59 protein-coding genes, 2 tRNA genes and 1 pseudogene (1 of these 62 running past the window's edge) are annotated in these 55,280 nt (G+C 65.3%); 27 read left to right on the top strand and 35 right to left on the bottom strand.

The features are described 5' to 3' along the window. Positions 1-175 precede the first annotated feature (175 nt). Positions 176-1,474: an ATP-dependent DNA helicase gene (locus ABIB54_RS00005; RefSeq protein WP_185201995.1), complete on the bottom strand. Its 1,299-nt coding sequence runs from the start codon at positions 1,472-1,474 to the stop codon at positions 176-178. Positions 1,475-1,596: 122 nt separating this feature from the next. Between ABIB54_RS00005 and ABIB54_RS00010 the strand changes: the two genes are divergently transcribed. Then, positions 1,597-2,565, top strand: a complete 969-nt coding sequence (locus ABIB54_RS00010; protein ID WP_354573492.1) for a hypothetical protein — start codon at positions 1,597-1,599, stop codon at positions 2,563-2,565. A 39-nt stretch (positions 2,566-2,604) separates the two neighbouring features. Here the strand turns inward: ABIB54_RS00010 and ABIB54_RS00015 are convergent, their stop codons facing one another. The 10 genes from ABIB54_RS00015 to ABIB54_RS00060 all read right to left on the bottom strand — a co-directional run bounded on the left by ABIB54_RS00015 (position 2,605) and on the right by ABIB54_RS00060 (position 9,543). Next, the gene (locus ABIB54_RS00015; protein WP_354573493.1) at positions 2,605-4,566 is read right to left on the bottom strand and encodes a bifunctional copper resistance protein CopD/cytochrome c oxidase assembly protein; all 1,962 of its coding nucleotides are present in this window, start codon (positions 4,564-4,566) and stop codon (positions 2,605-2,607) included. Between the two features lie 117 nt (positions 4,567-4,683). Then, positions 4,684-4,971 carry an HU family DNA-binding protein gene (locus ABIB54_RS00020; protein ID WP_185201997.1) on the bottom strand — a complete coding sequence of 96 codons (288 nt, stop codon included), beginning with the start codon at positions 4,969-4,971 and terminating at the stop codon, positions 4,684-4,686. Between the two features lie 117 nt (positions 4,972-5,088). Further along, the gene (gene rpsN / locus ABIB54_RS00025) at positions 5,089-5,394 is read right to left on the bottom strand and encodes a 30S ribosomal protein S14 (RefSeq protein ID WP_185201998.1); all 306 of its coding nucleotides are present in this window, start codon (positions 5,392-5,394) and stop codon (positions 5,089-5,091) included. Between the two features lie 2 nt (positions 5,395-5,396). Then, a complete protein-coding gene (gene rpmG, locus ABIB54_RS00030; protein ID WP_185201999.1) occupies positions 5,397-5,564 on the bottom strand; it encodes a 50S ribosomal protein L33 in 168 nt (55 codons plus the stop codon). Next, complete coding sequence (rpmB, locus tag ABIB54_RS00035; RefSeq protein ID WP_185202000.1) at positions 5,564-5,800, bottom strand: 50S ribosomal protein L28; 237 nt, start codon at positions 5,798-5,800, stop codon at positions 5,564-5,566. The genes rpmG and rpmB overlap by 1 nt, the downstream gene beginning before the upstream one ends. 171 nt (positions 5,801-5,971) lie before the next feature. Continuing rightward, on the bottom strand, positions 5,972-6,424 hold the full coding sequence (locus ABIB54_RS00040) for a hypothetical protein (RefSeq protein ID WP_354573494.1): 453 nt from the start codon (positions 6,422-6,424) through the stop codon (positions 5,972-5,974). 87 nt (positions 6,425-6,511) lie between these two features. After that, on the bottom strand, positions 6,512-6,916 hold the full coding sequence (locus ABIB54_RS00045) for a Fur family transcriptional regulator (RefSeq protein ID WP_354573495.1): 405 nt from the start codon (positions 6,914-6,916) through the stop codon (positions 6,512-6,514). After that, a complete protein-coding gene (locus ABIB54_RS00050; protein ID WP_354573496.1) occupies positions 6,913-7,815 on the bottom strand; it encodes a metal ABC transporter permease in 903 nt (300 codons plus the stop codon). The genes ABIB54_RS00045 and ABIB54_RS00050 overlap by 4 nt, the downstream gene beginning before the upstream one ends. Then, positions 7,812-8,627, bottom strand: coding sequence for a metal ABC transporter ATP-binding protein (locus ABIB54_RS00055; protein WP_354573497.1), 816 nt, complete (start codon positions 8,625-8,627; stop codon positions 7,812-7,814). The genes ABIB54_RS00050 and ABIB54_RS00055 overlap by 4 nt, the downstream gene beginning before the upstream one ends. Before the next feature lie 10 nt (positions 8,628-8,637). Then, the gene (locus ABIB54_RS00060; protein WP_354573498.1) at positions 8,638-9,543 is read right to left on the bottom strand and encodes a metal ABC transporter solute-binding protein, Zn/Mn family; all 906 of its coding nucleotides are present in this window, start codon (positions 9,541-9,543) and stop codon (positions 8,638-8,640) included. A gap of 121 nt (positions 9,544-9,664) precedes the next feature. On the opposite strand from ABIB54_RS00060, the gene ABIB54_RS00065 reads away from it, so the two are divergent. After that, positions 9,665-10,033 (top strand): SdpI family protein, encoded by a 369-nt coding sequence (locus ABIB54_RS00065; protein ID WP_354573499.1) that lies wholly within the window; start codon positions 9,665-9,667, stop codon positions 10,031-10,033. Positions 10,034-10,091: 58 nt separating this feature from the next. Here ABIB54_RS00065 and ABIB54_RS00070 read toward each other — a convergent pair whose 3' ends face one another. From ABIB54_RS00070 to ABIB54_RS00085, 4 genes are all read right to left on the bottom strand, one after another. After that, on the bottom strand, positions 10,092-11,453 hold the full coding sequence (locus tag ABIB54_RS00070) for a dihydrolipoamide acetyltransferase family protein (protein WP_354573500.1): 1,362 nt from the start codon (positions 11,451-11,453) through the stop codon (positions 10,092-10,094). A 13-nt stretch (positions 11,454-11,466) separates the two neighbouring features. Then, complete coding sequence (locus tag ABIB54_RS00075; RefSeq protein WP_354573501.1) at positions 11,467-12,444, bottom strand: alpha-ketoacid dehydrogenase subunit beta; 978 nt, start codon at positions 12,442-12,444, stop codon at positions 11,467-11,469. Then, complete coding sequence (locus ABIB54_RS00080; protein ID WP_354573502.1) at positions 12,441-13,541, bottom strand: thiamine pyrophosphate-dependent dehydrogenase E1 component subunit alpha; 1,101 nt, start codon at positions 13,539-13,541, stop codon at positions 12,441-12,443. Before ABIB54_RS00080 ends, ABIB54_RS00075 begins: the two co-directional genes overlap by 4 nt. A gap of 103 nt (positions 13,542-13,644) precedes the next feature. Further along, positions 13,645-14,751, bottom strand: a complete 1,107-nt coding sequence (locus ABIB54_RS00085) for a histidinol-phosphate transaminase (protein ID WP_354573503.1) — start codon at positions 14,749-14,751, stop codon at positions 13,645-13,647. Between the two features lie 98 nt (positions 14,752-14,849). On the opposite strand from ABIB54_RS00085, the gene ABIB54_RS00090 reads away from it, so the two are divergent. Then, positions 14,850-15,248, top strand: coding sequence for a phage holin family protein (locus tag ABIB54_RS00090; RefSeq protein WP_185202011.1), 399 nt, complete (start codon positions 14,850-14,852; stop codon positions 15,246-15,248). Here the strand turns inward: ABIB54_RS00090 and ABIB54_RS00095 are convergent. Next, complete coding sequence (locus ABIB54_RS00095) at positions 15,214-16,677, bottom strand: hypothetical protein (RefSeq protein ID WP_354573504.1); 1,464 nt, start codon at positions 16,675-16,677, stop codon at positions 15,214-15,216. The genes ABIB54_RS00090 and ABIB54_RS00095 overlap by 35 nt on opposite strands. Further along, entirely contained in the window at positions 16,655-16,933 is a 279-nt protein-coding gene (locus ABIB54_RS00100; protein WP_354573505.1) for a hypothetical protein, read from the bottom strand. Before ABIB54_RS00100 ends, ABIB54_RS00095 begins: the two co-directional genes overlap by 23 nt. Before the next feature lie 162 nt (positions 16,934-17,095). On the opposite strand from ABIB54_RS00100, the gene ABIB54_RS00105 reads away from it, so the two are divergent. After that, positions 17,096-17,620, top strand: coding sequence for a low molecular weight protein-tyrosine-phosphatase (locus tag ABIB54_RS00105; protein WP_354574218.1), 525 nt, complete (start codon positions 17,096-17,098; stop codon positions 17,618-17,620). Continuing rightward, a complete protein-coding gene (gene purB / locus ABIB54_RS00110) occupies positions 17,617-19,005 on the top strand; it encodes an adenylosuccinate lyase (protein WP_354573506.1) in 1,389 nt (462 codons plus the stop codon). The genes ABIB54_RS00105 and purB overlap by 4 nt, the downstream gene beginning before the upstream one ends. 28 nt (positions 19,006-19,033) lie before the next feature. Here purB and ABIB54_RS00115 read toward each other — a convergent pair whose 3' ends face one another. From ABIB54_RS00115 to rpsF, 7 genes and pseudogenes are all read right to left on the bottom strand, one after another. Next, on the bottom strand, positions 19,034-19,300 hold the full coding sequence (locus tag ABIB54_RS00115) for a hypothetical protein (RefSeq protein WP_354573507.1): 267 nt from the start codon (positions 19,298-19,300) through the stop codon (positions 19,034-19,036). Continuing rightward, positions 19,297-20,028: a hypothetical protein gene (locus tag ABIB54_RS00120; RefSeq protein WP_354573508.1), complete on the bottom strand. Its 732-nt coding sequence runs from the start codon at positions 20,026-20,028 to the stop codon at positions 19,297-19,299. The genes ABIB54_RS00115 and ABIB54_RS00120 overlap by 4 nt, the downstream gene beginning before the upstream one ends. Positions 20,029-20,133: 105 nt before the next feature. After that, positions 20,134-21,537: a replicative DNA helicase gene (dnaB, locus tag ABIB54_RS00125; RefSeq protein WP_185202017.1), complete on the bottom strand. Its 1,404-nt coding sequence runs from the start codon at positions 21,535-21,537 to the stop codon at positions 20,134-20,136. A gap of 486 nt (positions 21,538-22,023) precedes the next feature. Continuing rightward, on the bottom strand, positions 22,024-22,476 hold the full coding sequence (gene rplI / locus ABIB54_RS00130) for a 50S ribosomal protein L9 (RefSeq protein ID WP_185202018.1): 453 nt from the start codon (positions 22,474-22,476) through the stop codon (positions 22,024-22,026). Positions 22,477-22,487: 11 nt separating this feature from the next. Continuing rightward, a complete protein-coding gene (rpsR, locus tag ABIB54_RS00135) occupies positions 22,488-22,751 on the bottom strand; it encodes a 30S ribosomal protein S18 (RefSeq protein WP_185202019.1) in 264 nt (87 codons plus the stop codon). 74 nt (positions 22,752-22,825) lie between these two features. Beyond that, positions 22,826-23,347: a single-stranded DNA-binding protein gene (locus ABIB54_RS00140; RefSeq protein ID WP_354573509.1), complete on the bottom strand. Its 522-nt coding sequence runs from the start codon at positions 23,345-23,347 to the stop codon at positions 22,826-22,828. 126 nt (positions 23,348-23,473) lie between these two features. Beyond that, a pseudogene (rpsF, locus tag ABIB54_RS00145) lies at positions 23,474-23,836 on the bottom strand (30S ribosomal protein S6); the annotation flags it as partial. A 146-nt stretch (positions 23,837-23,982) separates the two neighbouring features. Here rpsF and ABIB54_RS00150 point away from each other — a divergent pair. After that, entirely contained in the window at positions 23,983-25,053 is a 1,071-nt protein-coding gene (locus ABIB54_RS00150; RefSeq protein WP_354573510.1) for an inositol-3-phosphate synthase, read from the top strand. A 275-nt stretch (positions 25,054-25,328) separates the two neighbouring features. Here the strand turns inward: ABIB54_RS00150 and ABIB54_RS00155 are convergent, their stop codons facing one another. Next, the gene (locus ABIB54_RS00155) at positions 25,329-26,756 is read right to left on the bottom strand and encodes a CCA tRNA nucleotidyltransferase (protein ID WP_354573511.1); all 1,428 of its coding nucleotides are present in this window, start codon (positions 26,754-26,756) and stop codon (positions 25,329-25,331) included. Positions 26,757-26,879: 123 nt separating this feature from the next. On the opposite strand from ABIB54_RS00155, the gene ABIB54_RS00160 reads away from it, so the two are divergent. The 6 genes from ABIB54_RS00160 (at position 26,880) to ABIB54_RS00185 (ending at position 34,625) form a co-directional block, all read left to right on the top strand. Continuing rightward, positions 26,880-29,108, top strand: a complete 2,229-nt coding sequence (locus ABIB54_RS00160; RefSeq protein WP_354573512.1) for a DUF6049 family protein — start codon at positions 26,880-26,882, stop codon at positions 29,106-29,108. Next, positions 29,105-30,763 carry a murein biosynthesis integral membrane protein MurJ gene (murJ, locus tag ABIB54_RS00165; protein ID WP_354573513.1) on the top strand — a complete coding sequence of 553 codons (1,659 nt, stop codon included), beginning with the start codon at positions 29,105-29,107 and terminating at the stop codon, positions 30,761-30,763. Before ABIB54_RS00160 ends, murJ begins: the two co-directional genes overlap by 4 nt. Positions 30,764-30,872: 109 nt before the next feature. After that, on the top strand, positions 30,873-31,850 hold the full coding sequence (gene trxB, locus ABIB54_RS00170; protein ID WP_354574219.1) for a thioredoxin-disulfide reductase: 978 nt from the start codon (positions 30,873-30,875) through the stop codon (positions 31,848-31,850). 30 nt (positions 31,851-31,880) lie between these two features. Further along, complete coding sequence (trxA, locus tag ABIB54_RS00175; RefSeq protein WP_354573514.1) at positions 31,881-32,207, top strand: thioredoxin; 327 nt, start codon at positions 31,881-31,883, stop codon at positions 32,205-32,207. A gap of 135 nt (positions 32,208-32,342) precedes the next feature. Then, positions 32,343-33,659 carry an aminotransferase-like domain-containing protein gene (locus ABIB54_RS00180; protein ID WP_354573515.1) on the top strand — a complete coding sequence of 439 codons (1,317 nt, stop codon included), beginning with the start codon at positions 32,343-32,345 and terminating at the stop codon, positions 33,657-33,659. A gap of 3 nt (positions 33,660-33,662) precedes the next feature. Beyond that, entirely contained in the window at positions 33,663-34,625 is a 963-nt protein-coding gene (locus ABIB54_RS00185; RefSeq protein WP_354573516.1) for a D-alanine--D-alanine ligase family protein, read from the top strand. Between the two features lie 24 nt (positions 34,626-34,649). Here ABIB54_RS00185 and ABIB54_RS00190 read toward each other — a convergent pair whose 3' ends face one another. The 8 genes from ABIB54_RS00190 to rpmH all read right to left on the bottom strand — a co-directional run bounded on the left by ABIB54_RS00190 (position 34,650) and on the right by rpmH (position 40,138). Beyond that, the gene (locus ABIB54_RS00190; protein ID WP_354573517.1) at positions 34,650-35,612 is read right to left on the bottom strand and encodes a ParB/RepB/Spo0J family partition protein; all 963 of its coding nucleotides are present in this window, start codon (positions 35,610-35,612) and stop codon (positions 34,650-34,652) included. Beyond that, the gene (locus ABIB54_RS00195; protein ID WP_502917054.1) at positions 35,612-36,685 is read right to left on the bottom strand and encodes a ParA family protein; all 1,074 of its coding nucleotides are present in this window, start codon (positions 36,683-36,685) and stop codon (positions 35,612-35,614) included. Before ABIB54_RS00195 ends, ABIB54_RS00190 begins: the two co-directional genes overlap by 1 nt. A 231-nt stretch (positions 36,686-36,916) precedes the next feature. Beyond that, complete coding sequence (gene rsmG / locus ABIB54_RS00200) at positions 36,917-37,528, bottom strand: 16S rRNA (guanine(527)-N(7))-methyltransferase RsmG (protein WP_354574221.1); 612 nt, start codon at positions 37,526-37,528, stop codon at positions 36,917-36,919. A 208-nt stretch (positions 37,529-37,736) separates the two neighbouring features. Further along, positions 37,737-38,333, bottom strand: coding sequence for a Jag family protein (locus tag ABIB54_RS00205; protein WP_354573518.1), 597 nt, complete (start codon positions 38,331-38,333; stop codon positions 37,737-37,739). Between the two features lie 44 nt (positions 38,334-38,377). Continuing rightward, entirely contained in the window at positions 38,378-39,334 is a 957-nt protein-coding gene (yidC, locus tag ABIB54_RS00210; protein ID WP_354573519.1) for a membrane protein insertase YidC, read from the bottom strand. A gap of 9 nt (positions 39,335-39,343) precedes the next feature. After that, positions 39,344-39,652 (bottom strand): membrane protein insertion efficiency factor YidD, encoded by a 309-nt coding sequence (gene yidD / locus ABIB54_RS00215; RefSeq protein ID WP_354573520.1) that lies wholly within the window; start codon positions 39,650-39,652, stop codon positions 39,344-39,346. Next, complete coding sequence (gene rnpA, locus ABIB54_RS00220) at positions 39,649-39,990, bottom strand: ribonuclease P protein component (protein ID WP_354573521.1); 342 nt, start codon at positions 39,988-39,990, stop codon at positions 39,649-39,651. Before rnpA ends, yidD begins: the two co-directional genes overlap by 4 nt. A 10-nt stretch (positions 39,991-40,000) precedes the next feature. Further along, on the bottom strand, positions 40,001-40,138 hold the full coding sequence (gene rpmH / locus ABIB54_RS00225; RefSeq protein WP_010204566.1) for a 50S ribosomal protein L34: 138 nt from the start codon (positions 40,136-40,138) through the stop codon (positions 40,001-40,003). A 271-nt stretch (positions 40,139-40,409) separates the two neighbouring features. Here rpmH and dnaA point away from each other — a divergent pair, with 271 nt between their 5' ends. The 10 genes from dnaA to ABIB54_RS00275 all read left to right on the top strand — a co-directional run bounded on the left by dnaA (position 40,410) and on the right by ABIB54_RS00275 (position 51,503). Then, entirely contained in the window at positions 40,410-41,849 is a 1,440-nt protein-coding gene (gene dnaA / locus ABIB54_RS00230; protein WP_354573522.1) for a chromosomal replication initiator protein DnaA, read from the top strand. Positions 41,850-42,230: 381 nt separating this feature from the next. After that, the gene (dnaN, locus tag ABIB54_RS00235; RefSeq protein WP_354573523.1) at positions 42,231-43,379 is read left to right on the top strand and encodes a DNA polymerase III subunit beta; all 1,149 of its coding nucleotides are present in this window, start codon (positions 42,231-42,233) and stop codon (positions 43,377-43,379) included. A 35-nt stretch (positions 43,380-43,414) separates the two neighbouring features. Then, positions 43,415-44,305 carry a phosphogluconate dehydrogenase (NAD(+)-dependent, decarboxylating) gene (gene gnd / locus ABIB54_RS00240; protein WP_354573524.1) on the top strand — a complete coding sequence of 297 codons (891 nt, stop codon included), beginning with the start codon at positions 43,415-43,417 and terminating at the stop codon, positions 44,303-44,305. Between the two features lie 4 nt (positions 44,306-44,309). Beyond that, complete coding sequence (recF, locus tag ABIB54_RS00245) at positions 44,310-45,494, top strand: DNA replication/repair protein RecF (protein WP_354573525.1); 1,185 nt, start codon at positions 44,310-44,312, stop codon at positions 45,492-45,494. Between the two features lie 5 nt (positions 45,495-45,499). Continuing rightward, positions 45,500-45,997 carry a DciA family protein gene (locus ABIB54_RS00250; protein WP_354574222.1) on the top strand — a complete coding sequence of 166 codons (498 nt, stop codon included), beginning with the start codon at positions 45,500-45,502 and terminating at the stop codon, positions 45,995-45,997. A gap of 165 nt (positions 45,998-46,162) precedes the next feature. Then, positions 46,163-48,133, top strand: coding sequence for a DNA topoisomerase (ATP-hydrolyzing) subunit B (gyrB, locus tag ABIB54_RS00255; RefSeq protein ID WP_354573526.1), 1,971 nt, complete (start codon positions 46,163-46,165; stop codon positions 48,131-48,133). 135 nt (positions 48,134-48,268) lie between these two features. Next, complete coding sequence (gyrA, locus tag ABIB54_RS00260; protein WP_354573527.1) at positions 48,269-50,854, top strand: DNA gyrase subunit A; 2,586 nt, start codon at positions 48,269-48,271, stop codon at positions 50,852-50,854. Beyond that, positions 50,847-51,254, top strand: a complete 408-nt coding sequence (locus tag ABIB54_RS00265; protein ID WP_354573528.1) for a DUF3566 domain-containing protein — start codon at positions 50,847-50,849, stop codon at positions 51,252-51,254. The genes gyrA and ABIB54_RS00265 overlap by 8 nt, the downstream gene beginning before the upstream one ends. A 77-nt stretch (positions 51,255-51,331) precedes the next feature. Next, positions 51,332-51,405: transfer RNA gene (locus tag ABIB54_RS00270), tRNA-Ile, on the top strand. 25 nt (positions 51,406-51,430) lie between these two features. Then, positions 51,431-51,503: transfer RNA gene (locus tag ABIB54_RS00275), tRNA-Ala, on the top strand. Positions 51,504-51,716: 213 nt separating this feature from the next. Here ABIB54_RS00275 and ABIB54_RS00280 read toward each other — a convergent pair. Next, positions 51,717-52,286 (bottom strand): hypothetical protein, encoded by a 570-nt coding sequence (locus ABIB54_RS00280; RefSeq protein WP_354573529.1) that lies wholly within the window; start codon positions 52,284-52,286, stop codon positions 51,717-51,719. A gap of 118 nt (positions 52,287-52,404) precedes the next feature. On the opposite strand from ABIB54_RS00280, the gene ABIB54_RS00285 reads away from it, so the two are divergent. Together ABIB54_RS00285 and ABIB54_RS00290 are read left to right on the top strand one after the other, a co-directional pair. After that, the gene (locus ABIB54_RS00285) at positions 52,405-52,944 is read left to right on the top strand and encodes a peptidylprolyl isomerase (RefSeq protein WP_354573530.1); all 540 of its coding nucleotides are present in this window, start codon (positions 52,405-52,407) and stop codon (positions 52,942-52,944) included. Positions 52,945-52,978: 34 nt separating this feature from the next. Continuing rightward, the gene (locus tag ABIB54_RS00290; protein WP_354573531.1) at positions 52,979-53,833 is read left to right on the top strand and encodes a rhomboid family intramembrane serine protease; all 855 of its coding nucleotides are present in this window, start codon (positions 52,979-52,981) and stop codon (positions 53,831-53,833) included. 77 nt (positions 53,834-53,910) lie between these two features. Here ABIB54_RS00290 and ABIB54_RS00295 read toward each other — a convergent pair whose 3' ends face one another. Further along, positions 53,911-54,156, bottom strand: coding sequence for a cell division protein CrgA (locus ABIB54_RS00295; RefSeq protein WP_354573532.1), 246 nt, complete (start codon positions 54,154-54,156; stop codon positions 53,911-53,913). Between the two features lie 86 nt (positions 54,157-54,242). Here ABIB54_RS00295 and ABIB54_RS00300 point away from each other — a divergent pair, with 86 nt between their 5' ends. The 3 genes in view from ABIB54_RS00300 to ABIB54_RS00310 are tightly spaced (at most 7 nt apart) and all read left to right on the top strand, a layout consistent with a single transcriptional unit that may run on beyond the window. Continuing rightward, positions 54,243-55,013 (top strand): class E sortase, encoded by a 771-nt coding sequence (locus ABIB54_RS00300; protein ID WP_354573533.1) that lies wholly within the window; start codon positions 54,243-54,245, stop codon positions 55,011-55,013. A gap of 7 nt (positions 55,014-55,020) precedes the next feature. Then, positions 55,021-55,179 (top strand): hypothetical protein, encoded by a 159-nt coding sequence (locus ABIB54_RS00305; RefSeq protein WP_354573534.1) that lies wholly within the window; start codon positions 55,021-55,023, stop codon positions 55,177-55,179. Next, positions 55,176-55,280, top strand: partial view of an anthranilate synthase component II gene (locus ABIB54_RS00310; RefSeq protein ID WP_354573535.1) — the 5' portion only. It continues 534 nt past the right edge of the window; the window shows 105 of its 639 coding nt (coding positions 1-105); it begins with the start codon at positions 55,176-55,178; the stop codon falls past the right edge of the window. The genes ABIB54_RS00305 and ABIB54_RS00310 overlap by 4 nt, the downstream gene beginning before the upstream one ends.

The raw sequence follows: 55,280 nt of genomic DNA on the forward strand, positions 1-55,280 counted from the left end.
GGGGGGCGGGGCCGGGGCGGCCGCCCCGCCCCCCCGGGGGGGGGGGGGGGGGGGGGGCGGGGGGGGGGGGGGGGGGGGCGGGGGCGGCGGGGGGGGGGGGGGGGGGGGGGGGCCCGCCCCCCCCCCCCCCCCCCCCCGCGACGGCCCGCTTTGCGGCCGGGCCGCTCCCGGCGCGCTACGCTTCGATGCCCGGCAGTGCCGAGGCACCACTCATGAAGCGCTGCACATCGGGATCCACGCGGATGTCACTCGGCCGCAGCGGCCGCGAGAGGTAGAGGCCCTCGAGCTCGGTGAGGCGGCTGAGCGCCACGTAGGTCTGACCGGCGCTGAAGGTGCCCGATCCGAGATCCACGATCGCGCGATCGTAGGTCTTGCCCTGAGACTTGTGGATGGTGACCGCCCAGGCAAGTCGCAGTGGAAACTGGGTGAACTCGGCGACGATGTCTTTCTTCAGTGTCTTCGTCGACGCCGAATAGGTGTATTTGAACTTCTCCCAGATGGCGGGCTGCACCTCGTGCACCTCGCCATCGACCTCCACGAAGACGGTCGACGAGATCTTGGTGACGGTGCCCACCGTGCCGTTCACCCAGCGCTGGCCGCCCTCACCGGCGGAATCGTTGCGCAGGAACATCACTCGCGCACCCACCTTGAGCTGCAGGGACTCGTCGGCAGGGAATGACCGCCCGCCGAACTCTCCCGAGACATCGGCCTTCGCCGTCTTGACGGCCCCGGGGAGCCGGGCGAGGGCCGCAGCATTGATGCGGTTGACGGTGTCGTTGCGGGTGGCGAGGGTGATCGTGCCATCCGTCGGCGCGGGCCGGGCGCCCGTGTCGTTGAGGCGCCCCGCGATCTCTGCGGTGACCATGCCGTGGCGCACCGCATTGAGCATGAACTTGAACTCGGCCTCATGCTGGCGATGGATGGTCGTCAGCTCGAAGATGCGCAGCTCGGTCTCCTGCCAGACCTTCGCGTCGAAGAACCACATCGAGCGGTACTGGTCGGTGAAGTAGGCGCGCTCATCGGCATCGCCTGGCACCGGGGCGAGCTGATAGGGGTCACCGAACAGCACCACCTGCACGCCCCCGAACGCGGTGAACGGCTTCTGGCGCGCCTGCCGCAGGCTGCGATCGATGGCATCCACCAGGTCGGCGTTGACCATGGACACCTCGTCGATCACCAGGGTGTCGATGGTGTTGAGCAGCTTGCGCAGCTCGGGCACCTGATCGATCGCATGGTCGGCGATCACCCCGATCGGAAGGCGGAAGAGCGAGTGGATGGTCTGCCCGCCCACGTTGAGCGCCGCCACACCGGTCGGCGCCGCGATCACCACCTGCTTCGCGGTGTTCCACGAGAGATGGTTGAGCAGCGTGGACTTGCCGGTGCCGGCGCGACCGGTGACGAAGATGTTCTCGCGGGTGTTCTCGATGAGTTCGAAGACGGCTGCCTGCTCGGCGGAGAGTGCGAATTCGGCCACGACGCTCCTCCCTCCCGGCATCCGGACAGCACTCCAATCTACCGCCGCCGGCGCCTGTCGATCGGCGCGCGGCGCCCTCCTGTTGAGAAGCCGGGCACGGAAGCGCCACCTAGGATGTGGAGATGCCGCCCCGAATTCTCGCCCGCTGGCTCATGCTGGTGGGGGTGCTCCTGCTGGCATTCCTCGGCACGGTCACGACCCTCAACCTCACCCTCTACAGCGCCTCGGGATTCGTCTCCTCCTACCTCTCCGCCGTCGCCCGGCACGATGTGGACGGCGCGCGCCGGATGCCCGGGGTCGACGTCAGCCCGACGGGAACCGACGAGCTCCTCGCCCCCGCCGCGCTCGCCTCCCTCACCGACATCCACCTGGTGAGGGACACGGATGACGGCGGCGGGCGCCACACCGTCTTATACGGTTACACGATCGGGGGGATCGAGAGCACCTCATCCTTCGTCGTTGAGCACAGCGGCCAGCGCCTCGGAGTCTTCTCGGCGTGGCGCTTCGTCCAATCTCCGCAGAGCCTGCTGAGCATCACCGTGAAGCACGGCAGTGGCGTGCGGGCCAACGGCGTGGCGCTGCCCCCCGTCACGCCCGACGTCGCTCATGCCTACCGTGTGCTCACTCCGAGTCGAGTGGTCTTGACCCACGACTCGACCTATCTCGAGGCGGCGAGGGTGACACCCCTCGTCGATCAACCGGCGAGCGTCACGGACGCGACTGTCGACATCCAGGCCAATCCGGTGTTCGTTCGAGAGGTACAGAAGCAACTCGACAAGTTCCTCGCCGCGTGCACGACGCAGAAGGTGCTGTTGCCCACAGGCTGCCCGATGGGCACTCAGATCACCGACCGGCTGCAGGATGCTCCCACCTGGTCGATCGTGAGCTACCCGATCGTCACGATCGTGCCCGGGGCGAACTCGGGGAGTTGGCAGATACCCGAGACCGGGGGGCTCGCCCACCTCATGGTGAAGGTGAAGTCGATCTTCGACGGCAGCCTCTCGACCTTCGACGACGACGTGCCGTTCACCGTGCGCTACGTCATCACCTTCGCCGGCGATGGCAGCCCGGTGATCACCGCCCAGTACTGAGGCGGCCGGAGCGCCCCGCGGTCGAGGCGGGGCGCCTCACTAACGACGGCCGGCCCGGTCGGCGAGCATCCGGTTGTACTCCATCAGTTCGGCGTCACCGTCACGCTCCGCCTTGCGATCGAGACGCTTCGCATCCTTCGCGTCGCTCTTCGACCACATGATCGCCACCGTGATGGCGAGGATGATCGTCGGAATCTCCCCCACGCTCCAGGCGATGCCACCGCCGGTCTGCTGGTCCGCGATCGCGCTCACGCCCCAGGCCCGACCCATGGCCCCGTACCAGTTGGCGAGCAGCAGTCCGGTGCCCGTGATGAGCGAGAGCCCGAAGAACGCGTGGAAGGCCATCGTGCCGAGCAGCACGAGCAGACGCATCGGGTAGGGAGCGCGATAGGGAAGCGGATCGACGCCGATCAGTGCCTGCACGAAGAGGTACCCGGTGATCAGGAAGTGCACGATCATCCAGGTGTGTCCGATGTGGTCGGTCGTGGCCCAACTGAACAGCGGTGTGTAGTAGAACACCCAGAGCGAGACCACGAACAGCGCGGCCGCCACTATCGGATTGGACAGCACCGCGGATGCCCGCGAGTGCACGAACAGCATGATCCACTCGCGCGCACCGCGGCTGCCATCCGAACGCTTGGCGATCGCGCGGAGGGCGAGCGTGATGGGAGCGGCGGGCACGAGAAGCACCGGGATCATCATGCCGAGCAGCATGTGCCCGAGCATGTGCACGCTGAACAGATACTTCTCGTAGACGTTGATTCCCCCGTTGGTCACCCAGAACAGCAGGGCGAGCCCGGCGAGCCAGACGACGAGCCGATGCACCGGCCATTTGTCGCCACGGCGGTGCAGCCTCACCACGCCCGCGATGTAGAAGAACGCCAGGAAGGCGATGAGCAGCACCCAGAGGATGTCGAAGTTCCAGGTGGTGAAGTAGCGCGAGAAGGTGAGCTCGGGCGGCAGTAGCGCCTGGGTCAGGATCCAGGCCGGGCTCGTGAGGGTGGCATCCTGCGACACGGGGGTCGCTGTCTTCGCCAGAGCGGCCGCGACCCCGGAGGCCAGTCCCATGAATCCGAGCTCCGCGGCGATGAGCCACCAGAAGAACCGGTCGCCGCTGTTGACCGAGGACTGCATCTTCGCCACGAGGAACCTCCGCTGTCCGAGCCCGAAGAGTCCGAGGGCGAGCAGCGCGAAGATCTTGACGAGCACGAGGATGCCGTAGGGCGTGAGCAGTTGGGTGATCGTGCCGACGCGCAGGGCCGCATTCACATAGCCCGAGGCTGCGACCACGACGAAGCAGATGATGGCGAGCGTCGAATAGCGGGAGATGATCGGCCCGATCCGCCCACCATCGAGGGTCTTGCGGATGAACACGATGGTCACGAGCCCACCGAGCCAGATCGCCGCGAAGACGACGTGGAGACCGAGGGAGGTGACGGCCGCATCATGGCCGGCGGCATCCGCCGAATGCCCCTGCAGGGCCTGGGGAACCAGGCCGACCGCCGTGAAGGCGGTGACGAAGACGAGCATGGTGCGGTTGCGCACGGCGAAGCACAGCACCGTGACCACGGCGGCCACGAGAGTGCTCGCGAGCCAGGCCTGGCCGATCTCCTTGTTGGTGAGGAAGTCGCCGAGCACCCCGCCGAAGTTCGCGTCGAGGCTGATCGGCTTCGTGTAGAAGCTCATGAAGGTGAGGAAGCCGGTGACAGCGGACGCGATGGCCCAGAATCCGGCGGCTCCGGCGGCGATATCGAGCGTGGCGGCGAACTCGGGCCGGTCCGCGCTCATGGCGAAACACAGCAGCACGAGCGAGCCGAGCGTGACGGCGACACCCAGGTTGAACAGCATGGTCGCGATCGGCAGGCCGTAGCGCACGAGGGCTCCGGGATCGATCAGCCGGGGCGCGTCGGCGGCATGACCGAACGCCAGCGCGGCGAGCAGGGATGCGAAGGCAACGACCAGGAGCAGCGCTGGACCGGCGATTCTCACGATCCGAGGCACGAGGTCCAGCCTAGGCGAGCAAACTGGGCCTCCGCCCCGCTGGTGGGGGCCGTTCTTAACGACCGAAGGGGATGCCGACCCTGAGGTCGGCATCCCCTTCGAGAGGAGAAGCGAAGACTACTTTGCAGCGGCCTTGAGCTTGCTTCCGGCGCTGACCTTCACGCCGTAGCCCGCCTTGATCTGGATGGCCTCACCCGTGGACGGGTTGCGTCCGGCGCGAGCGGCACGGTGGGTGCGCTCGACCGCGAGCCAGCCCGGGATCGTGACCTTGGTGCCTTCGCCGACCGAAGTGGCGAGAGTGGAGAACAGAGCGTCGAGGACGCCGTTCACTGCAGCCTGGCTCTGGCCAGACTCAGCGGCAACTGCCGCGACGAGCTCGGTACGGTTTAGTGACTTGTCAGCCATTGAAGTCCTCCTCGGACGTTGTGCTTCTCAGAACATAGATTGCTGCTCGCGAGAACAGTTCTTTTGCTTGGATGGAACTGAGGCATTGGGGCGTGTGACCCCGCAACCGCCTGTAATTTACCAGCTTGACTTGGTAATACCGGGCAATTCGCCCCGGTGAGCCATATCGCGGAAACGCACGCGGGAGACCCCGAACTGGCTGAGGAAACCACGCGGACGACCATCGATGGCGTCACGACCGCGAACGCGCACCGGAGAGGCGTCGCGCGGAAGCTTCTGCAGTCCGAGCCGAGCGGCTTCGCGCTCGGCATCGGAGGATGCGGGGTCGACGAGAGCCTTCTTCAGCTCGAGTCGCTTGGTCGCATAGCGCGCGACCACGATCTTGCGCTGCTCGTTGGCAGCGATCTTGCTCTTCTTCGCCATGGTTAGCGCTCCTCGCGGAATTCGACGTGCTTGCGGACTACCGGGTCGTACTTCTTCAGCACGAGGCGGTCGGGGTCGTTGCGGCGGTTCTTCTTGGTCACGTAGGTGTAACCGGTGCCGGCGGTGGAACGGAGCTTGATGATCGGACGGACGTCCTGCTGCTTTGCCATTAGATCTTCACCCCACGGCCCAGGATGTCCTTGACCACTGATTCGATGCCACGAGCATCAATGACCTTGATGCCCTTGGCGCTGAGCGTCAGCGTGACGCTGCGCTTGAGCGACGGAACGTAGTACGTCTTCTTCTGCACGTTCGGGTCGAAGCGACGCTTCGTCCGGCGGTGCGAGTGCGAAATGTTGTGTCCGAAGCCGGGAACGGCTCCAGTCACCTGGCACACTGCGGCCATGGTTTTCCTCCGATTACCGTAGGGACGAGGTGTCCCTACCCAAGATTTCTTGTCGGCACACACAGCCCACCAAACGATCGCGGGGGGATTGTGTACAGGCCACAGCGCAGAATGCGCGTAGCAACGTCCCATATTACGGATGCCGCCCACTCTTCGCAAGGCGAGACCGGCTCAGGAGCAGATCTTGCCGATCGCGGTGAACTGGGCCTGCACGTCGGTGACGGCGGCCTTGAGCTTGGTGGTGTCGGCGGAGGTCTTGCCGATCACGGCCTTCACCTGCACGATCATCTCCTTGATCGAGTCATCCGCTGCCGTTCCGGCCTTCTTCACCTCGGCGTTGGAGACCTTCTTCAGCCCGCTGTCGAAGGCGTCTGCCACGGACTGGAGCCCGGTGATCGCCTTGTCGGGATTGGTGGCGATCGCGCCGAAGCTCGACGCCAACTCGGTGGTCGACGCGCTCACCGAGGTCTCGAGAGACTTACAGGCGGCCGCCTTCGACTGGGTGGATGCCGCGGTCGAAGACGCGCTCGGGGCTGGCGAGCCCAAGCTGCAGCCGGTGAGCGCGACGGCGAGCGCGACGCCGGCCAGGACAGTGGTGAGCGCGGTGCGAGACAGCGTGGACATGAGGTTCCCCCAAGAAGTTTTGGTGACGTGCCCACCGAGCCTAGCCGGGGGCTCGCCGGTGCGACGAACTCCGCTGCGACGACCTGTTCAGCGGGCCCGTGAGCATGCAGCGCAGAGGCCGAAGACATCGACGACGTGGTGGGGCTGGGTGAAGCCGTGCTCGGAGGCCACCGACTGCGCCCAGCGCTCCACGGCATCCGCTTCGATCTCCACGGTGAGGCCACAGTTGCGGCAGATGAGGTGATGGTGGTGCTGGCCCGGCGTGCACGCTCGATAGAGGCTCTCACCCTCGGGGGATTGCAGGGAGTCCGCCTCGCCCTCCGTCGCGAGCTCGGCGAGCGCCCGGTAGACGGTCGCGAGCCCGATCGGCGAGCCCGATTCGCGCAACGTGGAGTGGAGGCCCTGGGCGCTGACGAATCCGTCGTCCGCCCCGAGGGCGGAGCGCACCGCCTCCCGCTGCCAGGTGTTCCTCTTGCGGGCCGGCGCGGTCATCGCCCCACCGCCGATGCTGTCACGGGTGTCGCCGCGGGGGTGAGCCGACCACTGCCTCCGCGGCGGGCGCGGCGCGCACCGATCACGCGGCAGACGATGTAGATGAGAAAGGAGATCGTCGTGACGTAGGGACTGATCGGCAGGCCGCCTCCGAGCGCGAGCAGGATGCCGCCGACGACCGAGGTGACGGCGAAGGCGACGCTGAGCAGGGGAGTGAGGAGGGGGGACGAGGTCACCTTCATCGCGGCGGCGGCAGGTGTCACGAGCAGAGACAGCACGAGGAGCGCGCCGACGATCTGGATCGACACCGCCGTTGCGAGACCGAGCAGGACCATGAACGCGATCGAGAGCCCGGTGACCGGCAGTCCCTTCGCGCGGGCGACATCCGCATCGACGCTCGCGAAGCTGAGCGGACGCCAGATCACGAAGAGCGCGGCGATCACGACGACGGAGATGATCACGAGCATGAGCAACTGAGGGTTGTCCACCGAGACGATCTGACCGGTGAGGAGCCCGAACTTGTTGGCGCTTCGCCCCGGGTAGAGGGCGAGGAACAGGATGCCGAGGCCGAGGCCGAATGGCATCAGCACCGCGATGATCGAGTTGCGTTCGCGGGCCTTGGCGCCAAGCACGCCGATGAGCAGCGCGGCGAGCAAGGAGCCGCCGATCGATCCAGCCACCACGTTCACCCCGAAGAGCAGGGCCGCGGATGCCCCGGCGAAGCTCAGCTCGCTGATGCCGTGCACCGCGAAGGCGAGGTCCCTCATCATCACGAAGGGGCCGATGAGACCGCCGACGACACCGAGGAGGGCGCCGGCGATGATCGAGTTCCTCACCAGGGCCAGGAGCTCGCCGTAGTTGTCGAAACCGAAGATCTGGTGCCAGAGGTCGGGGTTCATGTCGCCACCCCGACGTGATGCTCCAGATGATCGTGCACCCCGTAGCCCTCCGGCGCACCGAGCACGACGATGCGGCCGCGACTGCGGATGACTTCGACCGGGGTGTCGTACATATAGGACAGCACCTCGCTGCGCAGCACCTCGTCCGGGGTTCCCACCCGGAACCGGCCGCCGGCGAGATAGAGCACCCGGTCGACCATTTCGAGGATCGGGTTCACATCATGCGTCACGAACACCACCGCGGTGTTGAGGGCCTTCCGCTGCGCATCGATGAGCTCGCTGACCTGGCGTTGGTTGTGCAGGTCGAGGGAGATCAGCGGCTCGTCGCAGAGCAAGAGGCTCGGGTTGCCGGCGATCGACTGGCCGACCCGGATCCGCTGCTGTTCCCCGCCCGAGAGCGTCGCGACCGGCACGTCGGCGTAGTCCGTCGCGCCCACCGATTCGAGGATGCCGTCCACCTGCCGTCGAACGGCCCGCGAGTTGATGGGGAGTCCCCAGCGATTTCCATTCACCCCGAACGCCACCAGATCGCGGGCCCGGAGGGGCGTCCCCTCGTCCAGCAGCTTCTGCTGCGGGATGTACCCGATGCGTCTGCTGCCCTGCGCCACGGGCCCTCCGAGGAATTCGATGGTGCCGGAGCTGAGCTGCTGTTGGCCGAGGATCGTCTTCAGCAGGCTCGTCTTTCCGGTGCCGTTGGGCCCGAGAACCGCGAGGAACTCTCCCGGCTGCACCTCGAGATTGAGATTGTTCCAGAGGGTGCGGGATCCGAAGGAGAGGGTCGCCTGGCGGAGGCTGAGAACGGGCGTCGTCATCGCGGGCGCCTCACTTGAGAGCGGCGGAGATCGCCGCGACGGTGTCGGTCATCCACTCGAGATAGTCCTTGCCGGCGGGAAGCGTCTCGCGCACGGGCACGACGGCGACTCCCGCCTTCTTCGCCGCGGCGATGACCTGCTCGGTCTGCGGTCCACTGGTCTGGGCGTTGTAGGCGAGCAGTTTCACGGCATGGCCGCTGAAGAGCGCGAGGGTCTCGGTGAGCACGAGCGGTGAGACATCCGTTCCTCCTTCGATCGCGGCACTGAACTTCTGCGGCGTCTTGTTCACCAGGCCCATCGCATCGAGCAGATAGAGCGGCACGGGCTCCGTGATCGCCGCACCCTCTCCCGCGGCAAAGGCCTTGATCGACGCCTCACTCGACTCGAGCGTGCTCACCGCGCTGGCGAAGGTCGCCCCGTTCGCGGCGAAGGTCGCGGCGTGCTTCGGATCGAGTCTCGCATAGGTCGACTCGATCTTCGCGGCCACCTTCGTCACGGTGGGGAAGTCGTACCAGAGGTGCTCGTTGAATTCCCCGGTCGCTGGCGTCTGGTCGTAACCGGAGACAGTCGCGGCGTTGAGCAGCGCCACCCTGGGGTTGTTCGCACCCTTCAGCAGGGTGTCGACGAAGTCGTCATAGCCGCCGCCGTTCTGGATCACCACGTCGGCCTTCGACAGCGACAGCTGCACCTGTGCGTCGGCCTCGTAGGAATGCGGATCTTGGGAGGGACTGGAGATGATCGACGTCACCGACACGAGATCCCCGCCGATCTGTTTCGCAATGTCACCGTAGACATCGGTGGACGCGACGACATGGATGAGACCGTCGTCCTTCTGCGGCGACGACGGCGAGCATCCGGCCAGCGCGAGGCTCAGCGCCAGGCCGAGGGAGAGGATGGGGACGATTTTTGCGCGCACGGTGATGGTTTTCTAAGGGAGAGGGTTAACGGTAATGAGATTCGTTATCAATAGTACACCCGGCGGAGGCAGTGACCGCGAACAGCTGTGACCCGGGATTCCCCCCTCATAGAATTGACGAATGTTCATCGCATCCATCACCGTCGCGGCCCTCGCGCTGATCATCGTCGGCATCACGATCGGCTGCGCACGCGGGCTGATCCCCGTCAATTCGCTGGCGGGGATCCGCCTCCGCAGCGTCATGATCAACGACTCGACCTGGCGCGCCGGTCACCGGGCGGCCGTGCCCGCGGAGCTCATCGGCGGCGCCGCCACGGTGGTCGTCGCACTCTCCGCGCTCGTCGTCCGGTCCGCCGACGCCGCGCAACTACTCTCGATCGGCGCCACCGTGATCCTGCTCGGATCCACCGTCGTTGCTGGCTTCCTCGCGAACCGGGCGGCGCTGACCGAGCTGGGCGCGGAACAGGATGCCGAACAGGGCACCGGGTAGCCGCACTCGCTCAGGGGATGCTCGGGGGATGCTCGTGACGGAAGACCGTCGGACCCTCTCAGTCCAGAAGCAGTGCGGGCTCCTCGATGACGCTCGCGACATCGGCGAGGAAGCGACTCGCGACATCCCCGTCCACGATGCGATGGTCGAAGCTCGCGCCGAGGGTCGTGACGAAGCGCGGCCGCACCTCGCCGTCGACCACCCAGGGCTTCTGCTTGATCGTGCCCATGGCGAGGATCGCGACCTCGCCGGGATTGAGGATCGGCGTGCCGGAGTCCATGCCGAAGACACCGATGTTCGTGACCGTGATGGTGCCACCCGCCTGGTCGGCCGGGCTGGTCTTGCCGTCGCGGGCGGTGATGGTGAGCTGTTCGATCGCGGAGGCGAGCTCACGCAGGGAGAGCTCCTGTGCCTCTTTGATGTTCGGAACGATGAGCCCGCGGGGAGTCGCGGCGGCGATGCCGAAGTTCACGTAGTGCTTCACGATGATCTCGGTGTCCGTCCACTGCGCGTTGACCGTGGGGTTTCGACGAACGGCCCAGATCATCGCCTTCGCCATGATCAACAGTGGCGACACCTTCACCCCCGCGAAGTCGGTCGAGTTCTTGAGCCTCTTGACGAACTCCATGGTGCGAGTGGCGTCGACGTCGACGAAGAGGCTCACGTGCGGAGCGGTGAACGCACTGGACACCATGGCCGCCGCTATCGCCTTGCGCACCCCCTTCACCGGGATGCGCTCCTCGCGGTCGCTTCCCCAGGCCGGCGTCTCGATGTTTCGGAACAGGGTGCCCTGCGAGGCCTGGCGCACGACATCCTCCCGGGTGATCTCGCCGGCGAGGCCGGTGGGGGTCACGTCCGAGAGGCTCACCGCGAGGTCCTTGGCCAGCTTGCGGATCGGCGGCTTGGCGATGATCGCGGAGGCGGATGCCGCGGGCACCGAGCTCGGGCGGGAAGCCGCCTCGGGGGCGGATGCCGCGATACCGGAAGCCGTGCGCGTGGAGCCATCGCCGGCGCCGGCAGCCGCCGGGCGCGTGCGGCGGGAGGCGACGTGGCCCTTGATGCCGTAGCCGACAAGCACCGCGCCGCCGCCATCGCCCGATTCACTGGAGATGCTGCCGGCGGTGTCGGCGACGGTGTCGGCGCCCTCGGTAACCGGTACGTCGACGACTGCCGGAGTTGCGCCAGAGGACACGGAGATGATCGGAGTTCCGACATCCACTGTCGTCCCCTCGGTCACGAGGATCGCGGTGACCGTTCCGGCGAAGGGCGAGGGCAGCTCGACGAGGGACTTCGCGGTCTCGATCTCCACGAGTACCTGGTTCACCGCCACCTCGTCGCCGGGCTTGACCTTCCAGGAGACGATCTCCGCCTCGGTGAGGCCTTCTCCGACATCCGGGAGGGTGAATTCTGAGCTGGTCACGGCGTTCCTTTAGCTAGTAGGCCAGTGCGCGGTCGACGGCCTCGAGGATGCGGTCGGCATCCGGAAGGTAGACGGTCTCGAGCTTTGCGGGCGGGAAGGGCGCATCGAAGCTCGAGACCCGCAGCACGGGGGCCTCGAGGGAGTAGAACGCCTTCTCGGTGATGGTCGCGGCGATCTCGGCGGAGATGTTCACCGATCCGGGCGCTTCGGATGCCACGACCAGTCGACCGGTCTTCTGCACGGAGCGGAGAATCGGCGCGTAGTCGATCGGCGACAGCGAGCGCAGGTCGATGACCTCGACGCTCGTGCCTTCCTGCTGCGCGAGTTCTGCCGCCTGCATCAGCACGTTGACCATCGCGCCATGTCCGACGAGGGTCACCTCGGTTCCGGTGCGAACCACCCGACTCGAGTGCAGCGGGGATGCGCTCGCTTCGAAGTCGACCGGACCCTTGTGCCAGTAGCGGCTCTTTGGCTCGAAGAACAGCACGGGATCGTTGGACGCGATCGCCTCCTGGATCATCCAGTACGCGTCATTCGGGGTGCTCGGACTGACGACGCGCAGGCCCGGAGTGTGGGCGAAGTACGCCTCTGGGCTCTCCTGGTGGTGTTCCACCGCACCGATGTGCCCGCCATAGGGAACGCGGATGACCACGGGCATGGTGATGAGGCCCTCGTGGCGGCTCGTCATCTTGGCCAGCTGGGAGGTGATCTGGTCGAAGCCCGGGAAGATGAAACCGTCGAACTGGATCTCGCAGACCGGGCGGTAGCCGCGCATCGCCAGCCCGATCGCCGTTCCGATGATGCCGGATTCGGCCAGCGGCGTGTCGAACACGCGACGCTCCCCGAACTCGGCCTGCAGGCCCTCGGTGACGCGGAAGACGCCGCCGAGAGGGCCGATGTCCTCACCCATGAGCAGCACCTTGGGGTCGTCGGCGAGGGCTTTGCGCAGTCCGGCATTGATCGCTTTGGCGAGAGGGAGTTCCTCGGTCATCGGGTGCTGCCCCCCAGGCTCGCCTCGTAGTCGGCGAGCCACTGCTTCTGGGCATCCATGAGCGGATGCTGCTCCGAGTAGACGTGATCGAAGATGAGATCGGTCGACGGCACCGTGAGCTCGAGGGTACGACGGCGAAGATCGGCCGAGAAGTCCTCTGCCTCGGACGCGGCGGCGGCGAAGAAGTCCTCGCCCTCTCCGCGACCCCTGAGATAGCTGGCATACCGGACGATCGGATCTTTCGCCACCCAGGACGCGGTCTCGGCATCCATGCGGTACTTCGTGGGATCGTCGCTCGTGGTGTGCGCGCCGATGCGATAGGTGAGGGCCTCGATGAGGCGGGGACCCTGGCCGGCACGGGCTTCGTCGAGGTTCTTTCGCGTGACGGCATAGCTCGCGAGCACGTCGTTGCCGTCGACCTGGATGCCGGGCATGCCGAAGCCACCCGCGCGCTGGTAGAGCGGCGTGCGGGACTGCACCCGCACCGGCACCGAGATGGCCCACTGGTTGTTCTGCAGGAAGAAGACCTCCGGGGCGTTGAAGCTCGCCGCGAAGACGAGCGCCTCGCTCACATCCCCCTGGCTGGTCGCGCCGTCTCCGAAATAGACCATCACCGCGCGATCGGTCTCTGGATCGCCCGTGCCGGTCTCCCCGTCGAGGGTGATGCCCATCGCGTAGCCCGTGGCGTGCAGGGCCTGCGATCCGAGCACGAGGGTATAGAGGTGAAAGTTGCCGCAGGCGGCGGGATCCCAGCCCCCGTTGGTCACACCGCGCATCAGGCGCACGATGTCGACGACGTCGACGCCCCTGATCATGCCGATCGAGTGTTCCCGGTACGAGGGGAAGAGGTGATCCTGAGACCTGGCGGCGCGGGCCGAGCCCACCTGAGCGGCTTCCTGCCCGTGGCTCGGCGGCCAGAGCGCGAGTTGACCCTGGCGCTGGAGGTTGGTGGCTTCGAGGTCGAAACGTCGCGTGATGACCATGTCGCGGTAGAACTGGCGCAGTTCGTCATCCGAGAGCGCATCGATGTACGGAAGATACTCCGCCGCCGCGTCATCCGTCTGGAGGGTGCCATCGGTTGAGAGAAGCTGCACCATGTGTTCGGATCCTGCCACGGTGGCCTCACAGTCCTGTTGTCGTTCGGGGTGCAGGGTGGTCGGGGTTTCGGCACGCCCTCGGGCGGGCTCGTTCCGCGACGTTCTAATCTAACGCGGGCTCGGACTGTCGCATTGGTAGGGTGCGCACAACCTCGGCCGCGGCCTTTAGGAGTTTATCCACAGACTGAGATTCGCCGATCGAGACCCGGACGCCATCGGCACCGAGCGGTCGCACCACGATTCCCGCGGCCGAGAAGATCTGGGCCGCAGCGGCGGTCTGTGCCCCGGTCGGCAGCCAGACGAAGTTGCCGTGCGGACGCGGCACCTCCCAACCCTGGTCGAGCAGCGCCCGCCACACCTCATCTCGCAGCACGGCGAGGCGATGGACCCGCTCGAGGAGAGTCTTCTCGTGGTCGAGCGACACGAGAGCCGCGCGTTGGGCGGCCTCGGTGACGGACAGGGGGATGGATGTCGTTCGCGCGGCGTCGAGAATGTACTCGGGACCCACCGCGTAGCCGATCCGCAGTCCGGCCAGGCCGTAGGCCTTGGAGAAGGTGCGCGCGACGACGAGGTTGGAGTATTTTCCGCTGAGCGTGCTGCCGTCCACGGCGGACTCGTCGGTGACGAATTCCACGTAGGCCTCATCGAGGATCACCAGGACGTCAGTCGGCACCGCCGCCATGAATCCGGCGAACTCGGCGGAGGTCACCATCGCCCCGGTGGGGTTGTTCGGGCTGCAGACGATCACGACCCGGGTTCGGTCGCTGATCGCCGCGAGCATCGCGGGGAGGTCGTGGCGGTGGTCCGCGGTGTTCGGCACGGGCACGCTGGTCGCCCCGGCCACCGCGACGAGTCCGGGGTAGGCCTCGAATGAGCGCCAGGAGTAGACGACCTCATCACCCGGTCCCGCGGCTGCCGAGATGAGCTGGGCGAGGATCGACACCGAGCCGGCGCCGAGATGCACCTCTTCGGTGCGCACACCGAAGCGTGCCGCAAGCCGAGCCCGCAGTTCCACGCCCGAGGCATCCGGGTAGCGGTTGACCCCGGAACTCGCCGCGATCGCGGCAACGACCTCGGGGATGGGGTCGAAAGGGTTCTCGTTGGATGACAGCTTGAAGGCGTCGGTGTCCGCGGGCTTGCCCTGGGCGTAGGCCGCGAGCGCGACAATCTCCGGACGCAGACGAACGGAAGTGGGGGGCGGGGTGGTCACGGCTCAAGCCTACGGGCAGCCCGGCGGGAACATCCGGGGGCTGGCGCTCTGGCACCGATCGATTGCGTGGCTCACGGGCAGGGCTGCATAGTGGACGCATGAGATTCTTTGTGCGCCTTGTGGTCAACGCTGTCGCCCTCTGGCTGACGACCCTCATCGTGGCCGGCGTGACGGTCGTGGCGTTTCCGCCGCAGGACACCCTCGCGGTGGTGCTCACCTATCTTCTCGTCGCCTTCATCTTCGGCATCGTCAACGGGGTGATCGGCAACCTGATCCGAATCGTCGCCTTCCCGCTCTACATCCTCACGCTCGGGCTCCTCGCCCTGGTGGTCAACGGCCTCCTTCTACTGTTGGTGAGCTGGATCTCCGGTCTCCTCGGCTTCGGCCTCGTGGTCGACGGTTTCTGGTGGGGGGTGCTCGGCGCCCTGGTGCTCGCTCTGCTCAGCTGGCTCATCGGCATCCTCATCCGCCCGATCGTCGGGCGGGATCGGCGCTAGAGGCCTCACGCACCCCGCGGTACAGGGTGGAGTCGACCCGCGTGGTGCCGTCGCCGAACCGATCAAAGCCGGCGAGCGCGGAGACCACCCGGGTCTCGTGCGAGGCATCGACGAGGGCTGCCGTCTCGCGATAGCCGGAGAGCTGGTGCGCCGGGAACAGCACCTCCGTCGACACCGGTTTATCGGCGAAGAGCTGCCGACGCACCAGCACCGGATCGGCGGACGCCCAACTCCCGCCGACCGCCGGTACGATGTCGTCGCTGTGCTCGAGAGCCACCCAGGGGATGCTGGATGGCACCTCCACCTGCGCTGCCGGAGCACCCAGTGTGTACAGGCCGCGGGTGTCGTAATCGCCGGATGCCGCGAGCTCCGCCGCGATCAGCCCGCCCTGCGAATACCCGGTGAAGAGCACGGGGGATGCCGAGGTGACTCCCGCGTCGGCCATCGCCTCGGTCACCGCCTTGTACGACCCCGCCTCCCGACCCGCGACCGCATTCATGTTGCTCGTCATGTCCCAGGGCTCGGATCCGGGCTCGAGCGAAAAGTCCCGGGTGCCCCCGATGTAGACCTCGAACCTGTCGGGTTCACCCGGCTGCGAGTACCTGTCGACACGCACCTGAGCGGCGCCCTGCGGCACCCGGGCGGCCCGGTCGCTGTAACTCTCGGCCCGGGTCGCCGGCATGGTGGCGCCCGCCCGGGTCACGGAGACCGCCGTCTCCGAGAGCGCGCCCCGGGTTCCCGCGATGCCGACAACGACGGTGGATGACGTGGCCAGCCCCACCAGCCCGAGGCCCTCGTCGCCGATGGCGTGCACGAGCTCCGGGGGGAGCTTCAGGAGGCCTCCGCCGAAGTCATCAGCGCTCATCACCGTGAGGCGCACGAGTTGCACCACCCTCGGGTCGGTGAGCAGCACGCTCTTGCCCTGCAGCCACTGCGGCAACACCCGGAACAGTGCCGCGCGTTTCTCGGGCGGCAGCAGTGCGATGCCCAAGGCCACGCCCGCTCCGATACCGAGGATCTCGGGCAACAGTTCGAGGGCGATCGCCGGCAGAAACAGGCCGAGCATCGCGCCGAATCGACCGGCGAGATCCTGTGCGAGCCGTTCGGCGAGATCTTCACCGATGCCATAGGCGTCGGCGGACGCGATGAGTGCGAGGTGGAGGCCTTCGGCCGCGGGGGCCGCGCGGGCGAGTGCGGCTGACGCGTCATCCATCGCCCGTTCCGCGGCGAGCGCACTCGACGGGGCTGCGAGGTCGTTGAGCTGGGCGACCCCGACCACTCGGTCGATCACCACGAGTTGCCGGTGGCACTCCGTGAGCAGCGCCCGCAGCTCAGCGAGTCTTCGCGCATCCTCGAACAGCTCTGAGGTGGCAACCGCGACGGATCCCCCGCCGCCGATGACGAGGTCACCGGCCATGAGAACCGTCATCGAGCGTCGCTATGGCTCGCCGGGTGTTGCGGATGGCGTCATCCAGCTGGGATTCGGCCGACTGCACCAGGGCAGACAAGTGCTGAAGGCCGCGCACATACATGCGGCGCGCGTCGCCGCTCCACACCCCCTCACCCGCCGCGGACGGCATCACCGCCCGGGCATGGGCGATGCGACCCGCTACCCGATCGAGCGCCACAAGCTGCCGGTGCAGCGCGACATCCACACCGTTTCCGCTCACCCCGCCGATGGTCATCCGCACTCCTTCACTGTGTCTGCGGTCTGCTGCGCCTATCGTCGGCCGCGGGGGAGGTGCCTGACGGCGGGGGAGTGGCATCGGCGCACTCTCCGTGGACGCCAACGGCTGTGGAGGAGCATCCACGTGGCCGGCAACCGCGATGTGCGGGAGAATGGGCGCATGAGTTTCGACCGCACCCTCGACGAGTCGGCGCTCTTCCGCATCTGTTTCGTCTGCACCGGCAACATCTGCCGCTCTCCCATGGCCGAGACGGTCTTTCGAGAGCTCGTGAAGAGGGCCGGGTACGAGGGTGCGATCACGGTGATCTCTGCCGGCACCGGTGACTGGCACGTGGGCGAACCCTCGGATTCCCGCACGACGTCGGCGCTCAGCGCCCATGGTTACGACGGCTCCCGTCACCGAGCGAAGCAGTTCGACCCGGAATGGTTCGACAACCTCGACCTCGTCGTGGTCTTCGACCGCAGCCAGGAGCGCATCCTCCGCGCCTGGGCGAACACCGAGCAGGACCGTGGCAAGGTGCAGATGCTGTTGAGCTTCGACAGCGAACAGGCCGCGCAGGTGGATGTGCCCGACCCCTATTACTCCGATGCCGCCATGTTCGACGGCGTGCTCGGCATGATCGAAAAAGCCAGCGCGGCCCTGTTCCGCCAAATCGAACCAGGAATACGACGGGTACCCTCATGACTCCGCTTCCCGAACAACCACTCAGCCCCCTCGATGGCCGCTATCGCGCCGCCGTCACCGGTCTCGGCGAACACCTCTCCGAGGCCGGGCTCAACCGGGCGCGCGTGCAGGTGGAGGTCGAGTGGCTGCTCTATCTCACCGACCATGAGATGTTCGGATCCCACCGGCTGGACGCCGAGCAGGCGCGCTCCCTCCGCGCTCTCGTCGCCGACTTCGGCCAGCCCGATATCGACGAACTCGCCACTCTCGAAGCCACGACCCGGCATGACGTCAAGGCCGTCGAGTACTACGTGCGCAAGCGCCTCATCGACCTCGGGCTCACGGATGTCGCGGAGCTGACACACTTCGCGTGCACGAGCGAAGACATCAACAACCTCTCCTACGCGCTCACCATCCGCGCTGCTGTCACCGAGGTCTGGCTGCCGAAGATCACCGGCGTGATCGACGCGCTGTACTCGAGGTCAGTCGACCACCGGGCGGATGCGATGCTGGCGCACACTCACGGCCAGCCCGCGACGCCGACGACCGTCGGCAAGGAGTTCGCCGTGTTCGTGGGCCGGCTGCGTCGCATCCTGGCCCAGATCGAAGCTGTGGAATACCTCGGCAAGTTCAGCGGCGCCACCGGCACCTTCGCCGCCCATGTCGCGGCCGACCCGAGCCAGGACTGGCCGGCCATCTCGCGCGAGTTCGTGACCTCGCTCGGGCTGGACTGGAATCCGCTCACCACCCAGATCGAGCCGCACGACTGGCAGGCGGAGCTCTACCAGCGCATCAGCCACGCCAACCGCGTGCTGCACAATCTCTGCACCGATATCTGGACCTACATCTCGATGGGCTACTTCACCCAGATACCCCAGGCCGGCGCGACCGGGTCGTCCACGATGCCGCACAAGATCAACCCGATCCGCTTCGAGAATGCCGAGGCCAACCTCGAGCTGTCGAGCGCACTGCTCGACTCCCTCGCCGCCACTCTCGTCACTTCGCGGCTGCAGCGCGACCTCACCGACTCCACCACCCAGCGCAATATCGGGGTCGCCCTCGGACACTCCGTGCTGGCTCTCGACAACATCCAACGCGGGCTCGGCGAAATCGCCGTCAACACCGCCCGGCTCGCCGAAGACCTCGATGGCAACTGGGAGGTGCTCGGAGAGGCCATCCAGACCGTGATCCGCGCGGAAGTCACTGCCGGCAGAAGCTCGATCGCCGACCCCTACGCGATGCTGAAGGAGCTCACGCGCGGTCGGCGCGTCGGCCAGGCCGAACTCGTGGCCTTCGTGCAGGCTCTGGATATCGGCGACGAGGCGAAAGCACGGCTGGTGGCTCTGACTCCGGCCGGGTACGCCGGACTCGCCAGCGCCCTGGTCGACTACGCCGCGAAGGCGTAACCGGCACCGCCTCTGGACTCGGGTGAGCCTAGTGGCCGCTGTCTGACTGGTGGTCCTGCTCGGTGAGGTCGACCTTCTCGGCGTCGTCGGGCTTCACCGCGAGAGCCAGCATCGCGATCACGACGAGTGAAACGATGAAGGTGATGCCCCCGAACACGAGGGCCAGCGTCACTTCGCGGGTGCTGAACACGACCACGAAGGCGATGAATGCGGCCACGACGGCAGCCATGACGACGTACTCGAATGGCCGGAGGCGATCGCGTCGGCTCGGGCGGTTGCTGTTCTGAGCGGTCACGCTCGGTTCTCGCTCTCTGCTTGGTGCACGGATTCGGCTGGGTCCGGTGCGGAGGATTCCACGCCCTGCACGGGTGCGACGGCCTGGGTTCCCCATTTGGCGGAGAGTCCGGCGATGACCAGGAACACGGTGGTGATGGCCGCCCAGGCCCCGAGCGCTCCGACCGCGACGACTGATGCATCGAGCACGCGCTTGACATGGTCGGGTCCGCTGTAGTTCTGCCGGTAGTCCGGGGGGATCAGCAGGAAGGCGAGGGCGGCGAGCACCGTGAGGGCGCCCACGGCGATCCAGTCGCCGGATGCCACGAAACGCCGCCTGCTGCGCATCCCGCTGTACAGCTCGAGGAACCCGGTCACGGCGGCGAAGATCGTGAGCAGGAGGAAGAGGAATCGCACCTCGCTGGCACCCGTGTGACCGGCTCGCACCGACAGGGCGACGATTCCCGCGATGAGGGTGACCGCGGCCTGCGTGAGGAAGTAGGGGCGCACACCCGCGTCGGCGAGGCGTACCCAGGCCACGACGCCCAGCACGAGCCCGGCGACGATGCCGTAGACGCCGAAGGCGGTGAGTCCGAATTGCGCCGAATGGTCGGCCGAGAAGGTGATCACGATGGCGAGAGCAGCGGCGGGCACCGCACGGGCGATCGGCATCGGCCAGTAGGCGGCCCGCTGAGCGGCATCCGCACCCGGCTGTGCCGGGCGAGAGCTTGACGAGGGGGTGAGTGCCACGACCAACCCTCTCTTGCCTGCCCGGTCGCCCGCGGCGACAGCCGCCCGGTGGACGACCGAGCACAGTTTACGCTTCGCTGCCCGTGAGCAACCCCGGGGTCGACCCTAGGCCGGGGCCATGTCCTGGAAGCGCGAGAAGTGTCCCTGGAACGCCACCGTGATCGTCTTGGTCGGACCGTTGCGGTGCTTGGCCACGATGAGGTCGGCCTCGCCCGGTCGGGTGCTCTCCTTCTCGTAGGCGCTGTCGCGGTGGAGGAGGATCACCATGTCGGCATCCTGCTCGAGCGAACCGGATTCCCGAAGGTCGGAGAGGGCTGGCATCTTGTCGGAACGCTGTTCCGGGCCACGGTTGAGCTGCGACAGCGCGATCACCGGAACCTGCAGCTCCTTCGCGAGCAGCTTGAGCGCGCGGGAGAACTCGCTCACCTCCTGCTGGCGGGACTCGACTTTCTTACCCGATGTCATGAGCTGCAGGTAGTCGATGATCACCATCTTGAGGCCGACCTTCTGCTTGAGCCGGCGGCACTTCGCCCGGATCTCGACCAGGGTCATGTTGGGGCTGTCATCGATGTAGAGCGGGGCGTCGTTGATCTGCCCGCGGGTCGAGGCGATCTTGGTCCAGTCCTCGGTGTGCAGCGTTCCCTTGCGCATGCTCTGAAGAGGCACGGCGGCCTCCGCCGACAGCAATCGCATCGCGATCTCGGAGCGCCCCATTTCGAGAGAGAAGAAGATCGACGGCATGTCGTGCTTGATCGAGGCCGCGCGCGCGAAGTCGAGAGCGAGAGTCGACTTTCCGAGGGCGGGGCGGGCAGCGACGATGATCAGTTGCCCGCCGTGCAGGCCGTTCGTGAGCTCGTCGAGTTCGGCGAACCCGGTGGGCACCCCCGTCATTGAGCCGTCGCGACCGCGGGCGGCCTCGATCTCGTCGATGGCCGTGGTCACGGCGACGGTGAGCGGCACGAAGTCCTCGGCCTCGACGCCGCCCATGACGCCGTAGATCTCCGCCTGCGCGTTGTTGACGAGGTCGACGACCTCTCCTTCGCTGGCATAGCCCATCTGGACGATGCGGGTGCCCGCCTCCACCAGGCGGCGCAGCACCGCCTTCTCGGCGACGATCGTGGAGTAGAACCCCGCGTTCGCGGCGGTCGGCACGATTCCGGTGAGCGTGTGGAGGTACTCCGCCCCGCCGGCCCGGATCAACTCACCGGTCTTGGTGAGCTCATCGGTGACGGCGATCACATCGGTCGGTTCACCGTGCGCGTAGAGCGAGAGGATGGCGTCGAAGATGATCTCGTGCTTGGGGATGTAGAAATCGACCGCTCGAACCGACTCGATGACGTCGGCCACCGCATCCTTGCTCAACAGCATGCCGCCGATGGCGCTCTGTTCGGCAAGGAGGTCGTAGGGCGGCATGCGCTCGGAAGCGCGCTGCGCGGATTCGCGCTGTCCGGAGTCGCGGACGGATCCGTCACCCTGGCTCGGTGCCAGCCCCAGGTGGGCTATCGACATGGCTCGCCCACTCTCTCTTCGTGCGTGTTGATGATGCAGTTGTGCCGCTTCCCGTTCTACCGAAAGCTCCCGACATCCACCCCAGGCAGTCGCAGGCGACCCGATCTCGCGGGCGGCACTGCTACACACTAGGGATGCCTCGCATGCTCAGCAAGCTCGCATCAGACGATGCAAGTCCAGCCTGTGGATAAAAGTGTTAGTAGATTGCGCGAAACGCCGCGAGTCGTGTGAACAACCTGTGCACTTATCTGTGTATAACTATGGGTTTTTGATCAAAATTAGGGCGCTGATCAGGGATTTCCATGAGTTCTACTGATGTGTAGAAACATGTCTAGAGTGCGGGTTGAGGGTTGGAGCCCGCAGCGGAGAGGTTGTGTACAAAGCACTGGTCGGCACGGCGAATACGTCAGTGAATTGACACGCAAAGAGGGGGTAGCGGGAGGCGAAAGCCTCCTGCTACCCCCTCTGTGAGGAGCGGCAATTCTGTTACTTCGCGGCGACTACCGTGAGGGTGATCGTGGCGACGAGGTCATCGCGAAGACGCACGGTTGCCTCGTGCTGGCCGGTGGCCTTGATCGGAGACGAGATCTCGATCTTGCGCTTGTCGACGGCACCGAGTCCGGCTGCGGCGACGGCCTCTGCGACATCCGTCGTCTTCACGGACCCGAACAGGCGTCCACCTTCGCCGGCCTTGACGGTCAGCTTGACGGTGGTTGCCTCGAGCTTCGCCTTGAGGTCCTGCGCCTCTTCGATCGTGGCGTGCTCGCGTGCGACGCGGGCGGCCTTGATCGATTCGACCTGCTTCTCGCCACCGCGGGTCCACGCGACAGCGAAGCCCTGGGGGATGAGGAAGTTGCGGCCGTAGCCGGTCTTGACGTCGACGACGTCTCCGGGAGCACCGAGGCCGGTGACCTCGTGCGTGAGAATCAATTTAGACATGTCCGTTGCTCCTAACGGCCTGAGCCGGCGTAGGGGAGCAGTGCCATCTCGCGTGCGTTCTTGACCGCACGGGCGATGAGGCGCTGTTCCTGCACGGAGACACCGGTGATACGACGGGCGCGGATCTTTCCACGCTCCGAGATGAACTTGCGAAGGGTTGCGATGTCCTTGTAGTCGATGACACCGACGCGAATGGACTTCGCCGGGGCGGCGTTCTTGCCGCCCTTGAGTGTGCGGAGGGGCTTGCGGCGATCGCCGCTGCTCTTTCCAGCCATGGTTTCCTGCTTTCAGTAAGTGTTGGTCGAGCAGATCGCTTCAGCGACGCTGTCGAGACCGTGAATGGTGAGACCTAGAAGGGGGTCTCGTCGTTGTAGCTGCCCGGGGTGTTCCAGACGTCTCCGCCTGCAGCACTCGCCGATGACGCCGAGGCGGGAGCGGATGCCGCCCACGGCTCGTTGGCGCCCTGGCTGACCCGAGGTGCACCGCCATTGCCGCCGCCGCCCTCACGGGAGGTGCGGGTGACCTGTGCGGTCGCATAACGGAGGCTCGGACCGATCTCGTCGATCTCCAGCTCGATGCTGGTGCGCTTCTCGCCCTCTTTGGTCTCGTAGGAGCGCTGCTTGAGTCGACCGATCGCGATGACGCGGGAACCCTTGGTGAGGGATCCGGCCACCTGCTCGGCATACTCGCGCCAGACGCTCGCCCGAAGGAAGAGTGCTTCGCCGTCCTTCCACTCGTTGCTGCCCCGATCAAGGGTGCGCGGGGTGGATGCGATGGTGAAGTTGGCAACCGCCAACCCGTTCTGCGTGTAGCGCAGCTCCGGGTCGCTCGTGAGGTTGCCCACCACGGTGATTACGGTTTCGCCGGCCATGTGCTACTCCGCGCTCGCGGACTCGACTGCCGGAGCCTCGGCTGCAGCCGGAGCGGCAGGCGTTGCGCTCGTCGCGGGAGCGGATGCGACATCCGCCGCCTTCGTCGCTGTACCAGCGGCGGCTCCAGCCTTCGCGGGGGCAGCTGCCTTGCGGGCGGCCTTCTCTGCGGAGAGCTTCGCTGCCTCGGCGACCTGAGCGATTGCTTCCTCGGCGCGGAGCACCTTGGTGCGCATGACCGCTTCGCTGAGCTTCAGCTGGCGGTCGAGCTCGACGGTGGCGTCGGGGTTCGCGGTGAGGGCGACGACGGCATAGATGCCTTCGGTCTTCTTGTTGATCTCGTACGCCAGGCGACGACGTCCCCAGACGTCGACCTTGTCGATCGAACCACCATCATTGCGGATGACGTTGAGGAACTTATCGAGGCTCGGAGCCACGGTGCGCTCATCGATCTCTGGATCGAGAATTACCATTAGTTCGTACTGATGCATAACTAACCCACCTCCTTTGGACTAGAACGGCCACAGACGATCTGTGGCAGGAGGGTTTTGGCATCGTTGTCCGAATGCGAATTGCTCGCAGACAACCTGCCTAGTGTAGTCAGTCGAACCACTATCTATCAAGGAGCTCTACACGCATGTCCCTGAAAGTTGCCATCGCCGGTGTCGGAAACTGCGCCAACTCGCTCATCCAGGGCGTCACGTTCTATGCAGACGCGGATGAGACGCAGGTCGTCCCTGGCCTGATGCACACGCGTTTCGGCGGGTACGCGATCGGCGACATCTCCTTCGTCGCCGCTTTCGACGTGGATGCCGCGAAGGTGGGCCTCGACCTCGCGGACGCGATGTGGGCGAGCCAGAACAACACCCTCCGCTTCGCCGAGGTGGCGACCACCGGCGTGCTCGTGCAGCGCGGACCGACCCTCGATGGTCTCGGGGAGTACTACCGCGAGCTGGTCGAGGAGTCCTCCGCAACCCCGGTCGATGTCGCACAGGCGCTGCGCGATTCCGGTGCAGAGGTGTTGGTCTGCTACCTGCCGGTCGGATCGGAGGAGGGCGCGAAGTTCTACGCCCAGGCCGCTCTGGATGCCGGTGTCGCCTTTGTCAACGCACTGCCGGTCTTCATCGCCAGCGACCCGGTGTGGGCCCAGAAGTTCGTGGACGCCGGCGTCCCGATCGTCGGTGACGACATCAAGAGCCAGCTCGGCGCAACGATCACGCACCGCGTGCTCGCCCGGCTGTTCGAGGAGCGGGGCCTCGTGCTCGACCGCACCTACCAGCTCAACGTCGGCGGCAACATGGACTTCAAGAACATGCTCGAACGTCGGCGGCTCGAGTCGAAGAAGATCTCGAAGACCCAGTCGGTCACCAGCAACATCGAGGCGCAGCTCAACTCCCGCGACGTGCACATCGGCCCGAGCGACCACATCCCGTGGCTCGACGACCGCAAGCTCGCCTTCGTCCGACTCGAGGGCCACGGCTTCGGCAATGCCCCCACCTCGCTCGAATACAAGCTGGAGGTGTGGGACTCGCCCAACTCCGCCGGGGTCGTGATCGACGCCATCCGCGCCGCGAAGATCGCGCTGGATGCCGGGCTGGGCGGTCCCGTCGAGGCAGCATCCGCCTACTTCATGAAGAGCCCGGCGAAGCAGTATGCCGACCCGGTGGCGCGCGAACTCCTCGAGCAGTTCATCCGCGACCACGCCTGAGTTTTCGCCCAGCCTGACAACGAGGAGGGTCTCGACCCTGGCGTTGGGCTCCCTGCTCGGCCAGCAGCGTCACGACCCTGTCTGAGAGCGGAGATCCTGCGAGAGGGTCGGCGCGGCGGTGTGATTCGACGGCGTGTTGCCGGCGGCATCCGCTGTGGGCCCCTCCCGAGACCAGGCCCGTCACGAGACCAGCCCCGTCACGAGACCGGGGCTGGTCTCGACACGGGCGCTGGGCGCCCTACTCGACCGGCGGGAGATGCGGCAGGCCGGCGGGCTCAGGGGCGGGCAGCGAACCACGCTCGCAGGCGCTCGGTGGCGGCATCCGCTCCCAGGCTGCCCTCTTCGAGGCGCAGTTCGAGCAGGAAGCGGTACGCCTCACCGACCTCGCGGCCTGGGGTGAGCCCGAGGATCTCCATGATCTGCTCGCCGTCGAGGTCGGGGCGCATGGCCGCAAGCTCCTCTTCCTCCCCGAGCACCGCGATCCGCTGTTCGAGATCGTCGTAGGCGAAAGAGAGGTGGTCGGACTTGCGCCGATTGCGGGTCGTGACGTCGGCGCGGGTCAGGATGTGGAGCCGCTCGAGCAGCGGACCGGCGTCCCGCACATACCGCCGCACCGCCGAGTCGCTCCAGGCTCCCTCGGTATAGCCGAAGAATCGCAGGTGCAGCTCGATGAGCCTGGCGACCGCGGTGATCGTGTCGTTGTCGTAGCGCAGCTCTCTGAGGCGTTTTTTGGCGAGCTTGGCCCCGACGACGTCGTGGTGGTGGAAGGTGACAACTCCGCCGCCCTCCGTGCGTTTGGTCGCCGGCTTTCCGATGTCGTGCAGCAGCGCCGCGAGACGGAGAACGAGGTCGGGCTCGGTTCCCGGATGCCGCGACTCCTCGAGCTCGATCGCCTGGTCGAGCACGGTGAGACTGTGCTCGTAGACGTCCTTGTGGTGGAAGTGCTCGTCGATCTGCAGCTTGAGCGCAGGCAGTTCCGGCAACACGAGGGCCGCGATGCCGGAATCGACCAGCAGCTGGAGACCCGGCCGGGGATTGTGCGAGCGCAGCAGCTTGCCGAGTTCGTCGCTCACCCGTTCCACCGAGATCATCGAGATGCGGTCCGCAAGGGCGTGGAGAGCGCGCGCGGTCGGCTCCGCCACGGTGAAGCCGAGCTGTGAGGTGAACCGTGCGGCCCGCATCATCCGCAGCGGATCGTCACCGAAGGAATCCTCGGGGGCGCCCGGAGTGGTCAGACGCTTCGCGACGAGGTCTTCGAGGCCGCCGGAGGGATCCACGAGTACTCGCTCGGGCAGCCGCAGCGCCATCGCGTTGACCGTGAAGTCGCGCCGCACGAGGTCGGCCTCGAGGGAGTCGCCGAACTCGACCGTCGGTTTGCGCGTCTCCCCGTCGTAGGCATCGGACCGGTAGGTCGTGATCTCCACCGTGTGTCCGTCGATACGGGCTCCGATGGTGCCGAAGGCCCGCCCGATGTCCCAGTGGGCATCCGAGATCGGCTTCACGATCGCGAGGATGTCATCGGGGCGCGCATCCGTGGTGAAGTCGAGGTCGGTGAGTGCGCGGTCGAGGAACGCGTCGCGCACCGGTCCGCCGACGAGGGCGAGCTCGAATCCGGCAGCGGCGAACGCCGCCGAAAGCCGCGAGATATGAGGAGTGGACGCGAGGTCCGACAGTCGCTGAATTGCCGAAGCGACGCTCTCCATGCCCCCCAGACTACCGGCGACCGTGCCCGAGCACCGCGGTCCCACCTCAGGCCCAACCAAGAGTCGAGACCCTAGAATCACTGGAGGACGGCCGGGGCACTCGCCCAGCCGCCCTCCTTCGCTATGAGACTCTTCACATCCCTGTTCGCGGTGGCTCTCGCCATCGGCGCCGTCATCGCGCCCGTCGGCGCACCCGGTGCCGCGGTCGCCGCGAGACCGTCGGCAGTGCAGGCGGCCGAGGATGTGAAGCCCGTGCTCACCTTCGCGCCGGGGGCGAACGGCGCTCTCGCCCCCGGACAGGACCTCGTGATCAGCGGAACTGTCGCCAACCCCACCGCGAAAGCCATCCCGGCCGGCACAGCCAGCATCGTGCTCAATCGATCGGCGGTGCGTTCGCGCGCCGAGCTGTCGAGCTGGCTCGCGCCCGCATCCACCTCTGCCGACGATTCCCTCGGTACCGAGGTGCTCTCCGCCCCCACACCCGAAGTGCCGGCCGGACGCACCGTGCCCATGCAATTCACCGTGCCGGCCGCATCCATCGATTTCGGCTCCCAAGCCTCGGTCTGGGGATCGCGCACCCTGGCCGTCCGGATCTCGGGAGGAGGTTCGGAGGTCGGACAGGCCCGCAGCAGCATCGTCTGGAACCCGGGTACGGGCGTGACGCCGACCCGGCTCGGCCTGGTGCTGCCCCTCACGGTGCCGCAGAGCGCAGATGGCCTCATCCCTTCCGACCTGCTGGCGGGATACACCTCAGACGGTGGACTCCTCACCCGACAGCTCGATGCGGTCTTCGACCAGCCCGGCATCGCTATCGGAATCGACCCGCGCATCCTCGCGTCCATCCGCATCCTCGGCAACTCCACACCACCGTCCGCGAAAGCCTGGCTCCAACGCCTCGAATCGGCGACGAACGACACCTTCCCGCTGAGCTATGCCGACTCCGATCTGGCCGCGGCCAGCCAGGCGAAGGCGACTCGCCTTCTCGTTCCGACGAGCTTCCCGGTCGACGCGAGACAGTTCCCCGGCCTCCCCAGTGCCACACCGACGGCAACGGCGACCACCACTCCGAACCCGGCTCCGACCGCACCTGCCCCCGGGGAATCGGCCGCTGTGCTGCCCGACCTGGCGTCATTACAGGCCTTCGATTACAGCCTTCCGGCAGTGGCCTGGCCGGCGAGTGGAAGTGTCATCGAAGCGGACCTCGACGGCTTCGAAACGGGAGGATTCACCACGACGATCCTCGGTTCCGGCAATGTCGGTTACGGCACTGTCGACTACACGCCGAGCTCCGCGGCGCTCGTCGGCAAGCACCAGACTCTCGTCACGGATGACGGCCTCTCGGCCTATCTCGATGCGGCCGCCGAGGCGCCGAGCCCTGCGCTCTGGTCACAGGCGATGTCGAACCTGTCGAGCGCGATAGCCGTCATCTCGCTGGAACGGCCCGCCGCAGCGCGCACGCTCCTCGCGACTTTCGACCGCTCGCGCCCCGGGGCGGATATGCGTCTCGCGCAGACTCTGACGGCACTGGCGGCGCTCCCGTGGGCCTCATCCGTGTCGCTCTCGGAGGTGAATTCCTCGTTCGCGAGCGGTTCCGCCGTGCTGCCGGCCACCGCAACGCTCGTGCCGAGACCGGAGTCCGCCGACCGGATCGCCACGGTGACCAAGCTGCTCGCCGCAGAGGCCGAAGCGGGGAGCTTCGCCTCGGTGCTCAACGACCCCACCCAGATCACCGGCGAGCGCAGACTCAGCCTGCTCGCACTGCTCTCGAACTCGTGGACCGGCGATGCTGCCTGGGCGGCGGAGACGAAGAAGTACCTCGCCAAGTCGGATCGCTTCGTCACGAAGTCGGTCACGGTCGCGCGAAGCAGCGCAACGGTCTTCACCTCGCGAAACAGCCCGCTGCCGATAACCGTGACGAATGATCTCCCCTGGCCGGTCACCGTCTACGTGACGGTGCGGTCCCCCTCGAACATCATCACCATCGACAACGACCGCGTCGAACTCGTCATCGAGGCGCAGTCGCAGGCGAAGACCACAGTTCCGGTCACCTCGAACGCCAACGGACCCGTCACGCTCATCGTCTCCCTGTCGAGCGCCACCAACGTGCAGATCACCGCTCCCACCGCCATCAACGTCGACGTGCAGGCCCAGTGGGAGACCGCCTTCACTGCCGTCGTGGCCGCGTTGGTCATCGGCGTGTTCGGATTCGGCATCTACCGCACCATCGCCAAGCGGCGAAAGGCGAAGCGGGCCACGGATGTTCCGGCCAGCGCTGATCCGGTCGACCCTGATCCGGCCAGCCCTGATCCGGCCGACCCTGATCCGGCCGACGAGACCCCGACCGCCCCATGACGACCGCAGGCACGAGCGCAGCGACATCCGGTGGTATGGGGCGTGCGAGCGCCATCCTCGCCGCCGGCACGATAGTCTCCCGGGTTCTCGGCTTCGCCAGGGGTGCGGTGCTTGCTGCCGCCATCGGGCAGGTCGCGAGTGCAAGCGGCAATGCTTTCGGCCTCGCGAACCAGCTTCCCAACAACATCTACGCACTCGTTGCCGGTGGCGTCCTCAGTGCGGTGCTCGTCCCCCAGATCGTCAAGGCAGGACTCCATAAGGACGGCGGCCAGCAGTTCATCAACCGGGTGGTCACTCTCGGGATCGTTGTTTTCGCGATCGTCACCATCGCGGCGACTCTCGCGGCGCCCGCGCTCGTGAGGCTCTACGCCTCACAGGCTCCGGCCGGGCAGGCGGGCTTCAGCGCCCAGGCGATCACCCTCGCCACCGTGCTCGCCTACTGGTGCCTCCCGCAGATCTTCTTCTACGCCCTGTACAGCCTGCTCAGCGAAGTTTTGAACGCCCGCCGCATCTTCGGCCCCTTCACCTGGGCCCCGGTGCTCAACAACGTCGTCGCGATCGCCGGGATCGTCGTCTTCATGCTGTCGTTCGGCACCGCGGCAGACAACTCCAGCGTCGACGTGTGGACCCCCGGTCGCATCATCCTCCTCGGCGGCACGACCACCCTGGGGGTCGCGGCCCAGGCGCTCGTCCTGTTCCTCTTCTGGAGGCGGGCCGGTCTCCGGTTCGTGCCGGACTTTCGCTGGCGGGGAGTGGGCCTCGGAGCCACCGGCCGGGCCGCCGGCTGGCTGTTCGGCATGGTGCTGATCACTCAGATCGCCGGGGTGTTCCAGTCGAGAGTGGCGACGCAGTCGACCACCGCGGGCGTTGCGGCCCTCGCCAACTCGTGGCTGATCTTCATGCTGCCGCACTCGGTGGTCGCGGTGTCGATCGCGACCGCCTACTTCACCCGGATGAGCGGGCACGCCACTAACGGGGACCTGCCCGCCGTGAGATCGGATCTGTCGTCATCCCTCCGCAGCATCGGCCTACTCATCGTCTTCTCGGCAGTCGCGCTGTCGGTGGTGTCGATGCCTTTTGCGCGCGTCTACGAGGAGAAATTCGCGAACATGCAGGCCATGAGCGCCGTGATCCTCGCCTTTCTGCCCGGCCTCATCCTGTTCAGCATGCTGTTCGTGATCCAGCGGGTGTTCTACGCGCTCGGCGACACGCGCACGCCCTTCCTGTTGCAATGCATCCAATCCGGGCTCTTCATCGTCGGTGCCCTGCTCTGCCTGCTGCTGCCGCCCGCTTTCATCGGCACCGGGCTCGCCGCCGTAACCTCCATAGCCGGTAGCGCTCAGGCCGTCGTCGCGATCGCCGTGGTGCGCAAACGGATCGGCGGGATGGATGGCCGGCTCGTGCTCCGTCGCTACGTGCAGTACCTCGTGCTCTCACTCGCCGCCGGGCTCGTCGGTGTGGGGGTGCTCGCCCTACTCGGGGGATTCACCGGCGGCGGCTTCGCGCTCGAGTCGCGGCTCTCCGCGATCCTCGCCATCGTGGTCACCGGAGGGGTCATGGCAGTCGTCTACCTCGGCCTGCTCACCGTGCTGCGCAACCCCGAACTCTCCGCCGTCACCGGCACCCTCACGGCCCGCTTCCGACGCGCACGCTAGGCGGTCGCCCACGGCCCGGGTTCGCGGAATATCGTGCGAATAGGATGTGTTGTACACCGCAGTGGGACGGGCACAGACCGAGTCCACGCGATCCAAGGAGTTGTTTTCGTTGCGCCAGACCATCATCATCGGCTCCGGTCCTGCCGGCTACACCGCTGCGATCTATGCCGCCCGTGCCAACCTTCGGCCACTGCTCATTGCGAGCTCGGTCGAGGCCGGCGGCGAGCTCATGAAGACCACAGAGGTGGAGAACTTCCCGGGCTTCCCCGAGGGCATCATGGGACCGGATCTCATGGCCGCGTTCCAGGCGCAAGCGGAGCGATTCGGCACAGAGATCGTGCTCGACGACGTGACATCCCTCGACCTGAGCGGTGACGTGAAGACCGTGACGCTCGGCAACGGCGACGTGCACGAGGCGCTCTCGGTGATCTTCGCAACGGGTTCCGCCTACCGCAAGCTCGGCCTCGACGACGAAGAACGTCTCAGTGGCCACGGCGTCTCGTGGTGTGCAACGTGTGACGGGTTCTTCTTCCGCAAGAAGACCATCGCCGTCGTGGGCGGCGGGGACTCCGCGATGGAGGAAGCCAACTTCCTCACGAAGTTCGCCGACAAGGTCTACGTGATTCACCGCAGCGATTCGCTTCGGGCCTCCAAGACGATGCAGGACCGCTCGTTCGAGAACCCCAAGATCGAGTTCCTCTTGAACCAGACCGTCGAGCACATCTACGGCGACGGTGCGGTGACCGGTGTCGGCCTCCGCAACACTGTGGATGGCACGGAGACGACTCTCGACCTGAGCGGATTGTTCATCGCGATCGGCGCCGACCCGCGCACCCACCTCGTGCATGGAATGCTCGACTTCAACGCCGACGGCACGATCGCGGTCGAGGGTCGCAGCTCGCGCACCAATCTCCCCGGGGTGTTCGCCGCGGGGGACGTGCTGGACCCCACCTACCGACAGGCCGTCACGGCCGCCGGTTCCGGAACCGTCGCCGCCCTGGACGCCGAGCATTACTTGGCGTCCCTCCCAAAAGACCTGCTGGCGAAAGCGACCGCTGACGCCGAGCCCGCAACAGTATCGGCCTGACGGCCACCCTCCATCGAAAGAGAGAAATCAATGTCAACCGCCAAAGATGTGACCGACGCCAGCTTCCAGGCCGACGTTCTCGACTCCGACAAGCTCGTGCTCGTGGACTTCTGGGCCGAATGGTGCGGCCCGTGTCGCGCGGTCAGCCCGATTCTCGACCAGATCGCCGCCGAGCACTCCGACAAGATCGAGCTCGTCAAGGTGAACGTCGACGACAACATGGAGATCGCCGCGAAGTACCAGATCACCTCGATCCCGGCCATGAAGCTCTTCAAGGGTGGCGAGGTCGTCAAGAGCGTCATCGGCGCAAAGCCGAAGCCCGCGCTCGAGGCCGACTTTGCGGAGTGGCTCAAGTAGCACAGTGGCTCAAGTAGCAGTCCTCTGAGGTAACCACCTAGCTGGTTACCGGCCCGTTCACCGCAGGGTGGACGGGCCTTTTCATATCTCCGCACTATTGTTGGATCTTCACCCCACCGATCGACGCGGAACCACATGACTCACGACGGAACAAACGACGGCACGAACTTCGACCCCTGGTACGACCGCTACGCCGATCGAACCGCCGGCCTCAGCGCCTCAGAGGTGCGGGCGCTGTTCGCCGTGGCATCCCGTCCGGAGGTCGTCTCTCTCGCCGGGGGCATGCCCTTCGTTACCGGGCTGCCGCCCGAACTCGTCGCCGGCGCCTTCGAGCGGATGATGTCCAGCCAGGGCCTGCAGGCCCTGCAGTACGGCTCCGGGCAGGGCATCCCGGCCCTTCGGGAGCAGATCCTCGAGGTCATGGCTCTCGAGGGCATCCGGGCGAGCGTCGACGACGTCGTGGTCACGACCGGGTCCCAGCACGCGCTCGAACTCGTCACCAAGCTGTTCATCAATCCCGGCGATGTCGTGCTGGCGGAGGGTCCGAGTTACGTCACCGCCATGGTGGTCTTCAACTCGTTCCAGGCCGACATCCACCATGTTCCGATGGATGAGCACGGCCTCATTCCCGAAGCGCTCCGCCAGGCGATCAGCCGCCTGAAGGCCGCCGGCAAGACGATCAAGTTCCTCTATACGATCCCCTCGTTCAGCAACCCGGCGGGAGTCACTCTCACCTGGCAACGCCGACTCGAAATTCTGGAGATCTGCCGCGATAACGAGATCCTCGTGCTCGAAGACAACCCTTATGGGTTGTTGTATTTCGATTCCCCGCCTCCTCACGCCATGCGTTCCGTCGATGAGGATGGCGTCGTCTACCTCGGAACCTTCTCCAAGACGCTCGCGCCGGGCTTCCGGGTGGGCTGGGCCCTCGCCCCCCACGCCATCCGCGAGAAGCTCATCCTCGCCAACGAGGCCGCGGTGCTGTCACCGAGCTCGTTCAGTCAGCTCATGATCTCCGAATACCTCGACTCGGCCGACTGGAAGGGGCAGATCAACACCTTCCGCGGGATCTACCGCGAACGCCGGGATGCGATGCTCGCCGCCCTCGCGGAATACCTGCCCCAGCTGTCGTGGACGGTGCCCAACGGGGGGTTCTACGTGTGGGTGACACTTCCTGACCACATGGATTCGAAGGCGATGCTGCCGCGCGCGGTCAAGGAACTCGTCGCCTACACGCCCGGCACCGCCTTCTATGCCGACGGCAATGGCCGCAACAACATCCGCCTCTCGTTCTGCTATCCCACCCCCGAATTCATCCGGGAGGGCATCCGCCGCCTCTCTGTCGTGATCAACGGCGAACTCGACCTGCTCAACACCTTCGCGCAGACCTCACCGCTCGCGACGATCCCCGTGAAAAAGGGCATCGCAAGCCCACCCTCGAACATCGGATAGCTGATGGCCACCGTCACTCCCCGATCCGTCGTCGTTCTCGCCGGAGGAATCTCGCACGAACGGGATGTGTCTCTGCGCAGCGGTCGCCAGGTCGCCGACCGGCTGCAGGAGCACGGCATCCACGTGACCCTTCGCGATCCGGATGCCTCGCTCCTCGCGTTCCTCGCAGAGACGCGCCCGGATGTCGTCTGGCCCGCCCTGCATGGTGCAAGCGGCGAGGATGGCGCCCTGCGTGGGCTGCTGGACTTCATGGGCATCCCCTACGTCGGTTCCACCTCCGACTCAGCGCGTCTCGCCTGGGACAAGCCCACCGCGAAGGTGCTCGTGTCGCGAGCCGGAGTGCGGACGCCACGCTCGATCGCCCTCTCCCGAGATGCCTTCCGTGAGCTGGGTGCCGCCAGTGTGCTCGATAGCCTCTCGGATGGCCTTCCCGTTCCCCTCGTCGTGAAGCCGGCACAGGGCGGATCCGCGCAGGGAGTCACCCTCGTCGACAATCGGGACGACCTCCCGCGCGCGATGGTGGATGCCTACACCTACTGTGATGTCGCGATCGTCGAGCATCGAGTGGTCGGCACCGAGATCGCGATCAGCATCATCGACACCGGCGATGGTCCGGTGGCGCTTCCGGCTGTCGAGATCCAGCCACTCTCCGGCGTCTACAGCTTCGAAGCGAAGTACAACGCCGGGGAGACCCGCTTCTACACCCCCGCGAGATTGGCAGAGGGGATCTCGGAGGCCGCCGCGGCGACGGCCCTGCTTGCGCACCGCACACTGGGCCTCCGCCACATTTCCCGCATCGACCTGATCGTCGACGCCGCGGGCATCCCCTGGTTCCTCGAGGCGAACGTGCTGCCGGGCCTCACCGAGACATCCCTGCTTCCGCTCGCGCTCGAAGCGGCCGGCCACGACATCGGCTGGGTCTATTCGGCCCTCGCGGAGGCCGCCATCTCAGACGCCGGCCTTTAGCCTAAACACCTTCTGATCAGCTTTTTACCCGAAACCGGGCTCGTTGAGTTCGGCGAGAATACGGTTGAGATCGGCCACCGTCGCGAAGTCGATGACGATGGTGCCCTTGCTCGATCCGAGAGTCACTTTCACCCGCGTGTTGAGTCGATCGCCCAGGCGTTCCGCGATCTCGTCGAGGTGACCCTGGCGCCGACCCGCGCTCGGCTTGGTGCGGGTGGGCTTGGTGGTGAGCTGGCCTGCCGCGGCTTCGGCAGCCCGCACCGAGAGGTCCTCGTTGACGATCTTGTCCGCGAGGCGCTCCATCGTCGCCTCGTCCCCCGCGGAGAGGATGGCGCGGGCATGACCAGCGCTCAGCACGCCGGCGGCCACTCGATTCTGCACCGCCGTCGGCAGTCGAAGGAGGCGGATGGTGTTGGTGATCTGGGGACGTGAGCGACCGATCCGGGTCGCGAGCTCGTCTTGCGTGATTCCGAAGTCCGCCAAGAGCTGTTGGTAAGCCGAGGCCTCTTCCAGGGGATTGAGGTTCGCGCGGTGCAGGTTCTCCAGCAACGCGTCACGCAGCATCGCATCATCCGCGGTGTTCTTGACGACCGCCGGGATGCTGTCGAGCCCCAGCAGCTTGCTGGCCCTCAACCGCCGCTCGCCCATGACGAGCTCGTACTGCGGCTGACCGGGCGCGGCGTCCACGATGGGGCGGACCACGATGGGCTGCAGCACCCCGACCTCACGAATGGAGGCGACCAATTCGTCCAGGTCCTCCTGCACAAAGGTCGTCCGCGGCTGCGACGCGTTCGGAACGATGTCGTTCGGTGAGAGGTTTGCCAGGCGAGCGCCCGGAACGCTCACGAGTTCGTCCGCGGGCATGCTCGCGGCCTCGGCGGGGGAAGTGGGAAAGAAGACGTCGACGGGACGGGCGGGACTGCCCAGGTCGCTCGGGATGAGCGCGCCGATGCCTCGCCCCAGTCCGGTTCTCTTTGGTGCGGCCATTACTGGGGGGCTCCTCTTCGGGCGATTTCTGCGGCTGCCTCGAGATACGACAGGGAGCCGGGCGAATTGGCGTCATAACTGATCACGGTCTGACCATAGCTGGGTGCCTCGGAGATGCGCACCGACCGTGGGATGAGCGTCGCGAGCACCTGGTCCGGGAAATGATCGCGAACGTCCTGGGCAACCTGGTTCGCGAGGTTGGTGCGCGCATCGAACATGGTGAGGAGGATCGTCGAGACGGTGAGCACCGGATTGAGGTGCCGCTCGATCAGCTTGATGTTCGTCAGCAACTGGCTGAGCCCCTCGAGAGCGTAATACTCGCACTGGATGGGGATCAGCACCTCCTGTGCCGCCACGAAAGCGTTGATCGTGAGCAACCCGAGTGATGGCGGGCAATCGATGAAGACATAGTGGAACGGCTGGTCGCTCTCCTCCAGGAACTTCTCGACGGCGGTACGCAGGCGCTGTTCCCGCGCCACCATGGACACGAGTTCGATCTCCGCACCGGCGAGATGGATGGTGGCTGGCACACAGAAGAGCGTGTCGAAGTCGGGACTCTTCTGCACCACGTTGGCCACGGGCTCATCATTGATGATCACCTCGTAGACGCTCACGGTTTCCGAGCGGTGCTCGATGCCGAGGGCCGTGGAAGCATTTCCCTGTGGATCGAGATCGATGACGAGCACGCGTGCACCGCTCCGGGCGAGCGCAGCAGCGAGATTCACCGTCGTTGTCGTCTTACCGACCCCGCCCTTCTGGTTCGCCACCGTGAGCACGCGCGTCTTGGGCGGCAAGGGCAGAACCTCGGCTGCCAGCGCCTGACGGCGGCGGGTGATTTCGGAGAGCTCGCGCGCCAGCGGCGTGTCTCCTAGGGAAAAGGCCTTCGGTGCCGCCGCGATCGGAGACTGTTCGTCCTCGGGTGAAGCTGTCTCAGCGTCGGCACTCGCCACATCCTCGCGGGGGCCGGCCTCTTCGCGGGGCCCGGCCTCCTCGCGTGTACCGGCCTCTTCGCGTGCACCGGCCTCCTCCCGCGACTGAACCGCGTGCTCGGTATCCGAGGTATCCCCCAGCATCGCCGCGTAGATCTCAGCGGCGTAGTCGACCCGGATTCCCTCGTCATTCGGATGTTTCACGTGAAACCTTCTCGATCTGGTCGTTCGTCATGCTCGAAATCGTGATGGGAACCTCAGTGGGACGAGCGAGATTCGACCCCGGGAACCAGCAAGCGGAAGAGGTCTCCGCTCAGGCGCCCGCTGCCCCGAGCACATTCGAGGCCGCACGGCGTCACCGACCGCCCCGAACGGTCAATCAACTGTAGCCCGAAAGACGCGTGTGGCTTCGGCGCCCTCGCCCAACGTGAGCACCTCGACATCCGTCAATCTGGTGCGCCTGATGACTTTGGCCGCCGCGTCGACCTCGGCCTCAACGCTCGCACCCTTGAGGAAGAGCAGCTGTCCACCGGATCTCACAAGCGGGACGGTCAACGGGATCAGCTTCGACAGCGCACTGACCGCGCGCGCGGTGGCCTGATCCAACCAGGGGGAGAGCTTGGCCTCTTCCGCCCGGGCGCGAACGACCTCCACATTGTCGAGCTGCAGAGCCTCGGCCTCGCGACGAAGCCAGTCGACCCGCCGCTCCATGGGCTCGATCAGGATGAATTGCGCATCCGGTCGCGCAATGGCCAGCACAAGGCCGGGGAGCCCCGCGCCGCTCCCGATATCCCCCACACGCCCCGGCCTGATCAGCGGGGCGAGAACAGCGCTGTTCAGGATGTGCCGGGTCCACAGTCGAGGGATCTCCAGTGGGCCGATCAGACCGAGTTCCTCACCCCGGGCCGCGAGGTCCGCAGTGAACTGGCGTGCACGGTCTATGCGCGACCCGAACACGGCCTCCGCCGCAGCCGGTTCAGCCTCCAGCGCGACGGGTGAAGCTGGGGACTCTGGCCCCGTGTTCTCCGAAGCCGTGCTCTCCGAAACCGTGCTACCCGGCGCGGCCTCATCTCGAGGTGCATGATCCCCGGATGCTCCATCTCGGGTTCCATGAGCCCGTTCAGCGGCATCCCGCGCGGCATCAGCACCCGCATCACTCATCGGAGGCCCCGACGACCGAATGTTTCACGTGAAACTACGCGCGGGTGATGACGGTGTGGCGATCTGATCCTTCACCCTCAGACTGCGAAACGAAGCCGCGGGCAGCGACCAGGTCGTGCACGAGCTTGCGTTCGTAGGACGACATCGGCGGAAGCGCCGCGGACTGAGCGCCGCCTTCGATCCGGTCGGCGGCGCGCTCCACCAGCTGGGAGAGCTCGGCTTCGCGCGTCTGGCGCGATCCGCCCACATCGAGAATCAGCCGGGAGAAGACACCGGTCTTCGCCTGCACGGCGATCCTGGTGAGCTCCTGCAGCGCGTTGACGGTCTCGGGCTTCGAGAGGAGGCGCAGGTTGCTGTCCTGGCTGGAGTTCACCGAGAGATAGGCACGGCCATCGCGGGCATCGATGTCGATGTCGCCGTCGAGGTCGGTGATATCGAGCAGTTCCTCGATGTAGTCCGCGGCGATCTCACCCTCTTCCTCCAACTGGGTGACAGAACGGGCTGATTCTGGCGCGGCGGAGTCCGGAGTCGCACTCTCGGCCGAAGGGGTCTCTTCCTGAGTGACGTCGGCAGCGGTGGTCTCCGCGGAAGCTGACGTCTCGTCGGCGAGCTGGGGGATGGTCTCTGACATGGAGGAGGTCTCTTTCTGGAACGGCTGGGAGGGCAGGCGTGCGGCTACTTCTTGTTGCCGGTCTTCTTCGAACGGTTCTTGTTCACCGGCTGTACCCGTTGGGTATTGAGCTTGATGTCGTCTACGGCGAGCGGCTGGTCCTCGATGATCGAGAATCCACGGCGCTGCGCCTTCTTCGCCATGCGCGACTCGCGCTGGAGGGCGGCCTCGCTACCGGGTGTCGGCATGTTGCGGATGACCAAGAACTGCTGGCCCATCGTCCAGAAGTTCGAGACGAGCCAGTAGAACATGACTCCGAGCGGGAAGGTGTAGCCCGAGAAGGCGAAGACCAGGGGGAGCAGGTACAGCAGGATGCGCTGCTGCTTGAACATCGGGCTGGCCTTCATCTCGGCCGACTGGTTCTTCGACATGATCTGCAGCTGGGTGATGAACTGCGAACCCGTCATCAGCACGATCATGATGATGGCGATCACGATCACAGCGACGTTTCCGTTCGCGGTGCTGATCGCGAGGTGCAGGGGAGCGATGTCGAAGAGTGAGGACGAGCCGAACGACTTCGACAGCGTCTTGTTCAGCAGGCCGACTCCGACCACGCCGGTCTGGGCATTGTGGAGCACCGAGAACAGGCTGAAGAAGATCGGCATCTGCAGAAGCAGCGGAAGGCAGGAACTCAGCGGGTTGGTGCCCGTCTTCTTGTAGAGCTCCATGGTCTCGCGCGACATCGCCTCGCGGGAGAACTGATCCTTCTTGCCCTTGTACTTGTCCTGGATCTTCTTGAGCTGCGGTGCCACTTCGAGCATTCGTCGCTGGCTTTTGATCTGTCGCACGAAGATCGGGATGAGCGCGGCCCGAATCACGAGAACCAGGCCAACGATAGACAAAACCCAGGTCAGACCCGCATTTGGGTCGAGACCGAGGAAGGTCCAGAACTCATGGAAGCCCACGAGAATGAGTTCTACGACCCATTTGATGGGCCAGAGAATCGTGCCGATGATGTCCATGTGTTTAGGTCACCTTTCCGTGGCCATCGATACAACAAAACCAAAGCGGGTCACCGCGTATTTCTGTTCCACCCGCTGGGGCACGTCGTCTACGCCGCCGGCTGCCCAGGGGTGACATCGTGCAATCCGCCGAATCCCCAACCAACTACCGCGAACCACGCCGTACTGCTGGATGGCCTGAAGAGCATAGGAAGAGCACGAGGGGTAATACCGGCACACATCGCCATACAGGGGTGAGATCACAGCCCGGTAGACCCGCAGGATCAGCACGCTCAGATTGCGGGGGAGCAGGAGCACGAATGTCACGACGGAATTCACGCTCGTGTCACTCCTCCGCTCACGACCTGCGAGATCTCAGAACGCAGGATATCCCAGCCAGCCTGCGCTGAGCCTGGCAATGCACGAATCACGATCTCGGTGCCCGGTGCGAGTCGAGGGAGAGCGGTGAAGCTCAGTGCCTTGAGACGCCGTCTCACGAGGTTGCGGTTCACCGCAACTCCCACGTTCTTGGGCACGATGAAGCCGAAGCGGGGCGGTCGAGAGTCATTGCCCCGCATGATGTAGACCACAGCATGACGGGTCGCCACACGCCGACCTCGGCGCACGAGGCGCCGATAATCGTCAGCCCGGACGAGCCGGTTGGCTTTGGCCAACACGGGGGCTCGACTACGCGGAGAGTTCGGTGCGTCCCTTGCGACGACGCGCGCCCAGGATGGCGCGTCCGGCACGGGTGCGCATTCTGAGGCGGAATCCGTGCACCTTGGCGCGGCGCCGGTTGTTCGGCTGGAAGGTTCTCTTGCTCATGATTTAGATCTCTCGCGTGTTAGAACTCCGCACGGCCAGCTCGGTGGGAGCCAGGAAGCCGGGGGAGTGAAGTTTAGCCATCAGGCTGAAGTCAACTGATTAAAAATACGGTCTTAATGGGCTGCGGTCAAACTCTGGAGCGATCCCGCGCATTATCCACACTCCCATAAAGTCGGCGTGGCAGCGACATGCGACCGGAACTAAGGTGGTGGGACTGCACACCCGGTGGATAACCCTGTGCATAACTACGCCCGATTACAGCGAGGAAACAATGAGTGACATCACGGATTCGACCCAGGAGATCTGGAAATCCGTACTCACCACCCTGCGCTCCGACGACAGGATCACGCCCCAGCTCCAGGGCTTCCTCAGCCTGGTCGAGCCCAAGGGTGTGATGGCGGCGACGCTCTATCTCGAAGTACCCAACGATCTGACCCGGGGAATGCTCGAGCAGCGCATCCGCCTTCCGCTCCTCGACGCGCTCAATGGGCTGGATGGCGAAGAGTCGGTCAGTAACTTCGCGATCGTCGTCAACCCAGAGATCGCCCACGATGCCCTCAGCCATCCCTCCCCTGATGCGCTCGAACAGCAGCAGCAGCCCTACATCGAACAGCCCCTGGCGCCGACGCCCCCCACCGAGGGGATCTCCTCCGGCACGCGCCGGGCTGATTCACGGCTCAATCCGAAGTACAACTTCGACAATTTCGTCATCGGAGGCTCCAATCGATTCGCCCACGCTGCTGCAGTCGCGGTGGCAGAGGCGCCGGCGAAGGCATACAACCCGCTCTTCATCTACGGCGACTCCGGCCTGGGCAAGACCCACCTCCTCCATGCGATCGGCCACTATGCAGAGAGCCTGTATCCCGGTATCCGTGTGCGCTATGTGAGTTCGGAGGAGTTCACCAACGACTTCATCAACTCGATCGCCAACAACCGGGCCTCCGTGTTCCAGTCGCGCTACCGCGAGATCGACATCCTGCTCATCGATGACATCCAGTTCCTGCAGCGGGCAGTGGAGACACAGGAAGCCTTCTTCCACACCTTCAACACTCTCCACGACCACAACAAGCAGGTTGTCATCACCAGCGACCTGCCTCCGAAGGCGCTCACCGGATTCGAGGACCGCATGCGGTCCCGATTCGAATGGGGACTGATCACGGATGTGCAGGCACCCGACCTCGAGACGCGCATCGCCATTCTCCGCAAGAAGGCACAGAGCGAGAAGCTACAGGTGAGCGCGGAGATCCTCGAGTACATGGCCACGAAGGTCTCGTCCAACATCCGTGAGCTCGAGGGAACCCTCATCAGGGTCACCGCGTTCGCCAGCCTCAACCGCACGCCGGTCGACCTCGCGCTCGTTCAGACCGTGTTGAAAGACCTGATCACCCTCGACGACGACAACGTCATCGCGCCGGTCGACATCATCAACCACACGGCGGAGTACTTCAAACTCACGGTCGACGATCTCTATGGATCGTCCCGGTCCCAGGCAGTGGCGACCGCTCGACAGATCGCGATGTACCTCTGCCGGGAGATGACCAATCTGTCTCTCCCCAAGATCGGCCAACTCTTCGGCAACCGCGACCACACCACCGTGATGTATGCCAATAAGAAGATCACCGAACTCATGAAAGAGCGTCGCTCGATCTACAACCAGGTCACCGAGCTCACCAGTCGCATCAAGCAGAACCACCGCTATAACTCGATCTAGGCGGCAGGGTAGACGTTCCAGTCTCTCAGTGTGGATAACCTGTGGATAACTGTGGAAAACGCCGATAAACGCTGTGCAATCAAAACCCGCCCTGTGGAAAGTCCCTCGACCGGCCGCTCGGCAAGATCGTCGATTTGCGGTCGAATGCCACACATTCCCCACAACTCACACCGGTGTAGTTCCCCGCTCCCGACAGCCATCCACGGAGTTATTCACAGATCGCACAGCGGTTAAGAGTGTTAATCCTTAATGACAATTATTTTGGAGAAGATAACCCTTGGGTCGGACGCAAGAAACCGGCTGTGCCAGTATTAACCTCCCGGATCACCGCTCGCTCCGAGAGCGCCAATTCGATAGCAGGTTCGATAGCAAGGGGTGCCCATGAAGTTCCAGGTCAATCGCGACGTCTTCAGTGAAGCCGTCTCCTTTGCGGTGAAACTCCTGCCCCAGCGAACAACTCTGCCGATCCTCAGCGGCGTTCTCATCGAGACCACAGAGACCGGCCTCACTCTCTCATCGTTCGACTACGAGGTGTCGGCCCAGACCGAGATCGCCGCAGAGGTCGAGGAACAGGGCAAGATTCTGGTCTCCGGCCGTCTTCTCGCCGACATCGCCAGCCGCCTTCCCAATGCTCCAGTGCAGTTCTCCACCGAGGAAGGTCGCATCTCGGTCACCTGCGGGCCGGCGAAATTCACCCTTCTCAGCATGCCGGTGGAGGAATACCCCACACTGCCGCAGGTATCCGCACAATCTGGGCTCTTGCCGGCAGACGCCTTCGCCACCGCCGTCGCCCAGGTCGCGGTCGCGGCATCCCGCGACGATGTGACTCCCGTGATCACCGGGGTGCAGCTGGAGGTATCGGAGAACAGCCTCACCATGGTGGCGACCGACCGGTACCGCGTCGCCGTACGCGCCATCGACTGGGACTCCGGCGACACCGGCTCGACTGAAACGCTCACGGCGCTCGTGCCGGCGCGCACCCTTCAGGAGATCGGCAAGACCTTCGGCCACAGCGGCACGATCTCTGTCGCGATCACAAACACCGACGATCGCGAACTCATCGCATTCCGGGCTGACCGCAAGACCGTGACGTCCCTGCTGATCAAGGGCAATTTTCCGCCGGTAAAGCGGCTGTTCCCCGAGACTGTGGACAACTACGCGGTGATCAACACGGCCGAACTCATCGAGGCCGTGCGACGCGTCTCCCTCGTGCTCGAACGAGAGGCCGCGCTTCGCTTCACCTTCACGCTCGACGGAGTGACCCTGGAGGCCATCGGATCGGAACAGGCTCAGGCCTCCGAGTCCATCGATGCGCACCTGAGTGGTGGTGACACCGTCGTCTCCCTCAAGCCGGCGTTCCTGCTCGACGGTCTGGGAGCTGTTCACTCGGAATTCGTGCGGATCTCGTTCACCAAGACCGACAATCCCAACAAGCCCGGTCCGGTGCTGATCACGAGCCAGTCGTCCAAGGACCAGCCCGGAGCGGATAATTACAAGTACCTCCTGCAGCCCAACCTGTTGCTCAGGTAACTTCACCCCGCGACATCCCAGAAGGAAGTTCTGACATGCACATCGGCCTCGTCGGTCTCGGCAAAATGGGTAACAACATGCGCGAACGGCTGCGCGCACACGACATCGAGGTCACCGGCTACGACCGCAACCCCGACGTGACGGATGTCGCGAGTCTCGCCGATCTGGTGAAAGCTCTTCCCTCGCCCCGCATCGTCTGGGTGATGGTCCCGGCTGGAGCCATCACCGACTCGGTGGTCACCGACCTGGCTGGAGTGCTCGAATCCGGCGACATCATCATCGATGGTGGCAATTCACGGTTCACCGAAGACATCAAGCACGCCGAGCAGGTGTCGGCACAGGGCATCGAATACGTGGATGCCGGTGTCTCCGGCGGCGTGTGGGGACTGGCGAATGGCTACGGCCTGATGGTCGGCGGTCACAAGAAGAACATCGACCTGTTGATGCCGATCTTCGACGCCCTGCGCCCGGAAGGCCCACGCGAAGAGGGATTCGTCCACGTGGGCGAGATCGGGGCCGGACACTACGCGAAGATGGTGCACAACGGCATCGAATACGCGCTGATGCAGGCCTATGCCGAGGGCTATGAGCTGCTCGACAAGCGAGATGACATCATCAAGGACGTCACCGGCACGTTCAAGGCGTGGCAGCGCGGAACAGTGGTGCGCTCCTGGCTTCTGGAACTGCTCGTGCGCGCCCTGGAGGAAGACCCAGAGTTCACGAATATCGAAGGCTATGTCGAAGATTCCGGAGAGGGTCGCTGGACCATCGAGGAAGCACTCGCCAATGCCGTTCCGGTTCCCACGATCAGTGCGTCGATCTTCGCCCGGTTCGTGTCACGCCAGCCGGAGGGTTCTCCGGCGATGAAGGCCGTTGCCGCGCTGCGCAACCAGTTCGGTGGGCATTCGGTCAAAGCCGTCGACTGATGCTGTGATCGTCACCCACCTCAGCCTCACCGATTTTCGCAATTACATTTCTGCGGAGGTAGCCCTCGCCGCCGGAGCGAACCTGTTCGTCGGCAGCAACGGGCAGGGGAAGACCAACCTGGTCGAGTCCCTCGCGTATCTCAGCACTCTCGGCTCCCATCGGGTCTCGATGGATCACGCCATGATTCGGCAGGGGACCGACTCCGCGATCATCCGCGCCCGGCTCGAAAACGGTGAGCGCCAGATCCTCGCGGAGGTGCAACTCAACAGGTCGGCGCCCAACCGCGCGCAGATCAACCGTTCGGTGATCAAGACGCGGGAGTTGCCCCGCTATTTCTCCAGCGTGTTGTTCGCCCCGGAGGACCTGGCGCTGATCCGGGGGGATCCGGGTGGGCGGCGGAGATTCCTCGATGAACTGCTCGTGCTGCGGTCGCCCAGGATCTCGGCTGTGATTGCCGACTACGACCGCGTGGTGCGACAGCGCAACACCCTCCTCAAGTCGGCCAGGGCATCGGGAGTGCGTGGCGACAAGCTTTCCACTCTCGATATCTGGGATGAGCGCCTGGTCGCACTCGGATCGCAGCTGATCGAGGCTCGAACGACTCTCGTCGCGGAGTTGTCGCCCGAGGTCGCGTACGCTTACACGTCAGTGGCCGGCGAGGACCACCACGCCGGGTTGGCCAATCAGCTCAGCATCTTCGCGGTCGGCTCGGCCCCCCAGGGCGTGGGAGAAGAGGATGTCGAACCGGGCGGATTGAGTCGTGGCATCGTCACGGCGGCCGATGCCGCTTTCGCGTTCCGCAACACACTCACGCACCGGCGCCGCAGCGAACTGGAGAGGGGGATCACCCTGGTCGGCCCGCACCGCGACGACCTGGTGCTCGAACTCAACTCGCTTCCCGCCCGCGGGTATGCCAGCCATGGGGAATCCTGGTCTTTCGCTCTCGCCTTGAAGCTGGCGTCCGCCATTCTGCTCAGGCGCGAGTCGTCGACGGGCGATCCCGTTCTCATGCTCGACGATGTCTTCGCCGAGCTGGATGCCTCCCGTCGCGCCCGCCTGGCGGCCGCCGTGCGCGATTTCGAGCAGGTGCTGATCACAGCCGCGGTGTTCGAGGACGTTCCGGAAGAGCTCACCGGCAACACCGTGCATATTTCGCGAGGCACCATTGTCGGGGCAGATGCGCCGTGAAAGACATGGCGGATGCTCCCGAGGAATCCGAACCGGTGTCGGTATACCTGCGGTTTCGTCGTGTGTTCGGTGACGGCTCGAGCAGATCGGCCGATGCGCGCAAGAGGGCGAAGAAGGAGCCCGGGTCGACGATTCCGTTCGGAGGGGGGCGGGATCCGGAGGGGATCGGAGCCGTGATGGACTCGTTGACGTCGAAACTGGGGTGGAGTTCGCCGCTGGCGCGATCGGAATTGTTGGCATCCTGGCTGGAGATCGCCGGAGCCGACACCGCAGAGCACTCGGCCCCGGTCTCGATCGAGGATGGCGTGCTCACGGTGAAATGCGACTCGACGGCCTGGGCGACCCAGCTTCGACTCATGCGGGTGCAGATCATGAGTCGCATCGTGGCGAGGTATCCGGACGCGGGCATCGACTCGGTGCGTTTCGAAGGGCCGGGGGCCCCCTCGTGGAAACGCGGCCCCAGATCAATCCCAGGGCGTGGTCCGCGCGATACTTACGGCTGACAGGGCAAAACAGGTCGCCCCGGCACATCTAAGTCCCCAGATCGCCGATTCGCGCCTATGCGCCCCGAGGGTTTGGTAGAATTACACAGTCGTCATGGCAGCTCCCTTCTGGGAACCCGAGCCGCGAACGAACAATCGATCTACCTGGCAGGAGCCTAATTTCACATGGCAGCGAACCGCTCGAATTCCGAATCTGAAGACAGCTACGGAGCAGATCAGATCCAGGTGCTCGAGGGACTCGAGGCGGTGCGCAAACGTCCCGGCATGTACATCGGCTCCACCGGACCCCGCGGTCTGCACCACCTCGTATACGAGGTTGTCGACAACTCCGTCGATGAGGCACTCGCCGGGTACTGCGACACCATCCTCATCACCATGTTGAAGAACGGTGGTATCCGGGTCGTCGACAACGGCCGCGGCATCCCGGTCGATCTCAACAAGCAGGAGAACAAGTCGACTGTCGAGGTCGTCATGACGATCCTCCACGCGGGCGGAAAGTTCGGCGGCGGCGGATACACGGTCTCGGGCGGTCTGCACGGTGTCGGAATCTCTGTGGTCAACGCGCTGTCCCGCGAGGTGGACACCGAAGTGCGTCGCCAGGGACATGTCTGGCGCATGAGTTTTGAGAACGGCGTGCCCACCGGTCCCCTGACCAAGGGTGAGACGACGGAGGAAACCGGCACGACCCAGACCTTCTGGCCGAGCCCGGAGACCTTCGAGACCGTGGTCTTCGACTACGAGACGCTGCGCGCGCGCTTCCAGCAGATGGCGTTTCTCAACAAGGGACTGGCGATCACTCTCACCGACGAGCGGGAGCTGGAGTCCGACGAGACGGTCAGTGTCACCTACATGTACGAGAAAGGCCTCGTCGACTACGTGGAGTACCTCAACTCCGCGAAGAAGGTCGAGGTCGTGCATCCGGATGTCATCTCCTTCGAGCTGGAGGACAAGGAACTCAAGATCTCCCTCGAGGTCGCAATGCAGTGGACCACCTCCTACCAGGAGAGCGTGCACACCTACGCGAACACCATCAACACACACGAGGGCGGGACCCACGAAGAGGGATTCCGTGCCGCGCTCACGACCCTGGTCAACAAGTACGCCCGCGAGAAGGGGATCATCAAGGAGAAGGATGAGAACCTCACCGGTGACGACGTGCGCGAGGGTCTCACCGCAGTCATCTCGGTGAAGCTCGCCGAACCGCAGTTCGAGGGACAGACGAAGACCAAGCTCGGAAACACCATCGCGAAGTCCTTCGTGCAGAGGGTCGCCGGTGACCAGCTCGGCGACTGGTTCGACCGCAACCCCACTCAGGCCCGAGACGTGATCCGCAAGGCGATCCAGGCATCCGCTGCCCGACTCGCGGCCCGCAAGGCGCGCGAGCAGACCCGGCGCAAGGGACTGCTCGAATCCGGCGGGATGCCCGGAAAGCTGAGGGACTGCTCGAGTAACGACCCCTCGCTCAGCGAGATCTTCATGGTGGAGGGCGACTCGGCCGGCGGTTCCGCCGTTCAGGGGCGCAACCCGGAGTTTCAGGCGATCCTGCCGTTGCGCGGCAAGATCCTCAACGTGGAGAAGGCGCGTCTCGACCGCGCTCTCGCCAACAACGAGGTGCAGGCCATGATCACCGCCTTCGGTGCGGGGGTCGGCGAGGACTTCAACCCGGAGAAGGCCCGGTATCACAAGATCGTGCTGATGGCCGATGCCGACGTGGACGGCCAGCACATCACGACCCTGCTGCTCACCCTGCTGTTCCGCTACATGCGCCCGCTGATCGACCTGGGCTACGTGTATCTGGCCCAGCCCCCGCTCTACCGCCTCAAGTGGACGAACTCGCCACACGAATACGTCTACAGCGACCGCGAGAAGGATGCGCTCCTCGCCGCCGGATCCGCTGCCGGAAAGCGGATGCCGAAGGACAGCGGAGTGCAGCGCTACAAGGGTCTCGGCGAGATGGACTACAAGGAACTGTGGGAGACCACCATGGATCCGGTGACCCGCACCCTGCTTCAGGTGACCCTGGATGACGCGGCCGCCGCCGACGAGATCTTCTCCACCCTCATGGGCGAAGACGTGGAGTCGCGACGCAGTTTCATCCAGAAGAACGCCAAAGACGTGCGTTTCCTCGATATCTGATCGCCCGCGAAGCAGCGATCAGATTGAGTGGGCCGCCCGCGGCCGTGCCGAAATCTCCACCGACTGCAGACAGAACCCCGGTCTCGATAAAGGCGCTGAGCGCCCTGCTCGACCAACAGTTCAGAAAGTAAAAAAATGGCTGATGTAACACCTCCGGACGACGCCGAGCCGCAGATCGCCGGCCGCGAGATCGACCTCGCACACGACAAGATCACGCAGGTCGACCTCCAGCTCGAGATGCAGCGCTCCTACCTCGACTACGCGATGAGCGTGATCGTCGGGCGCGCCCTTCCCGAGGTGCGTGACGGCCTGAAGCCCGTTCATCGTCGCGTGATCTACGCGATGTACGACGGTGGTTATCGTCCCGACAAGGGCTTCTCCAAGTGCACCCGCGTCATCGGCGACGTCATGGGGCAGTTCCACCCGCACGGTGATTCCTCGGTGTACGACGCTCTCGTGCGACTCGTGCAGCCGTGGAGCCTCCGCTACCCGCTCGCCCTCGGCCAGGGGAACTTCGGCTCCCCCGGCAATGACGGAGCAGCGGCCCATCGGTACACCGAGACCAAGATGGCTCCTCTCGCGATGGAGATGGTGCGGGACATCGAGGAAGAGACCGTCGACTTCCAGGACAACTACGACGGCCGCACCCAGGAGCCCTTCGTGCTCCCCAGCCGTTTCCCGAATCTCCTCGTCAATGGTTCGGTGGGAATCGCGGTCGGCATGGCCACCAACATCCCCCCGCACAACCTGCGTGAGGTCGGCGAGGGCGCGCTCTGGCACCTGGCCAACCCGGATGCCTCTCAGGAGGAGCTCGTCGAAGCGCTCATCCAGCGCATCAAGGGACCGGACTTCCCCACCGGCGCGCAGATCCTCGGCCTCAAGGGCATCCAGGACGCGTACCGCACGGGCCGTGGATCGATCACGATGCGTGCCGTTGTCAACGTCGAGGAGCTCCAGGGTCGCACCTGCCTCGTGGTGACGGAACTGCCGTACCAGGTGAACCCCGACAACCTCGCGCTGAAGATCGCCGAGCTCGTCAAGGAGCAGAAGATCACGGGGATCGCGGACATCCGCGACGAGACCTCCGGCCGCACCGGCCAGCGCCTCGTGATCGTGCTGAAGCGCGACGCCGTGGCGAAGGTCGTGCTCAACAACCTCTACAAGCACACCCAGCTGCAGGAGAACTTCGGCGCGAACATGCTCGCGATCGTCGACGGGATCCCGCGCACGCTCGCGATCGACGGGTTCATCACGGCGTGGAGCGACCATCAGATCGACGTGATCGTGCGCCGCACCGCGTTCCGGCTGCGCCGGCACGAAGAGCGCGCCCACATCCTGCGCGGATATCTCAAGGCTCTCGACGCCCTGGATGAGGTCATCGCGTTGATCCGTCGCTCGGCGACCGTCGAGGATGCCCGCGATGGGCTGATGACGCTGCTCGAGATCGATGAGCAACAGGCCCGCGCCATCCTCGAGATGCAGCTGCGCCGCCTCGCCGCCCTCGAGCGTCAGAAGATCATCGAAGAGGCCGAGAAGATCGAACTCGAGATCGCGGACTTCAAGGCGATCCTGGCGAGCCCGCAGCGCCAGCGCGACATCGTGAGCGAAGAACTCACGGAACTCATCGCGAAGTATGGGGACGACCGTCGCACCGAGATCATGTTCGGTTTCGACGGCGACATGAACGTGGAAGACCTCATCCCCGAAGAGGAGATGGTGATCACCGTCACACGCGGTGGCTACATCAAGCGCACGCGCAGCGACAACTACCGCAGCCAGCACCGCGGCGGCAAGGGCGTCAAGGGCGCCCAGCTGCGCGCGGATGACGTGGTGGAGCACTTCTTCGTCACGACCACGCACCACTGGCTGTTGTTCTTCACGAACAAGGGCCGTGTCTATCGCGCGAAGGCCTATGAGGTGCAGGAGGGCGGCCGCGACACCAAGGGCCAGCACGTCGCGAACCTGCTCGCCCTGCAGCCGGATGAAGAGATCGCTCAGATCCTGGACATCCGCGACTACCAGGTGGCCAAGTACCTGGCTCTCGCCACCCGAGGCGGCCTGGTGAAGAAGACGCTGCTGTCGGAGTACGACACCAACCGCACCGGTGGCATCATCGCGATCAACCTCCGAGAAGAGGATGAACTGGTCTCGGCGATGCTCGTGGAGGAAGACTCCGACCTGCTCCTCGTCTCCCGCAAGGGCATGTCCATCCGCTTCACGGCCTCCGATGACGCGCTGCGCCCGATGGGCCGCGCAACCTCCGGGGTGATCGGAATGCACTTCCGCGACGAGGACACCCTGCTGGACGCATCCGTCGTCGCAGACACCGGATTCGTCTTCGTGGTGACCGAGGGCGGCTTCGCCAAACGCACCGCTGCAGACCAGTACCGGGTGCAGAATCGCGGTGGCCTTGGCATCAAGGTGGCCAAGCTGCAGGAGGCCCGCGGGGATCTCGCCGGGGCGCTCATCGTCGAGGATGACGACGAGGTGCTTGTGGTTCTGGCCAGCGGCAAGGTGGTACGCTCGTCTGTCGCCGAGGTGCCGGCCAAGGGTCGTGACACTATGGGCGTAGTCTTCGCACGTTTCGCGGACGACGACAAGATCATCGCAGTCGCGAAGAACAGTGAACGCAATCTGGAAGCCGAAGGCCTGGATGCTCCCGACGAGGAGCCGCCTGCCGGAGAGATCCAGACCGGAAAGGACGAGTCCGTAGATGAGTAGCGTCGCCGAAAAACTCCAGCGCAAATCCCAGCGGGCCACGGCCACGAAGCAGGTGCGGCTGAAGCTCGTCTACGTCGACTTCTGGTCGGCCGTGAAGCTGTCGTTCCTGATCGCGATCACCCTCGGGATCATCCTGATCGTGGCCAGCATGCTCGTCTGGGTCGTCCTCGACGGCACGGGGATCTTCGGCAAGCTCGACAGTGTGCTGCAGGACATCCTCAATGAGCCGACGTTCAGCGTAACGACGAGTTTCTCGCTCGCGCAGGTCGGTCTGTTCGCCGTCGTCGTCGCCCTTCTCAACACTGTCGTCGGCACTGCTCTCGGCGCGATAACGGCGATGCTGTATAACTTCAGCGTGCGCATCACCGGCGGCCTGCTGGTCGGTTTCACCAACAACTAGCAGGGTTCGGCGCTCGATTCGTTGAAACTCGACAGGTGCGATACTCTCGTATCTGCCCTCGAGTGAATCGAGGCAATGGGGATATAGCTCAGGCGGTTAGAGCGCTTCGCTGATAACGAAGAGGTCCCAGGTTCAAGTCCTGGTATCCCCACTCGGAATCCGTTCGTCGGATTTCCGGGGCTTTAGCTCAATTGGTAGAGCGCCGCCTTTGCAAGGCGGAGGTCAGGAGTTCGATTCTCCTAAGCTCCACAGCTGTCCTTCACCCCCGGTGCTCTGTGCCCGGGGGTTTCGTGTCTCCCCCACGGCTCGTGGTGGGGCATTCGCTGCGACGTGGGACGCAGCAACGGGTGTCACCGGAGGGGCCGATGAGCCTCTCGAGTGACACCCGTCAGAAGAGTCCTGCACGTGCGAGGGTCCGCGTGTTTGCGACCGAGCCGCGCTGTTGTCGCTGTGGGCCTGCGGCTACGCGCGCGCCGATGCGGGCGCGATGGGGTCATCCGCCTCTTCGTCGCTGACCCAGAGCTCGTCGTCGGCGCGAAGGGTCTGCCAGGCCGCATACGCGACCCCGGCAGCGGCGACGACCGCGAGTGCGATGAGGATGTAGCGACCCGGGCCCGGCTGGGGCTTGGGCTGCACGACACCGACCTTGGCGCCGAGCTGGTTTCCGGCGTTACGGATGTTGTTGAGCGCCTCACGCACACGGGGATCCTTGGAGACCTCGAGCACGGCGAGAGCCGAGGCGAGAGCGGAAGAGACTGCGGGGAGCACGTCGCGCTGCACCTTGTCCTTCGCGGTGTCGGCGACGGCACGGCCAGAGGCCACTCCGAGGTCAACGACGGGGCGCACGCGGTGGTCGTAGGTGTCGCGCACCCGGGGGGCGACCTCTTCGCGCCCGGCGTTGGCCGCCTGGCGACCCGCCTCACGAATGACGTGGGAGGCGTGCTCGAGAACATCCTTCTGGTCATCCCAGAGATCGGATGCAGCGGACCGGAGTCGCTTCAATTCTTTCGCGCGCTTACGTGACAGTGCCAAGGGGACCTCCAGTAGTCGGACGGAGAATTCTCCCATCTTTGCACGCACGCCTGCGCAGACAAACCCGGTTGACTGGACGAACCCTGAACGCTAGGCATTGCTGTGGGAGAATATAGGCATGTCTATGCACACCCACACCGCAACTTTCCACACCACCGAGGGTGACATCACCGTCAACCTGTTCGGTAACCACGCCCCCAAGACCGTGAAGAACTTCGTCGGTCTCGCCGCGGGCGACATCGAGTGGACCCACCCGGGCACCGGAAAGGTGTCGAAGGACAAGCTCTACGACGGCGTGGTCTTCCACCGCATCATCGACGACTTCATGATCCAGGGCGGCGACCCGCTCGGCCAGGGGACCGGCGGACCGGGTTACAACTTCGATGACGAGATCCACCCCGAGCTCACCTTCACCAAGCCGTACCTCCTCGCCATGGCCAACGCTGGCAGCCGCGGCGGCAAGGGCACCAACGGCTCGCAGTTCTTCATCACGACGGTTCCCACCACCTGGCTCCAGGGAAAGCACACCATCTTCGGAGAGGTCGCCGACGAGGCCTCCCGCGACGTCGTCAAGAAGATCGAGGCCGTCAAGAAGGACCGCAACGATCGTCCCCTCGAAGACATCGTGATCAAGTCGGTCACGATCGACGAGGTCTGATGCACCGATCCGGTCGACTCCCCGTGAACGCACAGTGAGCGAGGGGTCGGCCAGCGCCGACGACTTCTGCTACCGGCATCCGGATCGCCAGAGTTTCATCCTCTGCCAGCGCTGCGGGCGCACGATCTGTGCCGAATGCCAGACGCCGGCCGCGGTCGGTGTGCATTGCCCCGAGTGCATGCGGGAATCCCGGCAGAGCGCACCGCGCACCAAGCCGGCAGTAGTGACCTCTGTGCGTCGCATGGCACAGCCGGGGGCTCCGCTCGTGACCTACGTGATCATGGCACTCTGCGTGATCGTGTTCGCTGCGGAGGCGCTCACCGGCCAGCTCGTGGGGCGGGGCAGCCCGATCGTGAGCGCACTGCTCTACTACCCCCCGTACACGTCGATCGAGCCGTGGCGGATGCTGACCTCCCTGTTCGTGCACGGATCGATCATCCACATCCTCTTCAACATGTACTCGCTGTTCGTGCTCGGACCAGAGCTCGAACGTCTGGTGGGGCGCTGGCGCTTCCTCGCGCTGTTCCTGTTGAGCGGATTCGGCGGCTCGGTCGCGGTGCTGCTCAGCAGTCCGGGCTCGGCGGTCATCGGGGCATCCGGCGCCATCTTCGGCCTGTTCGGTGCCTACTTCGTGATCGCCCGCCACCTCGGCGGCAACAGCCGACAGCTCATCATCGTGATCGTGATCAACCTGGTGATCGGCTTCATCGTGCCGGGGATCGCGTGGCAGGCGCACGTGGGAGGCCTGCTCGTCGGAGCACTCGTCGCGTTCCTGCTGGTGCGCACTCGGGACCGCAGCCGACGGGGCATCCAACTGCTATCGCTCGCCGGGGTCTTCGCCCTGTTGATCGGAGCGACCGTCGCCGGCGTTCAGCTCATCGGCGCGTGAGCCCCGACTTATCCACAGGCTTTTCCACATTGGGGATAATTACACCCGTGTAATTGCCCCACCGAGGGGGCGCGGGATCAGCGCCAGCGAGTGGTCATCAGGAATCCCACGAAGAGGATTCCGAACCCGATGAGGATGTTCCACTGCCCGAACTGCGGAACGGGCAGGGTGCCCTGGCTCACGTAGAAGACGATGATCCAGGCAAGACCGATGAGCATGAGGCCGAACATGATCGGCTTGAACCAGACCGGGTTCGGGGCGTCGTCCCCCGAACGATTCGTTTCGGGAGCAACGGCCTTGGTGCGCGGAGTGGATCTTGCCATGCCGGAATTCTAGCCTGAAAGCCCCCGAAGGCCCGAGGCGAGGCTCCCCCGTCCGGCATTCGCACCGAACACTTAGAATCGAGACCATGAGCGAGCAGGCGCGAAAGCAGACGGATACCGTCTCGCCGAAGCGCCCCCACCGTGTCAGCGTGATCGGAGTCCTCGGTGAGTTGTTCATCACGGCCGGTGTGCTGGTGTTCCTCTTCCTCGGCTGGCAGCTGTGGCTCAACGACCTCATCGTCGGGGCGGACCAGAACAAGGCCGGGGCCGCTCTCGCCCAGGGGTGGGATGCCGCCTCACCCGCCCACGGGCACGTCACAGCCCCCGGTACCGACTTCGGCGAACCACTGGTTGCCATCGCTCCCGGCGATGCTGTGAAGTTCGCGGTCATGTACGTGCCCCGGTTCGGCGCGGACTACGCGCGATCCATCTCCGAGGGAGTCGAGACGGCGAAGGTGCTCGATAAGAACGGGATCGGCCACTACCCGGGCACGCAGATGCCGGGCCAGGTGGGCAACTTCGCGGTGGCCGCGCACCGCACCACCCATGGGGCGCCATTCAAGCCGCTCGCGAGCCTGCAGGTGGGCGACAAGATCTACGTGCAGACGCAGGACGGCTATTACACCTACGAGTTCCGCGGGCTCGAATACGTGCGACCCACCGGGGTCGGCGTGCTCGATCCGGTGCCGCAGTTCGCCGGGGTCGCCCCGACCGATCGCATTCTCACGATGACGAGCTGCAATCCGATGTTCTCGGCGGCCGAGCGCATCATCGCTTACGCCTCTCTCGAGTCCTGGCAGCCGATCTCCGCCGGGGTCCCCGCCGCGATCAGCGCGGCCGTCACGGCGAACAGTTAGGACGGCCATGTACGGAGCTCTCTGGCGACTGATGCCCGGCCCCCTCTGGCTGCGCGTGATTCTGATCGTGCTTTTCTTCGCGGCGGTACTCGCCGTATTGGTTCTGTTCGTGTTCCCGTGGCTCACCACCTTCGTGAACGTGAACGATGTGACGGTGGGAACATGACACGCATTCTGGTGATCGACAACTACGACAGCTTCGTCTACACCCTGAACGGCTATCTGCTGCAGTTGGGGGCGACGACGGATGTCGTGCGCAACGACTCC

This window comes from Frigoribacterium sp. UYMn621 (genome assembly GCF_040549525.1).
In the GTDB taxonomy this organism is placed as follows: Bacteria; Actinomycetota; Actinomycetes; order Actinomycetales; family Microbacteriaceae; genus Lacisediminihabitans.

Excerpts from the sequence above, each read along its gene's own strand:
- ABIB54_RS00010 (WP_354573492.1), top strand. The coding sequence starts at position 1,597 with ATGCCGCCCCGAATTCTCGCCCGCTGGCTCATGCTGGTGGGGGTGCTC.
- ABIB54_RS00020 (WP_185201997.1), bottom strand. The coding sequence starts at position 4,971 with ATGGCTGACAAGTCACTAAACCGTACCGAGCTCGTCGCGGCAGTTGCC.
- rpsN (WP_185201998.1), bottom strand. The coding sequence starts at position 5,394 with ATGGCGAAGAAGAGCAAGATCGCTGCCAACGAGCAGCGCAAGATCGTG.
- rpmG (WP_185201999.1), bottom strand. The coding sequence starts at position 5,564 with ATGGCAAAGCAGCAGGACGTCCGTCCGATCATCAAGCTCCGTTCCACC.
- rpmB (WP_185202000.1), bottom strand. The coding sequence starts at position 5,800 with ATGGCCGCAGTGTGCCAGGTGACTGGAGCCGTTCCCGGCTTCGGACAC.
- ABIB54_RS00040 (WP_354573494.1), bottom strand. The coding sequence starts at position 6,424 with ATGTCCACGCTGTCTCGCACCGCGCTCACCACTGTCCTGGCCGGCGTC.
- ABIB54_RS00045 (WP_354573495.1), bottom strand. The coding sequence starts at position 6,916 with ATGACCGCGCCGGCCCGCAAGAGGAACACCTGGCAGCGGGAGGCGGTG.
- ABIB54_RS00050 (WP_354573496.1), bottom strand. The coding sequence starts at position 7,815 with ATGAACCCCGACCTCTGGCACCAGATCTTCGGTTTCGACAACTACGGC.
- ABIB54_RS00055 (WP_354573497.1), bottom strand. The coding sequence starts at position 8,627 with ATGACGACGCCCGTTCTCAGCCTCCGCCAGGCGACCCTCTCCTTCGGA.
- ABIB54_RS00065 (WP_354573499.1), top strand. The coding sequence starts at position 9,665 with ATGTTCATCGCATCCATCACCGTCGCGGCCCTCGCGCTGATCATCGTC.
- ABIB54_RS00075 (WP_354573501.1), bottom strand. The coding sequence starts at position 12,444 with ATGACCGAGGAACTCCCTCTCGCCAAAGCGATCAATGCCGGACTGCGC.
- ABIB54_RS00080 (WP_354573502.1), bottom strand. The coding sequence starts at position 13,541 with ATGGTGCAGCTTCTCTCAACCGATGGCACCCTCCAGACGGATGACGCG.
- ABIB54_RS00090 (WP_185202011.1), top strand. The coding sequence starts at position 14,850 with ATGAGATTCTTTGTGCGCCTTGTGGTCAACGCTGTCGCCCTCTGGCTG.
- ABIB54_RS00095 (WP_354573504.1), bottom strand. The coding sequence starts at position 16,677 with ATGACGGTTCTCATGGCCGGTGACCTCGTCATCGGCGGCGGGGGATCC.
- ABIB54_RS00100 (WP_354573505.1), bottom strand. The coding sequence starts at position 16,933 with ATGACCATCGGCGGGGTGAGCGGAAACGGTGTGGATGTCGCGCTGCAC.
- ABIB54_RS00105 (WP_354574218.1), top strand. The coding sequence starts at position 17,096 with ATGAGTTTCGACCGCACCCTCGACGAGTCGGCGCTCTTCCGCATCTGT.
- purB (WP_354573506.1), top strand. The coding sequence starts at position 17,617 with ATGACTCCGCTTCCCGAACAACCACTCAGCCCCCTCGATGGCCGCTAT.
- dnaB (WP_185202017.1), bottom strand. The coding sequence starts at position 21,537 with ATGTCGATAGCCCACCTGGGGCTGGCACCGAGCCAGGGTGACGGATCC.
- rplI (WP_185202018.1), bottom strand. The coding sequence starts at position 22,476 with ATGTCTAAATTGATTCTCACGCACGAGGTCACCGGCCTCGGTGCTCCC.
- rpsR (WP_185202019.1), bottom strand. The coding sequence starts at position 22,751 with ATGGCTGGAAAGAGCAGCGGCGATCGCCGCAAGCCCCTCCGCACACTC.
- ABIB54_RS00140 (WP_354573509.1), bottom strand. The coding sequence starts at position 23,347 with ATGGCCGGCGAAACCGTAATCACCGTGGTGGGCAACCTCACGAGCGAC.
- ABIB54_RS00150 (WP_354573510.1), top strand. The coding sequence starts at position 23,983 with ATGTCCCTGAAAGTTGCCATCGCCGGTGTCGGAAACTGCGCCAACTCG.
- ABIB54_RS00155 (WP_354573511.1), bottom strand. The coding sequence starts at position 26,756 with ATGGAGAGCGTCGCTTCGGCAATTCAGCGACTGTCGGACCTCGCGTCC.
- ABIB54_RS00160 (WP_354573512.1), top strand. The coding sequence starts at position 26,880 with ATGAGACTCTTCACATCCCTGTTCGCGGTGGCTCTCGCCATCGGCGCC.
- murJ (WP_354573513.1), top strand. The coding sequence starts at position 29,105 with ATGACGACCGCAGGCACGAGCGCAGCGACATCCGGTGGTATGGGGCGT.
- trxA (WP_354573514.1), top strand. The coding sequence starts at position 31,881 with ATGTCAACCGCCAAAGATGTGACCGACGCCAGCTTCCAGGCCGACGTT.
- ABIB54_RS00180 (WP_354573515.1), top strand. The coding sequence starts at position 32,343 with ATGACTCACGACGGAACAAACGACGGCACGAACTTCGACCCCTGGTAC.
- ABIB54_RS00185 (WP_354573516.1), top strand. The coding sequence starts at position 33,663 with ATGGCCACCGTCACTCCCCGATCCGTCGTCGTTCTCGCCGGAGGAATC.
- ABIB54_RS00190 (WP_354573517.1), bottom strand. The coding sequence starts at position 35,612 with ATGGCCGCACCAAAGAGAACCGGACTGGGGCGAGGCATCGGCGCGCTC.
- ABIB54_RS00195 (WP_502917054.1), bottom strand. The coding sequence starts at position 36,685 with ATGCTGGGGGATACCTCGGATACCGAGCACGCGGTTCAGTCGCGGGAG.
- ABIB54_RS00205 (WP_354573518.1), bottom strand. The coding sequence starts at position 38,333 with ATGTCAGAGACCATCCCCCAGCTCGCCGACGAGACGTCAGCTTCCGCG.
- yidC (WP_354573519.1), bottom strand. The coding sequence starts at position 39,334 with ATGGACATCATCGGCACGATTCTCTGGCCCATCAAATGGGTCGTAGAA.
- rpmH (WP_010204566.1), bottom strand. The coding sequence starts at position 40,138 with ATGAGCAAGAGAACCTTCCAGCCGAACAACCGGCGCCGCGCCAAGGTG.
- dnaA (WP_354573522.1), top strand. The coding sequence starts at position 40,410 with ATGAGTGACATCACGGATTCGACCCAGGAGATCTGGAAATCCGTACTC.
- dnaN (WP_354573523.1), top strand. The coding sequence starts at position 42,231 with ATGAAGTTCCAGGTCAATCGCGACGTCTTCAGTGAAGCCGTCTCCTTT.
- gnd (WP_354573524.1), top strand. The coding sequence starts at position 43,415 with ATGCACATCGGCCTCGTCGGTCTCGGCAAAATGGGTAACAACATGCGC.
- ABIB54_RS00250 (WP_354574222.1), top strand. The coding sequence starts at position 45,500 with ATGGCGGATGCTCCCGAGGAATCCGAACCGGTGTCGGTATACCTGCGG.
- gyrB (WP_354573526.1), top strand. The coding sequence starts at position 46,163 with ATGGCAGCGAACCGCTCGAATTCCGAATCTGAAGACAGCTACGGAGCA.
- gyrA (WP_354573527.1), top strand. The coding sequence starts at position 48,269 with ATGGCTGATGTAACACCTCCGGACGACGCCGAGCCGCAGATCGCCGGC.
- ABIB54_RS00265 (WP_354573528.1), top strand. The coding sequence starts at position 50,847 with ATGAGTAGCGTCGCCGAAAAACTCCAGCGCAAATCCCAGCGGGCCACG.
- ABIB54_RS00285 (WP_354573530.1), top strand. The coding sequence starts at position 52,405 with ATGTCTATGCACACCCACACCGCAACTTTCCACACCACCGAGGGTGAC.
- ABIB54_RS00295 (WP_354573532.1), bottom strand. The coding sequence starts at position 54,156 with ATGGCAAGATCCACTCCGCGCACCAAGGCCGTTGCTCCCGAAACGAAT.
- ABIB54_RS00300 (WP_354573533.1), top strand. The coding sequence starts at position 54,243 with ATGAGCGAGCAGGCGCGAAAGCAGACGGATACCGTCTCGCCGAAGCGC.
- ABIB54_RS00305 (WP_354573534.1), top strand. The coding sequence starts at position 55,021 with ATGTACGGAGCTCTCTGGCGACTGATGCCCGGCCCCCTCTGGCTGCGC.